This is a genomic window from Candidatus Kuenenia sp. (assembly GCF_027493735.1).
GTDB classification, from domain to species: domain Bacteria; phylum Planctomycetota; class Brocadiia; order Brocadiales; family Brocadiaceae; genus Kuenenia; species Kuenenia stuttgartiensis_A.
On the sequence record NZ_JAOSKF010000018.1, the window covers coordinates 447,483 to 505,153 of the forward strand.

Consider the following 57,671-nt stretch of genomic DNA (forward strand, 5'->3'; position numbering starts at 1 on the left):
AGGGTGTTTAATTCAGATACTGTTATTGGCTCCACGGTATCGGTTGAGGCAATCGACATTTTAAAGGTAAAAAAAATAGCCGCCACACATACAATCGCTACATAGTTCCATTTTTGCTTGTTCATTATTTCTGCTCCTTAATTATTTTATGGTTGTTTTTGTCTATTACCCAATGATATAAATTTATACTTGTTTCTCATTTATGCCGGCACATACAGTGAATTTCAAACTTACCGGCAATCAATAAATGCAAAGCGAAGACTGCCTTGCACCTCTCTTCCGGCCTGTTGTGGGGGTTAAGAAATCATAAGGTTTACTGTAATGCATGATGATGCGAGATTCAATACATTTTTGACAAGAACAAATGTATGCATTAAAAACCCGCTTTCGCAATATAGTGACTAGAAATAAAATACGCAAAGGCATAAACTATGGCAAAACGTAAACAAAAAGAACGATATAAAGATGTTGTAATAATCCTTGGAGCAATAGCCCTTCTTACGGCGATAATTTTTATTATGGCCTTTGTAGATAAGGAATTGTTTCTTTACGATGAAATTGGCGACCTCTCATTGGAGGAAATTTTAACAAATGCGGAAGATAAGGAAGAGTTCGTTTCGTTGCTCCAGCGCAAAATATCGGAACAGGGATACGAAATCCAGTTATCGATTCCTGAAAATGAAGAGGAAGACTGTCTGAAGGTGGAATGGGAGCATATGAAGCGTTTTACCGTCTCATTGCTTGAACACCAGGAAGATATGATGTCAACGCTAAGAAGATTTGGTATTAAAAAGGTGATACTTACGAATGGACAAGAAAGCTGGACGGTATTGCCCTGATAATGGGGAATACTGTGCATTCGGCAATCGGCAAATTGCAGATTGCCGAATGGAGACTGTGGACTACAATTTATTGAGAAGTTACCGGTATCTGTTTTATTAGTGTGCATTCCCGATTTTTTGTAACCGTTAATGGGGTTATGGCGAAACAACCCTGTCAGGGTTAACACTACTGCAACGTTTTATTAAAACATGGCGGAAGTCACAAAAAATCAGTAATACTCCTGTTTTATTAAGGTACATAAATTATTATTAAAAATCGTCCCCATAATCAATTATGAAAAACAATCATTGTCACATGTTACTTCCTTATTTTCTTTCCTGTCTCATGTTTTTGATTTCAGGCTGTAGTTTTATAACGGTTTCTTTGGTGCCTACGGTGGGTCCGCTTAGTGAAAAGACCGTTTCGGGAAGGGGGAAAGACAAAATACTCATTATTGATATTTCAGGAATTATTTCTGATGAAAAAAAGGCAGGCTTTCCCGGTTTGACGGAAGAGCTGGATATGGTTTCACGTGTTAAGGAAGAGTTGACGCTGGCGAAGATGGACAAACAAGTGAAGGCAATTCTGCTGCGCATAAACAGTCCGGGCGGGAAGGTTACAGCATCGGACATGATGTATTATGAAATTATGCGGTTTAAAGAGGAGACGAAGAAAAAGGTTATTGCCTGTATTATGGATATTGGTGCATCGGGGGGTTATTATGTTGCGGCTTCTGCAGACAAAATTATAGCGCACCCGACAACGGTAACAGGAAGTATCGGCGTCATTATGATCAACCTTAGCATAGAAGGGCTTTTGCAGAAGGTTGGAATTGCCGACGCCTCTGTTAAAACCGGAGAACACAAGGATATGGGATCTCCTTTGAAGAAGATGACAGAAGAGGATCGGAGGATATTTTCAGAGATACTTAATGCTATGTATGAGAGATTCCTTTGCGTCATTGAGGAAAACAGGGAGGGCATTTCGATGGAGAAGATAAGAGAACTTGCAGACGGAAGGATTTATTCCGCTCAACAGGCGCTGGAGAATGGGCTGATTGATCAAATAGGGTATCTGGATGACGCGGTTTCAATCGCAAAAAAAGAAACTAATCTTACGGAGGCGCGAGTTATTCTTTACCACAGACCCGGGTCATATAAAAACAACATATATTCGCAATTAACCGGCGCAAGCGCAGGAAACATTAATCTTTTCAACATTGATATAAAGACGTTTATCCATTCCGGCGCCCCTTCGTTTATGTATATATGGATGCCTTAGTTATTGTAGCAATCCCCAATCCTCAATCTGCAATTTGCTGATTGTCGACTGTAGGTTGGCAATTATATTATCTGCCTTGATTTGATAGCGTATTTTTTCAACATGCGTTGCAAATATTGTCTTTCTATCTTGCATTCTCTTGCTGCGTTGGTTACGTTACCACTATTTTTATTAATGATATTCATTACATATTTAGTATTAAAGACATCAAGGGCCTTTTTTCGCGCTTCTTTGTAAGGATGAGAAAGCAGGTCGTCCAAGAGCATGTTGTTGCCGTCTTCTTTCCGTACAATGGGTAAAATAACATGTAGCGGAATGATTGGTTCATTGGTAAGGGTAACGGCCCTTTCTATTGCGTTTTCAAGTTCACGCACATTACCCGGCCAGTGATATTTATATAATTCCATTTCCGTTTCGGGAGAAAGCCCCTTTATCTGCTTGTTTTCTTTTTTATTATATTTTTCGATAAAGTGTTTTATTAATAGCGGAATATCTTCTTTTCTCTCCCGCAACGGAGGCATTTTTATATTGATTACATTCAGCCGGTAGTATAAATCCTCGCGAAATTCCTTATCCCGTACTTTTTTGAGCAGGTGCTGGTTTGTCGCAGCAATAATCCGGACGTCTACATTTCGTGCAACGGTATCTCCCAGCGGGATAAATTCCCCTTCCTGCAGAACGCGCAGGATTTTTGCCTGAACCGGTGTTGGAATATCTCCAATCTCATCCATAAAGAGGGTGCCGCCGTCTGCCTCTTCGAAAAGGCCCTTTTTATCTTTTATAGCGCCGGTAAAGGCGCCCCTGACATGTCCGAACAATTCACTTTCCAAAAGATGCTCAGACAGGGTGGCGCAATTGATTACTACGAATTTTTTATGCTTTCTATTGCCGTTAAAATGGATTGCCCGCGCCACGAGTTCCTTACCTGTGCCGCTCTCGCCGGTGATTAAAACGGTGGCGGAGCTAAATGCAACCCTGGAAATCATATCCATAACCTTCTGTATTTCTTTCGAATTCCCGATAATGGTTTTTCGCCCAAATGCCTTTTCCAGCTCGGAATGAAGATAGTTGTTTTCTTCAATAATTTTATTTTGCTCAATCATGCGTTCAATATTAAGCATGATTTCATCAATGCTAAAGGGCTTTGTGATGTAATTAAACGCACCTCGCCTCATTGCCTCTACGGCAGTGTCTATCCCGCCGTAGGCGGTCATTATCAGGATGGAAGCATTATTCATTTCCTTTGCCCTTTGAAGCAATTCAAGCCCGTCAATGCTGCCGGGAAGTTTCATATCGATAACAATGAGAGAGAACGAGTTTTTTTTAAATTCCGCAAGCGCCTCTTCTCCCGATGCTGCTGTTTTGACCTGGAATCCGCGTTCGGTGAGTGCGTTATAAAGCACCTTTCGGTATCCCTCTTCATCATCAACGACCAATATTTTAGTTCTGTTCATTTTGGTTTTTTCCCCTTTACCGGCAGGAATATCCTGAATGTTGTACCTTTTCCCGCCATACTTTCTGCCTCAATACTTCCATCGTGCATTTTTACAATTCCGTAGCTGATGCTTAATCCCAGTCCCGTCCCCTTTCCATCTTTTCTTGCCGTAAAAAAAGGATCAAATATCTTCCCCAAATCATGCTTATTGATGCCCATGCCGTTATCTTTTATGCATATTTCTATCGATTCCTTATCTGCGTGAAAATGTGTGCCAATTGTCAGTATCCCTTTTTTGCGGACGTCTTCACGCAAGGCTTCTTTCAGAGATTCTTTTATTGCAAAGACGGCATTGTTGGCAATGTTAATAATAACCTGCTCTACCTGGCTGCTATCCATCATCGTATCAGGGATACGGGGATCAAAATTTCTCACAACGTCAATCTTCTCTTTTCGGTATTGCTTTTCCACAATATTGAGTATATTGTCGATCAACTTATTGACATTTGACCAGCTCATTCTCGGCTCTTTCTGCCGGGAAAAATCCAGCAACCCGCCAATTAATTCTTTACATCGAATGGATTCCTTTGCGGAACCCTCAAGGTATTCATGTAAATGAAATCTGTTTTTGCTGATAACGTTATAGGTCTCCTCAAATCTCCTGCTGTTATTTTTCAGGTTTTCAATTATGGAGGACAATTCCTGTTCAAACAGTTCCTTATTAACAAACGACCCGCAGTCAATGGCAGAAAGAACCTTGATCAGCCGCTGTGTATCTTCAATGATGGAAAGTGTGTTGCTTTCTTTAAAAGTGTTGGTAATCCTTTCAAAAAGCCTCAGACTTTCTGTGCTATAGAGGTATATTACGCCGATAGGGTTATTTAGTTCATGGGCAATTCCCGCCACTAACTGGCCGATGGACGCCAGCCTGTCCGATTGCACAAGTTTATGCTCCAGACTTCTTAGTTCAGTAATATCGCTGGCAACCCCCAATATGCCTATTAATTGTCCCTCCTTGTTTTTTATCCGGGAAGTGCTGAGCAATACATTTCGTACATTGTTTTGTTTATCCACCGCTTCGACTTTCACTCTCCTGCTGGAACCGGCATGAAGAATCTGGTTCACCTGCATTTGTTGTTTGTTGAATAAAAGAGAAATCAAATGCCGCCCTATCAGCTCGTCTTCTTCGTAGCCCCAGTCTTTTATCTTAGGATTGATAAAGGTAAAATTGCCCTGTGCGTCGAGCATAAAGATCAATTCATTTGCAAACGTTAAAATGCCCTCTAAATATTCTTTTTTTTCTTCAAGGGACTCCTTTAGGTTCAGGATCTTTTCACTGGAATCTTTAATATAATACGTCATTTTGTTAAACGAATCGGTCAATTCTCCCAGTTCGTCTTTCAGGTTGTTTTTTATCCGAAAATCCAAATCGCCTGCTGCCACTCTTTTCATACCCCTAACAAGCATGAGGATGGGATTGATAATCCCCCGTGAAACAAATAATGATACAAATATCACGCCGATAATGCATATGCCAACCATGGTGATTGCGCGGTATTTTAATCTATAGATCGGATAATATGCCTCCGATGCATCTGTTTCCACCAGTAAAACCCATTCCATTCTCTTTAAGTACCGTGCGGCGCCAATAACACTAACACCCCGGTAATCCTTGTAAACCCCTACAAACTCATGCCCGTTTAAAAATACAGCAGTGACCGGTTCAGAAGGAACCGATTGCGTTAAAATAGCATTCGTTTTAAATCTTGATTCAGTAATCATCAAATAGTTTTTATTTATAATATATGCCTCGCTGGTTTCTCCCCTTCTGAGGAAAGTGCCGCCATAATCTTTTATAAGCAGCTTTTTGCCAGTGGTAATCTCATTTAACTTCGTTGCGTTATAACGGATCACTAAAACTCCCAGGAATTTTCGTCCGCGTTTCCTAATGATAGGAGACGCAAAGGCCATAGAAGACTCTCCCGTATCCCTGTCTATGTAGATATCCTTAATATAAGGACCATTTTTGCCATAAATAAAATAATCAACATCGCATTCCTTCTTTCCGATACTGTTTTCGTCGCTTGAGGCAACAACTATGCCCGATGGGTTTAAAACAAAGGTTTCATAAAAATCCTTATTCAGGTTCGTCTTGTACACCAGATAATCATTAAATTTTTTTACGACATTTTTGTTGTCAGGATTGTGATTAAGCATCTCTAAATGCATTCGGATAAACTCGTCAGATGCGAAAAATTGTGCCGAATATTCACCCGCGTCAAGAATGGTAAGTATGTGGTTTTTGATCCCTTCGGCGATGAATGCTTCCTCTTTGAGGAGTTCATTCTTAATAGTTTCCTTACCATACCGATATGTAAGTGTAGCGACAACTATGATGGGGAAAATAGATAACAGCAAAAACCAGCAGAATAGCTTTCTGCCAATGCCGCTAAAGAGGGTGACGCCTTTTATCATATACTACTTTCCGGACTGAAATGGTGAAATTCGAGATGCGAAATACGAAAGATGTGCTTGTTTAGCATTTTAAATCATTTTGTCATTACGCGCTCGTCCCCAAGTAGCGGCAAGGCATGCCTTTGCCGCTACTTGGGAACGAGCGTTTTTAATTGTTACTGGGAAACAATGTCATACCGGGTCTGATTTTACTATACGGTATGGGGAACATCAAGCCGCAATTCTTTATTGTAGCGGGAAGTCCGGTCGCCGTTCGTGGAAATAGAATGTGAACGGATGCGTCGGGAGGCAGATGTTTCTGCAACAATATATCCATTGATTTTGACGACAATAATTTAGTGAACCGTGAGCGATCGTTTGATACAATAATACCTTATCAGTAATTTCTTTGCATTTTGCAAAAAAGTGGTAATAGACGTGCCGGAAACAATGTATGCCGCAGGCAGCGAAAAGCCGGAAGCAATCCTTGTGGCCGAAGATGAATATGCCGTGAGGGAAATAATGGAAAAACTGCTTGAAAACAAGGGATACAAGGTGATTTCCGCGGTGGACGGTGAGGACGCGGTAAATAAATTTGAGGGACATAAAGGCTGCATTGATATGCTGCTGTTCGACGTCATGATGCCGGGAATGAATGGCAGGAATGCATATGACCGTATTAAAAAAATCAAACCCGATATTAAAACATTATTTATGGGCGGATATTCAGAAAATATTTTAACAAACAAAGACCTCCAGGATGGGAGAGTATATTTTCTGCAAAAACCGATAATTCCTGATAAATTATTTCATAAAGTAAGCGAAATCCTGAGTACATAGCATGAAGGTTAAGAATTTTGGTAACTATTGCCCTGTAATGGGCGGGAAGGGACTATTTTCTCCCCTTCCTATAAAAAACGGGTTGACCAGATTTTCCTTATTATATTTCAAAGGCATATTGGTTTCTGCATCCATTATTTTCCCATTGCTCTGCTCGACAATTGCTTGTCCTGCCGCCGTATCCCATTCCATTGTTGGGCCAAACCTTGGGTAAATATCCGCCTTGCCCTCAGCCAAAAGGCAGAATTTCAGAGAACTCCCTGCGGAGATGATTTCAATTTTCCGCCCTTCACCACGCAAACTTTCCACAAATTTTGCAAATTGCTCCGAAGGATGTGAACGGCTTCCGATAACCGTCAGATGAATTCCATCTTCGTCCGGGGAACGATTGTTTTCAACATTCTTTTTATGAGTATGGCGTGATGGCAATCTTTCCGAACTATCAACAAGTTCTTTTAATGATAAAACATTTGCTATGCCTTGATTGTTTTCCCGCCTATATGCCCCTAATCCTTCGCATGCAAAATAAAGAACATCCTTGACCGGCACATAAATACAACCTAAAACAGGCCTGTTTTTATGGATAAGGGCAATGTTTACGGTAAATTCGCCGTTTCTCTTAATAAATTCCTTGGTACCGTCAAGCGGATCAACCAACCAAAAAGATTCCCAGTATCTCCTCTCGGTATAGGGTATCTCTTTCCCTTCCTCACTTAATACAGGCAGTGAGGAGACAGCATTGGCATTGCCGGAATTATTGCCGGTAGTCAGGGTTTTCAGGTCTTTTGTAATAACTTCATGCGAATGCTTGTCTGCCAGCGTCAAAGGAGATGTATCGTCTTTGTGCTCAACTGCAAAATCGGTGTAGTACACTTCTAAGATTGCGCGTCCCGCTTTACCGGCGGCGGAAAGAGCGGTGAAAAGATGTTGGGAATATTTTATAGTGTTCATAGTCTTTTATAAAAAGAAAGGTTTGTGCGTTGTAAATTATACATGACGACATATGTTCCCAGTAAACGGCCACTCATGGCTTAGCCCAGCCCACAGTCCACAATCTGCAATTTGCCGACAGTAGACTGCCAACGGGAATGTTTCTTCAATACCATTTGCAGATCAAAACGGGTTTTGTTTTGCTGCCGACAGTGCCATCTCCCAATTGACCAAAATTATTTATGCCCCACACCCACAAACTGCCGTCGTTTTTAAGCACAACATTGTGGAATTCTCCGCATGCTATTGCAATAACATCGGTTATCTCGTTTACTAAAACAGGGCGATAGGCAGGCAATGTAACTTCTTTTTCCGTGGGAGTCGCTCCTATGCTGCCAAATTCCCAAACCTTGCCTTCAATGGTAAGCGCAAGGCTATGATTCCCTTTAGCAGCTATTTCTATGATATCCCGTACATCAGATACGTTAACGGGTGTGTTTCTGTTTGTAGTTGTTCCATCGCCCAATTGACTCAAGCCATTTGACCCCCATGCCATGATTGTGCCGTCGGATTTCAATGCAAGGCTGAAATCGCCTCCCCCGTTCACGGCAATGATGTCGCGAAGATTGCTTACATGGACAGGGCTACACCTGTTGGTAGCGCTTCCATCACCCAATTGTTCCATATTGTTTGAGCCCCATGCCCACAGTGACCCGTCAGATTTAATGGCAAGGCTGTGATACCCCCCGGCGCTAATAGCAACAATATTGTTTAGTCCTGGTATCCGGATGGGAATCTGTTGGTTTTTAGCATCGCCAATGCCGAGCTGTCCCTTGTCATTAATGCCCCATGCCCATACCGTTCCATCAGATTTTAGCGCCAGATTGTGTTGTCCTCCGCAGGAAATGGCGATAATGCCGCTTAATTCTTTTGTTTTAATAGGAATGTTGCTGCTTTTATAGGAACCGTCTCCTAATTGACCCGCCCAATTTCCTCCCCATGCCCACACTGTTCCATCGGATTTTAAAGCAATACTGTGCCACGCTCCTCCATCGATTACAATAATACTGCTAAGGTGTTTTACCTGCACGGGGGAATGTTTGTTTTTGATGGTGCCGTCACCAAGTTGGCCGTATTCATTTTTTCCCCACGACCAGAGAGAGCCGTCTGGTTTTAGCGCAAGGGTATGAAATGCGCCAGCCGCTATTTTGGGCGCAACCTGAACAGCAAAGGAAGTTTTGACCGCCAGTGTTGAAACGAGAAACACAACAACCAGGCACAAAAACAGTTTACATACGGAGAAGATAAAATGGGAAAAAATATTTCTCATAATCGTATTCCTTTTAAATAAAATTCATTGCAAGGATGACACGGACAAACAGAGTTTGTCCGTGCCACCCTTGTTGATCGAAAATATTTGTCTCAATTTTCGTAACACTTTAGTTTTTTGAAAAATTCCAACAATGTAGTACGACCAGGTTCGTCGCACTACAAATCCTATCACTTATCGGCAGATTTTTTTCTAAAAACTAAATAGTGTTGCCTTTATTTAAACCTCCTGAAATGTTTCAGATAGATCAATGCGCACAAATCGTAAACAAAGTGTATTTGTATGGGGATAAGCAGGCTTTGTAAATAGTAACATAAAAATCCGATATATATACTCATTAAAAATGCAATAACAAAATATGCCGGTGAGATAAAGTGGAGTAGCCCAAAAATCACGCTTGCTGCAAAAATGCCAAGTTTATTTTGCAGTACTCCCCGAAACAGTAATTCTTCGGAAAATCCCGCTAAAAGAGAAATTATACACATATCAGGGAGCGTTAAATGAGAAAACAGAGGTTTTAGGTCATGCAGTATCGTTTGCCTCAGTGAATTTGCGAAAGGCATCTTCCCCGATTTTTCCGAAAGAAGAAGCACAAAGATAGAGAAAGGAATAGCAGCCCCAATAGTGCCAGTGAAAGTATCACGTAAAATATTTTCAGTCAGAGGCAACAATTGAATTCTTAGATATTTTGCAAGAACCAGTGCCAACAGTAATGCAAAACCCTCAGTAATAAAAATAAAGAATAATAATTTTGATCTTTTCATTTCATAATCACTCGTGCAAAAGCAGGGACGAAGCATTTACACGTTTGGGTATAAATGCATTTATGACAATTTACAGCAAATGCTTCGCCCCTGCACTACCTTTGCTCTGTTTCTGTTAATGTCATTCCACCATAATCTACTGTCAGATACAACATTTCTTGTCTGTGGTGTTTTTCGGAAAACAGATTCATTTGACTATGCATTGCGTGCAAACATCGTCAATAGTCGGGAGGCGACCCCAATACCTAACCAGACAACGCTTGCGAAAAGTATTCTATTAAGAAAAGATGCTGAAAAGGGAAATGCAAATTCGGCTGCAAACTCCGCCTTGAAATAACGATGTTCTCCTTCTGTGCCTCTACGCACAAAATCTCCGGGAAAGACAACGAACGATAAGGGCTCTTCGCGCAGTTCCCTGGCAATCTTCTCAAAGGTGCCCGCACTTTTCGTATCGCCGATAACGGAAACCGGAATTCTTCCTTCGGTTTTTCCCTTATCAATTCTTCTCTGACGTGCAAAAAATTTCCGGATAGCTGGGATAGCTCCTCGTGTCCTTTGAAGTGATACCAAAGCATGGCGTATACTTCAAAACCAAGGAATAGTAGCATAAGAAAAAGGAATAAAATACTTACCCATGGAGAGAACCGCTTTTGAAATAGCGGAGCTATTCTCATTAATTTAACGTTTAGGAATTTCAATGTTGTAGGACGAAACGATTGCTTCGTCACGAGTGAAATGACACTTCGCTCTACATGAAAAAATTGCCGGAGGCCTAATTTATTGATTGAATTTATTGATTTCCGTCATCAAAAGTGCAAGATCGTTTTTAGATGACGTAAAGAATCTTTTTTTGTCTGCTATTTCCTGATCTGTTCTGGTGGTAGTGGTTTGTTTGTGAAAATTATACGATTGCAGCGGGAAAACAGCCTTGTAGTCATGGTTAACATAGCAAAGACTATCCCAATCGCAAACAACAGTGTATGTTCGCCCGGTAGGTTCAAGGAGATTGTGTCCCAGCGAATAGTCGCTCGCAGGATTTGTCGTACCGAAGAGAGGCATTATGGTTGCGGGGATATCCAGGTGACTGGTCATTTTTGTAACGAGCTGAGGCTGTCCCTTTGGCAGCCAGAGTACTAAAGGTACCCGGATCTGTTCTTCCGTATAGGCGGAGTTGTGTCCCCAATGTCCTTTTTCCATAAATTCCTCACCATGGTCGCCCGTAATGATAACAATGGTTTTTTCAAGCAGTTGATTTGATTCCAAATAATGTATTATCCTGCCGAGTTGTGAATCAAGATGATGGCATGAGTTGATATAACGGTTTTTTATAAGCGTTATATCATTTTCAAGATCCATCCTTGCATAGTTCATGTCTTTAAGAAAGGGGGTTTTGATGATCGACTCTTCCGGAAAATAGTACTGTGCGTGAGGCGATTCGAAGAACATGAATGTAAAAAAAGGCCTGCCTTTTTCCCTGTGCTCTAAAAAATCGATCATTGCCGTTACATGCCTGCGATCATTTTCCCAACCGCTCAGCCCCTTGGTATATTCATGCAGGTTTTTCGAGGGGATATCGACAAAGAGGGTCTTGTCAAACTCCGGATAAGAAAATTTTGCGCTGGTAAACAACTCCATCTGATAGTCGAGGTCAATAAGCCTGTCAATTAATACAGGGCCTTTTCGATGATGCAAAAATTCAAACCAGTAATTGCCGTAGAGTCCGTAGAACATTGAGAAAAGACCCATTCGTGTGCCGTTGCCTCCGCTATAGTGGTTGAGAAACCACGTTGATTTTTTCGCAAAGGCCATAGTTTGCGGCATGATCTCATGGTCAAGCATGTCTGCCCGCCATGATTCAGCAACAAGCCACACGATGTTATAGTCCGGAGCATCCCAGGTGTATTGCATTGATTGTAAAGGATAATGGAGCTGGAGATCATTTTCATTTTCATTGAACTTCAGTTGAACTGTTCTTTTCGGTGAAATGCCAAATTTTTTGGCCCAACTCCTGAAGGTGACCGGGATATAGAGTGGAAAGGCATTTGACGCACTCAAAACGGCACTTTTGGCCTGCAGATGACAAATACCGTATGTGAAGGACTGAAAGCCGAAAAGAAAAATCAGAAAAATGGGAAATAATATTTGATAGCGAAATTTTAACGAGACGAAAGAAACCCTTTGCAAAACCCCAGACCTGGCCATGACAAAAAGCGCCACCTGCAGGGCAAAAAATCCGGCAAAGATCATTACAACACTGATAAGGGTTGAATCGCTGCTGCCAAGCGACTCTATACCGCCCGGTGTGGTGATAAGGTTCCAGACAAAGCCGTTGATATGAAAGTGGTAGAGTTGAAAGAGTTGCTTGTCGGTAAAAATCAGGATTTGCACCAAGGTAAACAACACGATGGTAATTCCAAAAATAACCGCAAGGCACTGCTTTCTGACAAGTGATCGATCATGCCTTTTCAACACCTTTCGTACAAGTATCTCAAGGATTAAGACGGGAATGAATACTAAGAAAAGGTACAAAAAACTGTAAAAGAGATACATCGAAAGGCCAAAGAGGATCGTGACCGTGTCATTATAATGGATCTGTTTCAGATAAAACAGGGTGTTGAAAAGTACTGCGATGTAACTAAGAGTAAAGTACCTCCATAAGACTCTTTTTGCGCTCAGGTTGTTCTTCATGATTTCCCCGAATGCGTAAAAAGGCAGACAGGCACTGCAGCAATGAGGACTGCTCCCGCTTCGGTCTTTACAAAAATAATCCAACGCACCGATACATGTAGCCACGAAAAATTCATAACCAACCTTTTCAATTCGTAAGAAAGAGATATTCTGGTCTCGCCGTTCAGGATGACGGTTACTGCCAAAAAATATAAAATATTATACAGAAGCTTTCACCTGAAAATACTTTTTCTCCGCAGATTTTGCAGATTAGCAAACATAAAAAAACTTTTTAATCTTATCCTAATCTGTGGCTTATAGTCAAATAAACCTGATTTTAAAAATTTACTGGTGGGCCATCGCATTTGCGATTTAAGTATCCTTCCAGACTTGGTACCATTACGGTAAAGCCTCCGAGCGATAGCGGGGTTTCGGGTGGAGCTTCGTTTTTGGCAATCATATACACGGGTTTCCATTCATCATCCTCTAAAAGTGCTGTACAAGGCAAATCCGGGCATTCCCTTACAAACATGGTAACAAACATACCCCCCATGCCACTATCATATAAAGAGCAATACACGGCTTGATACGCTCCGCTGTCTCCAATTGGCGCTCTTCTATCTTGCAACCGCTCTTTAATACTTTAAAATATATCTCTATCTGCGATCGGCTCTTCTCCTCTTGTAATACAGTTTGTATTTACTCAAAAAGATGATTATAACTATTCAGTGTTATCGCGGTCCTCTACGGACAGACGGGAGTCGGAAAATCCACACTCCTCAAACTCTTCCTCTCACAAATCCCCCAAAACCTGTTTCTCCCCATCTACCTCCATTTTACCCACCTAAAATCATCCAGCCTTCTCTCCTTAATCGTCTCACAGCCCGGTGAAATACCAAAACACACCAAAGACCGGCTCTTCCTCCAAATTATGGATAAATCCTTGCTCTCAAATCTCACTCCCATTATCGTTATCGACGAGGCTCATCTCCTGAAAACCGACGCCATCACAGACCTCAGACTCCTTGTCAGCTCTCCGCTTGATTCTTCCACTCATCTCAAAATCATCCTCTCGGGGCAGGAACACCTCAAATATATCCTCAAAAGAGACATCCATGCCGACTTCGCACAACGCATCCCGGTACATTACCACATCCATCCCCTTACTAAAACTCAAACCGCTGCATACATAGACTTCCATCTGAAATCTTCCGGCGCATCTGATAAAATCTTTGACTCAGATGTCAAAGACCTGATCCATGAGTTCTCCGCCGGCATCCCCAGGCAAATCAACGCCATTTCCACCGCCTGCCTGATTAACGCTTCCATCAGACAATCACAGAAAATTACCCAGGATATCTTCCATCAGGCTCTTGCTGAAATTCAATCTTTTTAAGGAGGTCTACCATGGCCCGTCTCTTTTCCCCTCAACTCTTGCGCTCATTACGAAACGATATCCCCATCGATCGACTCATCGCTGATGTCCTCTCCATACCTCATAAATGCTCCGAAGGCTATTTCCGCTTCCTCTGCCCACTCTGCCCTGAATTCAATAACGCCACCATTTTGATAAGAAAGTTGGATGTCTTGTATTTGTTTTGAATTTTATGCTTTGCCAGAATTTATTTCTTTATTGGTCTATTGTAATGGGTAACCACAAGGAACGCCCCCTACCGATGGTGAATTTTTTAATCTGTGCTACTATCCATCTCTGCAGTAGCAGTGTTTTTAATGCGGATCAGCCGGTTGCAAAGTATCTATCTTAAAATCAGAACAGACTGCCGGACAATTTCGAGCACTTTCGCGGGAAAGATACCGAGTTGGATAGTGCCGATGATTGATATGACTATTGCGACAAAGATGAAGGGGGAAAGGGTGAGTGGCTGAAATTCTCTTTCCGGGTCGCGCATATACATTGCTACCGTTACCCTTAAATAATAAAAAACGGCGATGGCACTGTTTATCACTCCGATAACGGCCAGCCACACGTAGCCGGATTTTATGGCGGAACTGAATATATAAAATTTTCCTACAAAACCGGCAGTAGGCGGAACTCCGGCCATGGAAAGTAAAAAGAGCGTCATGGCAATTGCCAGCCTCGGATGCTTAAAGGCTAAACCGTTAAAATCGCTAATCTTCAGGAAACTATCTTCCTTCTGGCTTACTACAATGACAACGGCAAACGCGCCAATATTCATGAACAAATACGCCAGGAGATAAAACAACACTGCCGATACACTCATATTGTTTGCGGCTACCAAAGCAATAAGAAGGTATCCCGCATGTGCAATGCTGGAATAGGCAAGCATGCGCTTAATGTTTGTCTGCGCTAACGCAATAATGTTGCCGGTTGTCATGGTGAGTACCGCTAGTACCCAAATAGCCTTTTCCCAATCATGGTGTGCCTGACCAAAGGCGGTAAAAAATATTCTCATAAAAGCGGCAAATCCTGCAGCCTTTGGCCCAATCGCCATAAATGCCGTTATCGCAGTGGGCGCCCCTTCATACACATCAGGCACCCATGCATGGAAGGGTACGGATGCAATCTTGAACCCTATCCCTACAATGAGCAGTCCCATACCGGCTAATAAAAGAGGGTCTACCACACTTCCTTTACCCGCAAGAAAAACGGCAATCTGCCGCAGGTTTATCGTACCCGTTGCGCCGTACACCATTGCAATACCGTACAATAAAAAGCCGGTTGAAAATGCCCCAAGCAAAAAATATTTTAATGACGCCTCGTTTGACGTGAGCCTTGTCCGTTTCATGCCGACAAGGATATAAATACTTATCGACATAATCTCCAGGCCGATAAAGATATTCAGCAAATCCGCACCTGAGGCCATGAGTATCATGCCAATGGTGGAAAACAATATCAGGGTATAATATTCCCCATGGTTTATGTTTTCTCTTTGAACATAATTTTTGGAGATAAGGATGGTGAGTCCGGCGCACAGCAGGAATACAAATTGAAAAAAGAGGGCGTAGTTATCAATTGTATAAACGCTGTAGAAAGAAAAGAGGGTAGTACCGGTAAAACTTCTGGATACAATAGCGGCTATTACTACTCCTATCAAAGAGAGATACGCCAGAAAATTCTTTTCTCCCATTTTCCGTGATGAAAAAACATCCATCATCAACACTATCATCCCGAAACCTGCAAGCACGAGAACCGGCAGGATGCTTAAGATGTTAAATGTCATTATCGATATACCTGGCATGGAAAACTCACCTTAATTCATAAAAAAAGGTTTTTGTAATAATTTCTGTCGTCTGTAATTTGCAAACTGCAGATTGCCGGTTGCCGATTATACAGTATTCGCCGAAAGTATAGGAAGCAAATGGGGTAGTTTGCCTCAATTTATTGATAAGTTGCCCCGCTGCTACCATTCAGTTTCGTTCTCCGGAACGATATCAATTTTAGGAATACTCCTGCCATGCCGCGTATCATGGGTTTCCTGTTTTTGCATATTAAACACAACAGGCACTTTCCTTTCCACCTGTTCCAGAAGATGTTTTACGGAACTATCCATTTTTCTCAAAAATGAGTTAGGATAAATGCCTATCCAGAATATCATCAGCACAATGGGAATCATAATAGCCAATTCACGGCTGCTCACATCTTTCAACGTCTTATTCTCCTCATGGGTAATATTGTGAAACATAACCCTTTGAAACATCCATAGCATGTATATAGCGGCAAGGATTATTCCGGAAGTAGCAATTGATGCGTATAAAATGCGTGATTTAAACACCCCCACCAAGATCAGAAATTCGCCGACAAAACCGTTTAAACCGGGAAGGCCTATTGAAGAAAACGTAACAATCATAAACAGGATGGCAAAAACGGGGATTTGTTTCGTCAATCCCCCATAGTCAGAGATTAAACGCGTGTGCCTTCTATCGTAAAGCATCCCGACAATAAGGAACAGAGCACCCGTGCTCAGTCCATGGTTTATCATCTGCGTAATGCCGCCTTCAATGCCCTGAATATTAAAGGCAAATATGCCCAGCATAACAAACCCCAAATGGCTTACGCTTGAATATGCTACAAGTTTCTTAAGGTCGTCCTGTACCATTGCAACAAGCGCCCCGTAGATAATGCCAACGATGGCCATCCATGAAATAACCGGGATAAACGAGTGGCTTACCTCCGGGAAGAGTGGCAGACAAAATCTGATAAATCCATACGTGCCCATTTTTAGTAAAACACCCGCCAGGATGACGCTCCCCGCAGTCGGGGCTTCGACATGGGCATCCGGCAGCCATGTATGCAAGGGAAACATTGGCACTTTGATGGCAAAGGCCAGAAAAAATGCCAAAAACAGCCAGAACTGAACGGCATAGGAAATATCCAGCCGATAAAATTCCAGCAGGTTAAACGTATATTCTCCCGTTGCTTTATGATTCAGGAAAAATAATCCGATTATCGCCAGCAGCATAAATACGCTGCCTGCCATTGTATAGACAAAAAACTTTATTGCGGCATAAATCCTTCTCTGCCCACCCCAGATACCAATAATGAGATACATGGGTATCAGCATAAGTTCCCAGAACACATAAAATAAAAATACGTCCAGAGAAACAAAAACTCCGACCATACCCGTCTCAAGCACCAGCATGGCAATCATGTATTCCTTCACGTTACGTTTTACATTCCATGACGCAAAAATGGCAATGGGAGTAATAAAGGTCGTCAAAAGCACCATGAAAAGGCTGATTCCATCGATGCCAAGATGGTAAGAAACTCCAAATGAAGGTATCCATCGCAATTTTTCGACAAATTGCATATCGTACGTGTTCGCATCGAAGGCAAAATATAACGGAACAGAAATCAGAAATGTGACTACAGAGACAAGAAGGGACGTTACCCTTATCAACTCTTTATGCCGGGAATCGAATGAAAGGATTAAGAGAACCCCAACAATCGGAAGAAAAGTAATTAATGTAAGAATTGGCAAATTCATTTGAACATTCCGGTATTATTATACGAACCCTTTTTAGATTTACTCATTATAAATATCCTTTCAATGACCTACGGAAAAGAATACTGCTTCTGCATCTCTGAAATAAAATAATGCCCGATAACGGATGGTAATCCAGAAAGAATAAACTCCAGAAAACTCCTTAAGCCTTTTTGTATGCAATCTTTGATCGAGCCAATTTTTCTTGAAAATAGCCTACTGTTTTCTATAAAATTTTCCTATCTCAGCGGGCAATCCTGCTAATTCTTCAATAAAATCTTTAGTTTTATGAATTAACATTTATTATGCCGGATGAAAATCTTTCGTAGCCTTCATATACGCCTTCCTTATTTGGGCAGCATTTTTGTATTCTTTAATACTCTCTTCCGGGATTAGCAAGACAAGCTTCTGTACCTGTTCCTTATCTTAGCCAAAGCATCCTTAACTTCAGCAAGACGTTTTACTAGCTAATCATATTCCTGGCGGCGAATCACTATAAGCTCTTCACCTTCGGTGATACGTTTTGGAATGGTAATTTTATATATAGATTTCATTTTCTCTGTTTCCTTTTTTTTGTATAAGAACGGGTTTAACAATCAAAATGTACCCCTAATCCGCCTTACACACTAACTATTCAGCGTAAACATTTCCGTCAAACATTGGCTTGTGCCCCAAACCGAAGCTTTGGAGCAGGCATTTTTAATTTTTCACGGCACGAAATTGTTGCCACAAACCTCATTTATTTAACCACGTCGTCAGTATGAGAATAAAAATACATCCAACCACAATATAAAATGCGTAATTACGCACATAACCTGTTTGAAAGAGGCGAAAGACATTGCTTATCCCGACAAAGAAACGTGCAATTCCGTTTACTGAACCGTCAATCATCATCGCATCAACCCGCTTCCATAACTGAACAGAGATCTTTTTCACAGGGTTGACAAATACGGCGTCATATATTTCGTCAATATAATACTTGTTTAACAAGACTTTATAAGGCAACGCAAACCGTTCTGCCAGCTTTTTGGGAAGTGCCTGTTTTTTCACATACATTTGATATGCAAGCCAAATACCCCCGACAGCAATAAGGGTTGAGACCACCATCATAAGATAGGGAAGCCCCCCGCCATGATGTCCGCCTGCTTCAGAGCCGTGCATTTCCCCATGACCATGTCCTCCGAACACTGGAGATAGAAAATGATTCAAGGCGCTTGCACCAGGTATCCCGAAAAAACCGCCTATTATGGAAAGACCTGCCAGTATTATTAAAGGGGTCGTCATGTTCCTGGGAGATTCGTGCAAATGTTCTTTCACATGAGGATCGACACGTGATTCTCCATGAAACGTCATAAACAACAGGCGAAACATATAAAATGCCGTTAAAAACGCTGCAACAGCACCTATAGACCAATAAATAATATTTCCCCGTACAAACGCCTCCAGCAATATTTCATCCTTACTGAAAAATCCCGCAAAAGGCGGAATACCTGCAATAGCCACTGTGCCTATCAAAAATGTTTTATAGGTAACCGGAATGTGGTTTTTCAAACCACCCATTTTTCTCATATCCTGTTCGCCGGACATGGCATGAATGACACTTCCAGAACCGAGAAACAACAACGCCTTAAAAAATGCATGCGTCATAAGGTGAAAAACGCCTGCCGTAAACGCTCCAACACCGCAGGCAAGGAACATATAACCTAACTGACTGATCGTTGAATACGCCAAAACGCGTTTGATATCGTTTTGCATGAGCCCGATTGAAGCAGCAAACAACGCCGTGGCAGCCCCTATACAAGCAACCACGGTCATGGTAAAAGGGGACAACATATAGAGAACATTACACCTTGCAACCATATAAACACCTGCCGTTACCATCGTTGCTGCATGTATAAGGGCGCTCACCGGAGTGGGGCCTTCCATTGCATCAGGCAGCCATGTATATAAGGGTATCTGCGCAGATTTTCCCGCCGCACCCATAAACAAGAGGAGTGTAATGAATGTTATCGTTATATTCCCAATGGCAAATTTCCCGTGAGACGCCGCACTAAAAACCTCCGTGAAATCAATGCTGTGAAACGTCAGAAAGATGAGCATAATGCCCAATGCAAAGCCAAAATCCCCTATGCGGTTAACGACAAATGCCTTTTTCGCTGCATCAGAAGCGGATTTCTTCTCAAACCAGAATCCGATAAGGAGGTAAGAGCATAGCCCAACCGCCTCCCAACCAACAAACATGAGGAGGAAATTGTTGCTCAGTACAAGCAATAGCATTGAAAAGGTAAATAAGTTAAGGTAACTGAAATAGCGGTGATATCCCTTGTCTTCATGCATGTACCCTATCGAATAGATGTGAATCAGGAATCCAACACCAGTCACAATAAGAATCATCAGGGCGGACAAAGGGTCTACCTGAAACCCGGCTGTTGCATTGAATGATCCGGATTGAATCCAACCGAACAGGTGTTTTTCAAAAAGACGTTCTTCCGGCGGTAAGAAAAGAAGTCCGCAGAAAACAATTACGGAAATGAAAAAGGACAGGCCTGTTGCCCCGCAGGCGATATATCCTACCGATTCTTTACGCAATCGTCTGCCGAAAAACCCGTTAATTGCGGAACCAATTAAGGGAAATAACAAAATGAATGCAACCAGATTAAGCATAGGCCCCCTACCACTTCATGATATTCATGTCATCGACATCAACGGTTTCTTTGTTCCTGAATATTGCAATAATTATGGCCAAACCAACCGTTGCTTCAGCAGCGGCAACCGTCATGGAAAAAAATACAAACATCTGCCCTTCCATAGAGTGCAGATAATGGGCAAATGCCACAAACGACAGATTTACCGCATTCAGCATAAGCTCTATGCACATAAAGATTATGATTGCGTTTCTCCTTATAAGTACTCCGACAACCCCGATTGAAAACAATATAGCGCTCAAAATTAAATAATGAGTCAGCGTAATCATATTACTGTTTCCTTTTCGCTAATATAATAGCCCCGATAACGGCCACAAATAATAAAACAGAGGTCATTTCAAACGGCAAAAGGTAATCGGTGAATAATAGTTTGCCAACTAATTGTGTATGCCCTATGCTTTCGACCTTTGCGGAAGTATAAATCCCTTCCCTGCCCTGGAATAGCTTTGATTTGATCGTCAACCCCATAATAATAAGCAATACGAGACCCAGAACCATTGCCGGTATCCGCTGAAAAGGCAGGCCATCTTTCTGCTTTTGTTCACTGTTCGTCATTAATAACATGATGACAAAGAGGAAGAGGACCATAATCGCCCCTGTATATACGATTATCTGCACTGCGGCAATAAACTGCGCCTCAAGCAAAACATACAGCACCGCTATATTCAAAAAGGAAAAAACCAGATATAAAGCGCAGTATATAGGGTTTTTCTCAAATATAAGGTAGAGCGCCGCAACTACAGAAGTCGCCGCCATTACATAAAATAAATATGGTTCCATTATAGTTTAATTACCATGCTATAATTTTCTTTTTCTGGCAGATTCCAGTAATTTTTCTTTATCTAAAACGCCGCTATTCTTGTCAGTGGCGAGTTCAAAAACGTCCCCGAGAAGAATGGCCCTTTCAGGGCATGCCTCTTCGCAAAAACCGCAAAATATACACCGGAAAGAATCCAGTTCATACATCGACGGATACCTTCTGAATTGTTCATCCTCTGCACCCTCTATGGAAATACACTGAGAAGGGCATACTTTGGCGCACAGTCCGCACGCAACACATTTTTCGCGCCCATCTTCACCGATTTGCAGTTCCGGCAATCCCCTGAATCTTTTGGCAAGCCTTGGCCTCGCATCAGGATAGCTTTCGGTGACACACGTAAACGGATTCAAAAACCGTTTTAACGTAAGTAATAGACCTTTCACTAACGGTAAAATCATAGTCCTCGAATAACCATGATAAGTCCTGTTACTAAAATATTAAACAATGAAAGTGGCAGCAGAAATTTCCACCCAAAATGCATCAACTGGTCATAACGAAGCCTTGGGAATGTTGCCCTCAGCCAGATAAAACCAAAAAGGCAGAAGGACAATTTCAGCATAAACCAAACAACCCCCGGCAAAAACGGCCCATGCCAGCCGCCGAGAAAAAATGTTACCGCAATGGCAGACACTGTTATCATATTTGCGTATTCCGCCATAAAAAACATGGAAAACTTCATACTGCTGTATTCCGTATGGTAACCTGCCACAAGCTCTGTCTCCGCCTCCGGGATATCAAAGGGGCACCGGTTTACTTCTGCTATAGCGCTTATCAAATAGATGAGAAAACCTAAAGGCTGCCAAACAAGATTCCACATTTTTGATTGGGCATTCACAATATCCACCATACTCAACGATCCGGTCATCATGATAACCCCAATGAGAGAAAGGCCTATAGTTAACTCGTAACTTATCATCTGAGCGGAGGAACGTATCCCCCCTAACAACGAATATTTATTATTCGATGACCAGCCTGCCATAACAATGCCATAAATACCCATTGAAGAAACCGCTAAAATATAAAGGATTCCCACATTAATATCGGTAATGACCATATCTATACGATGTCCAAATACATTGATTACCCCTCCAAAGGGAATAACGGCAAACGTACACAACGCGGGGATCAAAGTCATTACCGGCGCCAGCACAAAAAGTATTTTTTCCGCCTTCGCGGGAATAATATCTTCTTTAAACAAAAGCTTTATGCCGTCTGCAATAGGCTGCAGTATACCATGGAATCCTACGCGCATCGGGCCGAGACGCACCTGCATGTGCGCCAATATCTTTCGTTCAAACCAGATCATTGAGACAATCATTAGTTGCACTACATTAAAGACAATGAAAATCTTAACGGATGCAATGATAAGAAAAATGAGTAGCTTTCTATCCATTTGAAACCTCTTCCATCATCATTCTTTGTCCGCAACATTCCAATATCCCAGTCGTTTCGTAAATCACATTTATCTTTTGTCCGCATATTCCGCAGATAAAGTGCACCCCGCTTCCCTCCTCAGGAGACTTATGCGCAGACGTCCAGACAGACATCATATCTTTCTTCCCAACCAGGGTCATTTCCTTGCCGCAACATACAAGCACCCCAAAACCTCCGTCAACAACAACAACCTTTTGCTTGCATATCTCGCAGAAAAACGTTTGTCCTTTTTTCGCCATGTATAAAACCTCAATACTGCATTTAAATCCGGATTATCGCGGATTCAAATTTGTAATTTGAACCCCACATTTTATACCCCCATGCAGTCAGGAGTTTCCTCCTGACTGTCTCTCACGCTCAGGCAACAGGAGAAACCTGCCGTCACAGAAAATAGGCACAATATTCATGCATATTTTCTTTAGTATGGTATATTTTCCTTTTTGTATTATTTTTTTAGTAAATCTCTGAACATTTTTTTATCAATACCTGCTTGTTTTAACATCTCATTAAAGGTCCCTTTAGATATATCTCGTTTACCTTTGTGGCTTAATCTTACCTGTAATACGGTCCCCGCATCCGTAATTCTTTCCCATGTCTCATGTTTTTGGCTTCTAATCTTATTAAAACCCAATCTCTTAAGTACAAACCGCATATCATCGTATGTATATATGGCCATATTTAACCGTTATCAGTTCGCATAGTTCCCATTTATCTTTACATTCAAGGACCTTATCGACATAAGGCTTATGATGGAACCTATTAGGGCTTTTGATAAATATTTCTTCACGATTCCTGTAATCTTCTGAATATTCTCTTATTATTTCTAAAATAGCATCTAAGGCTTGTTCTGCGGTATCCATTTCGGTTACTATGTCCAGTTCCGGACATTTAACCATATATTTTCCGTTATCTTTGATAATATAAATATTAAGCAAAGGCATACCTTGAACAAATTGTGGCTTCTGTTCATTAGTAATTTTAGTTTTTCCCATATTTTTATCTCTTTTCTTGCCTGATAATTATGAACACTTTAGTTTTTTGAAAAAGCAGGGGCGAAGCATTTGCTCGTTTGGGCATGAACGCATTTATGACAATTTACAGCAAATGCTTCGCCCCTACACTGCGATTATTGGAATTTTTCAAAAAACTAAAGTGTTACAATAATTAAGATTTCTGTCCACCACGCAACCCATTTTTTGCCCATAATTTCTTCAATTTTATATTGTTGATCCCGTCATCGTTCGCACAAAGCGTTGTTAACATATAAACCCATTGGTTCAGGTCGCAGACCTGAATCCGCCAAGGAGTGTTGCCAATTAGTCTATTCGAATAACAGCCCGGAATTGCCGCCCATTTTATAGGCAAAACGCAAATAAGTCACATTGTTGTTCGTGACTGTCTTGCTGCCAGAAAGAGGATAGCAATCCCGTGCGGATTCGTTTAACGAAAACACCATGTCTACTTTATTACATCCTTTTTTTATTCACCTTGGCTCAGGCGTAACACCAAATCAGAAACAGTATAAATCTTCACCGGTGTATATGCCTGAGATATCAAGATATTAACAGGTGAGTCTGCATATGCATCTGGCACAAAAACTATGCCCGGAGGAGATTTCTTTGTTACCCTTGCTCTCAGTTTTAATTTTCCCACCCGCGACTCAACCATAACCATATCCCCATTTTTAATCTGCATATCCTTTGCGTCTTTTTCGTTTATTTCTACACAACATTCAGGGGCAATCGAAACCAATGCCCTTGATTTTGCTGAATAAGCGCCATGGTGATTCAGGCTTGCACCTGTCATTACGATGAAAGGAAATTCTTTTTCTACATTCACTTTCAGGAATTTACCCTGAATCGCAAAAAACGTGCAGGTATTTGATTCTTTTTTTTCAGGAAACGATGAAGGCCAGTGAAATTCCTTTCGCTTCAGGCGGTCATAACTTAAGGATGAATAAAGAGGGGCTGCCTTTTTTATTTCATCCACAATTTCCGTTACATTCGCATAGGGGAAAGCATGTCCCATTTTTTCTGATACATCGCAGATAATTTTCCAATCAGCCTTCGATTCACCCACAGGTGAAACAGCCTTGTTTAATCGCTGCGTGATCAATCCCATACTGGTATAAGTACCTTCTTTTTCGGCAAATGTAGCAGAGGGGAAGATCACATCTGCCTGTTTTGCTGTTTCCGTCATAAATGAATCCTGAACGACAATAAATTCCATATTCTTAAAACTATCTCTTATCTCTTTTCCGTTCGGATACTCCGTGACAGGATCTGCGCCCATTACGTAAAGCGATTTTATGCTCCCATTTTTTGCGGCGTCAATCAGATTTAAGGGTTTTTTTGATAAAAGATCTTCAGAAAATTTTACGCCCCACAATTCTTCAATTCTCTCCTTATTCGATGCATCGTTTATATCAAGATAACCGGGTAATGATTCCGGAACGACTCCCATATCGTTTACCCCCTGCGAATTATTATGATATCTTGCACAGAAAAGAGACACCCTGCCAGGATGAATTTCACTACGATTGGAAATATCAATCAATGTGCAAAGGTCTAACAGCGTTTTTATGGTATCCGCACCAAGCGGGTCTTCAATAACGTCTTTGCCGTAAACAATGCAACAGTTGCCCGGTTTCGCCAGCAATCCGGCAGCGTTGCGTATCATTTCAGGCGAAACTCCCGTCAATCGTTCAACATCAATTAAACTAAGATTTTCTACCGCTAAACGTAAATCGCTAAGATTACTTGCCGAAGACTCTAACTTTTTAATATCAACAAGTTTATCCTCAACAATAACTTTGATTATTGCGTTGAGCAATATATGCTGACTTCCCAAAGAATAGTTTAGTCGCGCTTCATTTGGGGCGGTATTTTTAAAAATGATAGTGCGCGGGTTGGCGATCACCACATTTGCGTTATTCAATTTTATTGCCTTCCTTGCCATGCATCCTATGACGGGAAGTGCCTCGGTAATATCCACGCCAAAAAAGAACAGGGTGCCGGCATTTTCGATTTCCTTCAATGGAGCGGCTGCAAACCCGCTTTCAACTGATTTATATAAAACGCTATTTAAGAATGGCGCCCTCATATTTGCTATGTTGTCAATACAATTTGTCCTCAGTACCGTTCTGCAAAATTTCTGAAAAAGGTAATCTTCCTCGTTGGTACATTTTTCAGAACCGATGCCGCCTATCGTATTGCTGCCATGTTTTTCAATAATTCGTCCAAGCGTCTCCGACACAAACCCAATCGCCTCTTCCCACCGGACAGCCTGAAATTCACCATTCTTTTTTATCAATGGGGTGGTTATTCGTTCAGGGGAATGAATAAATTCATGCCCGAACCTTCCCTTCACACAAAGATTTCCCTCATTTATTCCCAGTTTATCTTCGGAAAGCACGCGCCTGACGCTTCCATTTTTTGTATTTAAAACAATTGTGCAGCCAACGGAACAATATGGGCAAATTGTCTGAAAACCCTCGAATTCCCACGACCTGCCGCTGAACTTCAGCGTTCTGTCCTGCCAAGCACCTGTCGGGCACACAGCCAGACACCCTCCGCAAAAACTGCAATCCAATGGCCTGTCAAAGGCGGTTCCAATAACCGTTCTGAACCCGCGGTTCTGGAAGTCTATGGCGCCAACACCCTCTATTTCCTTGCAGGCGTTTACACAGCGTCCGCACAAAACGCACCGGTTTCTGTTTAATTCCAAAACCGGATTATCCCGAATTACCGGAGCAGACATCCTTGCCGTCTTGAATCTTCCCAGAGGGGATTCCTGTTCATGGGCAATATTTTGCAGTCCGCATTCTCCGGATTTATTACAGGTGGGGCAGGCAAGTTCATGATGAGCAAGCAGGTATTCCATTACCGCTTTTCTATGGCGATTCACTTCTGCTGTATTTACTTTTACGCTCATCCCCTCGGATACCGGATGTGCACAGGCGAAACGGCGTCTTGTTTGATTCCTTTCAGTAACTTCAACATAACAAAGCCTGCATCCGCCAAACTGGGATAGTTTTGGATGGTAGCACAGGCCTGGAATATAAATATTATTGTCCAATGCCGCCTGAAAAATATTTGTGCCTTCAGGCGCTACGATTGATTTATCATCTATTGTCAGATGGATAATTTTCATTTTATTGCCAGGAAATTACATTTTTCGTAACACACATTACATTTAATACACTTTGCTTTATCAATAAAAGCAACTTCCGTCTTGCTGCCACTGATTGCTTTGACAGGACAATTACGTATACAGACCTGGCATTTAGTGCATTTATCGGGGATAACCTCATACCTGTGCAACGCCGTACATGTGGCGGTGGGGCAAATTTTGTCTCTGATGTGAGCGATATATTCGTCTTTAAAATACCGCAAAGTGGACTTGATTGGATTGGGCGCTGATTGCCCAAGACCGCAAAGGGACATGGTCTTCACCTCTCCGCACATCTCTTCAAGCATTGCAATATCGCCCTCTTCACCCATTCCCTGAGTAATCCGCGTAAGTATATCAAGCATAAGGGTTGTGCCTATTCTGCATGGAGGACATTTTCCGCATGATTCCCGTGCGCAAAAATCCATAAAAAAGCGAGCCATTTCCACCATACAGGTGCCGTCATCCACCACTACAAAACTACCTGAACCCATCATCGCGCCAATTTCCAATAATGATTCGTAGTCGATAGGAAAATCCAGCAATGATTCAGGCAAACAACCGCCGGAAGGCCCTCCAATCTGAACGGCTTTAAACCGTCTTTTCCTGGGAATCCCCCCTCCTATATCAAATACGATTTGCCGGATAGTTGTGCCCATGGGAACTTCTACAAGGCCCGGATGTTTTATTTTCCCCGTTAATGAAAATATCTTCGTACCTTTGCTTTTGTCTGTTCCCATCTGAGCATACCAACCTGCCCCCTTATTCATTACAAGAGGGACATTCGCAAAGGTTTCCACATTATTTAACACAGTTGGCTTATCCCACAGTCCCGCCTCTACAGATTGAGGGGGCCTTGTGCGCGGCATTCCCCGCTTGCCTTCTATTGAATATTGTAATGCCGTGGACTCTCCGCAGACAAAAGCACCTGCGCCTTCCTTTATGTAAATATTTAAGCTGTATCCGCTGCCCAAAATATTCTCACCCAAAAACCCATATTTTCCTGCCTGCTCAATAGTATGCTTAATCCTTCTAACCGCCAGAGGATATTCCGCACGGATATATATGTAACCACTGGTTGCGCCAATGGCGTATCCGCCAATAATCATGCCCTCAAGGACTGCGTGCGGGTCACCCTCCAGTAGACTTCTGTCCATAAATGCACCAGGGTCGCCCTCGTCAGCATTACAGATAACAAACTTTTCATCGGTAGAATATTTTGCACACGACGCCCACTTATTGCCGGTAGAAAACCCACCGCCCCCTCTTCCTCTCAAACCTGACTTAGACACTTCCTCAATCACCTGCTCCGGACTCATTGTCTTTAGTACTTTTTTAAGGGCTTCATACCCGCCGCGGGCAATATATTCCTCAATGCTATCAGGGTCAATGTAGCCGCAATTCCTCAAAATCTGCTTGCGCTGCGGTCTATTAATGATCAGTTCATCAAAAAAAGGAACTAGCGGATATGGCTCTTCGCACCCCTCTTCCGCAACCATTTGAGACAATACATGGTTTTTAACAATTTCCCCTTTTCTTACGTGTTCCTCCAATAACAGAGGGACGGTCTGCGGCTTCACATTTTTATACGTTACCCTGGTACGGCCAGGGATTATTATATCAACAAGTACTTCATAGGAACATAAACCAATGCACCCTGTATGAACAATATCCGCCTGAATCTGTTGTTTGGCAAGTTCGCTTTCGATACTTTTTAATACCCCCCTCGCGCCAGCGCCAATGCCACATGTTCCCATGCCAACAATTATCCTGGCCCTGGCGGGCATTGCATCCACTTTTGAACCTTCAGACCTTTCGTCAAGAACCATTTAGCAGAAACTCCTCAACAAGGACAAGCCAGAACCAAACAAATAAGAAAATCTGCAACCTGCAACCGGCAGTCTCCAGTCGGCAGTCTGTAGACTGGCAACTTCGGATTTCACAATTAACCTGACTTCGAAGCTAATTTTATACACTACATTGAATATATATGCGGAAAGCCTGTATATTCAATAGTTTTCGCTTCCTTTAATAAAAACATAAACTATTCGTGTAGTGTATACAATATACACTATACATAACATGTTTAAAGAATTCAATTAGTCGAAAAGACATTGATTTATCTTACTTTATTGCTCTTTATAATTTGTAGTGTATAAATTGAGCTTGGAATTTGGGAATTAAATGTACTGCAAAAAATGCAAAGAAACTACCCACAAGCTCTAACCCTTTATCTCGTCTATTATATTCCCAACGGTATTATGCGACAGTTGGCCATAAACATCTTCATCCACCATTATAACCGGCGCAAGCGAACAGGCGCCCAAACAAGCCACCTCTTCGAGGGTAAACATTGTATCTTTTGTTGTCTCCCCTACAGGAATGTCCAGTTTTTTGCCCAGTTTTTCAATAATTTGCTTTGCGCCTTTTACATGACATGCAGTTCCGCTGCATGCCTTAATGATATGCCTGCCGCGTGGTCTCATATGAAACTGGGCGTAAAATGTCGCAACACCGATTATCTCATTCACGCTTATATTCAATCTTTCCGAAACAAAATCAACAACCTTCTCCGGCAAATAACCATATGCCGTCTGTATCGTCTGCAAGATGGGAATGAGCGAGCCCCTGCCGTGTTTATACTTTTCTAAAACATCTTCTGTCTTAGAAAGATATAATGCTTCATTCTCAGCGGATTGTATATTTGTTTCAGCCATTTTTGTTTTTAACGATCAATTTCACCCAAAACTATATCTAAACTCCCGATTACGGCAACGACGTCGGGCAGCATCTTTCCTTCCACCATTTTTGGCAACGCCTCAAGATTTACAAAAGACGGCGGCCTGATTTTTAAACGATAGGGACGGTTCGAACCGTCGCTGACGATATAAAATCCCAATTCCCCTTTCGGGGCTTCCACACATGAATAGACTTCGCCTTTTGGCGGGCAAATGCCATCGGTAATTAATTTAAAATGGTGAATCATAGCCTCCATGTTTGTTTCCACCGCTTCTTTTGCCGGCAATGCAACAGCCGGGGCATGGGCAATGTGATCTCCTTTCGGAAGAATATCCAAGGCCTGTTTAACAATGTTGTTGCTTTGAATCATTTCCTCAATACGCACACGGTATCTGTCGTACACATCGCCATGCACTCCCAGTGGAACGTTAAAATCGTATTTGTCATAACTGGAATAAGGTTCTGCCTTTCTTACGTCCCAGTCCACCCCGGAACCTCTTAAACTCGGCCCGCTCAACCCGTAATCAATCGCTTCTTCCGGGGAAATATAACCAACGCCAATTGTGCGTTTTTTCCAAATCGGATTATCTTTTAATAGTATTTCATATTCCTTCAGTTTTGAAGGAAATTCATTCACGAACTTTTCAACGCTTTTCAGAAAACCTCCGGGCAAATCGTGCGCAACACCGCCAATCCGTATATAGGAAAGATTCATTCTCGAACCGGAAACCATCTCGAAAATATCGTAAAGCGTTTCCCGTTCGCGGAAACAATAAAAGAAAACCGTCATTGCCCCTAAATCAAGGGCATGCGTGGCCAGCCACAATAAATGGGAAGATATCCTTGTAAGTTCGCAAAGCATAACCCTTATATGCTGCGCTCTTTCGGGAATTTCAACGCCGATTAATTTTTCAACCGCAAGCGCATACGCTAAATTATTTGAGAAAGGCGCCACGTAATCAAGGCGGTCGGTAAGGGGAATGAATTGATGATATGTCTTGTATTCTGCTAGTTTTTCCACGCCCCTGTGCAGAAATCCAATATCAGGCGCCGCCTTTGTAATGGTTTCGCCATCCATCTCGAGTATTAACCGGAGCACGCCATGAGTACTCGGATGCTGGGGTCCCATATTGATGGACATCATATGAGTGGTTTTTGCGGAAGTAGCCGTAGTCATGCTTCATCCTTTCTGTAGATAGCTCTCAGGCTCGCAGGCTGTCTTCCATCTATGGGATAATCTTTCCGCAATGGATGGCCTTCAAAATCTTCCGGCATGAGTATCTTCCTCAGGTCGGGGTGACCCTGAAACTGAATGCCAAACATGTCATAAGTTTCTCTTTCGTGCCAGTTTGCCGTTTTCCAGATATGAGTAACAGTTGAAATGGTTGGATTATCAGAGGGAACGGGAACTTTAAGACGCACTCTGTGTTTCTTTTGCATAGAATACAGGTGATATACTACCTCAAAAACACCATTTGTTTCAATTTTATCAACGCCACATACATCGGACAAATAATCACACTCAAGCTCCTCGTTTTTCTTAAAAAACTCAGCTACCTGCATAATGTGTTCTTTTTTTATAACAAACGTCAATTCCCCACGAAAATCATAACAATCGGTTATCGCTTCTGGGAAATGAGATTTCACTAATGTAATAATTGAATCATTATTCATCGCGGCATACTTTGAAATATTCTTTTATAGTGATCCTTTCTGGATTTTCTTCTGTATTTCCATGATAGCATGAATCAACGCCTCGGGTCTCGGCGGACAGCCCGGAAGATAAACATCCACCGGTATTACTTGTTCAAGTCCCTGTACAACGCTGTACGTGTTAAATACCCCCCCGGAAACAGCACAAGCGCCCATCGCAACAACCCATTTAGGCTCAGGCATTTGTTCGTATATCTTCTTCGCCACTGAGGCCATTTTATAGGTAAGCGTACCCGCAACAATCATTAGATCTGACTGCCGCGGAGAGAATCGAAACACTTCGGCGCCGAAACGTGCAAGGTCATGACGCGGCGCTACAACGGCCATCATCTCTATTGCACAACAAGCCAAACCAAAGGGCATTGGCCAAAGAGAGGATTTTCTTGCCCAATTTACCATTGTTGTCAAGGTGGTTGTCAGAATATTATCACCCAGATGGCTCTCTATTCCCATTCCAATCCCCCCCTTTTCCAAATGTATAAATAACAAATAAGCAATATGCCAATAAATATCACCATTTCAATGAATCCAAAAAGCTTTAATGACTTAAAGGCAACTGCCCATGGATACATAAAGATAACCTCTATATCAAATACAACAAAAAGCATTGCAATCAGGTAAAACTTTACGGAAAAACGTTCGTGCGCGGACCCCACCGGCTCAACGCCGCATTCGTAAGGAGTAAGTTTTTCTTCGGATGGTTTTTTCCTGCCAAGGATCTCTGAAATCCCTACATTGGTTAGTGCAAAACCGAGTGCTACAAAGAATAAAATTAAAATGGGCAGATATTGTATCATTTGACCGGGATTATAGAACTATTTATGAAAAAGTCAAAAAGTTTTAACGAAAGTTAAACAGTAAGAAATAATACCCCTTTCCAACAAAGAAATGAGACATAGTATAATCATCTAAAATCAATTTATCAAGGGCATAAAACACAAAATCATTAAAATATTTAGCAATACTTAACAAATTCGTAACTATTCAGTGTAATTTATTAAACTACCGGAGATAAGAGCGCAACTCGTTCCCAAACAGATACTTCACTATGTTCAGTACAAGGTTTGGGAACGAGCCGTGTATCGTTTACGCTGAATAGTTACACAAATTCAGGTAAATACCCCAATTAAAAATATATTGAACCCTTGCTAAACTTTTTCTGTATTTAAGATGTTTCCTGTTTTATAATGCAAATATATTGACGCTGTTGTTCTTAATTCTATCCATGCAGAAAGTTTTTTCGCCTATAATGCTTTTATGAGTAGCTACAAATCCAGCCTGGCTTTTCTTATAGTTTTCATATCCCTGTTCTGTGTTATTATGTTAGGTACGCCGGAATTAGAAGCGAAGCATTTGGAACCTTCCAATGATTCACAATCGATCCATATCGACACTCAAAAAGAAAGAGATTCTTTAACGGTAGAAGAAAATGGTACACAGACTACTGCAGGGGGCAATAAGCCCATTCAAACGCCGGATAGTAATAGCAACAATATCATAACAGAAAAAGAAGAACCTTATATTATTTCTGAACATGAAGAAAATAAGTATCCGCAGAAAATAGCACACCCCAATGAAGATGACCGGCCGATTGTTCCCACAGAAGAGGCGCTTTCGGATACCACAGAGCAAGATAATATCATGGCTACGCCAACACCGATTCTCTCTGTTATACCTACGGGCTATGGGCACTCTTTGGTTGAAAAAGAAAAGGAAATCCATACACCAACACCATCGCCAGAGGGAGAATTATCTCAGGCTATTCCTATTGAGATAAGCGCTCCGCATGCAACAGAAGAGCATCTTGAAGAAGAATCATCGATAAAAGAGGTTCCGCCACAGCATGCCATCACTACAGAGAGTCGCAGCGATACTGATATTCTTGCAGAAGAGGCACTTTCGGATACCACGGCACAAGATAATACACTTGTTACACCAATGCCGATTCTACCTGTTACACCCACTGTCCATGGGCAGTCTTTGATTGAGGAAGAAAGGGAAATCCACACGCCATCTCCGGAAGTAGAATTATCTCAGGCGATTCCTATTGAAAACGAAACTCCTCATGGAACAGAAGAGCATCCCGGAGATGAGTCATCGATAGAGGAAATTGAGCCGCAGCATGCTATAATTACAGCGACTCCGGGAGATGCTGAAGAAAAAGGCGTCCTCTCCGCCATGCCTGTTCCAACTCCGGAATATCCTGCTGCATCCGCTCACACAGAAGAATCACTGGTTCCGATAGAAAAGGATAAGCCATCGCATGATGTAGAACGCGGAGCGCCAACTATCCCCTTGGAGTTGTTGCCGTTTACGCATATTGAAGGTTCTTCTCAGGTGAATGAAGAGAGAGATGCTGGACTGCCAACAAAGGATACCGATGAATCAACAACAGGAATAGCTTCAGAAGAACACCGCTTAGACACTGTGAAAGAAGAGGGAGTTTCAAGGCCTGCCTGGGATATATTGCACAAAGATCCATCCCATAGTGTGATCCTTGCCATCGCCATAATACTTATTGCTGCCAAGATAGGAGAATTGCTGGCAAAAAACGTTCAGTTGCCTTCGGTAGTGGGTAATCTATTGGCAGGACTAGTGTTAGGCAATATCTATATCTTTACCGGAGGGGATTTTTTCGAATTTCTCAAGACAATGCCCTTTTTAAAGATGATATCATATTTTGGAACGTTGATACTTCTCTTTACCGCAGGGCTTCATACCGATATCAGGATGTTATTACGGGCAGGGGCTTCCTCTTTACTGGTGTGCATGGGCGGTATTATCGTCCCTGCCGGACTGGGTCTTGTGGCAGGGCATTTCTTCCTTCCTGATGCCTCAAATGGTACAAAGATGCTTTTAGCAATTATTTTGGCCAGTACAGGAATGGGATTATTAACGGCAATTTTAGGCGAATTAAAGGCTATGAATACCCTGGAAGGAAGGATACTCATCGGTGCCGGCGTTCTTACAGAGATCATGGTTATTTTATCCTTCGGCCTCGTTAGCGGATTTGTCGCTCGTGAAGGGAATTCTTTCCTGCATATTTTAGTTAGCGTGTGTATCGCAATTTCTTTCCTTACCATTGCGTTAGTAATTATTTTGAGATATAGCGAAAAATTCGGCAGCTTTTTAACGAAAAGAGCTAAAGAGGGATTAAATATTCCTATTGTAATAGTTTTGTGCCTCTTGTTAGCCTTTATGACTGGAACAATTGGGCTTCATACAGTAATAGGGGCATTTGTTGCAGGGTTATTCCTGCGGAATGTAAAACTAAGTGATTCCGACGAATTCGACGAAGAAGAATATCGTACTATTGAATCTTTTATAAGGCCATTTTATAAGATTATAGTGCCAATACTTTTTGTTAAAGTGGGGGCGCAGGTTGATCTAATGAGTTTTTTACATGTAAATACAGCGATCCTCGGACTTGCTATAACGGGTGCCGCTATTGCAGGAAAGATGTTTTGCAGCGTTTGCCCGATTGAGCGCGGAGTAAATCGTTTGACTATAGGCATAGGTATGGCGATAAAGATGGAAGGGACTCTAATACTTGCAGGAATAGGCAGAGATATGGAAATATTTAACAGCGCCGTATTTTCCTCTGCTATTATGGTAATCGTGCTTACCTCTATCATATGTCCTTATTTTTTAAGGGCATTCCTGCAGAAGAAGGGCGACGCACAAGACATCGTCTCTGTTGCAAAAGCAGAAGAAGGAATTAAAAAGGGCTGCGTTAAACTGAATACACAGGGGTAAAAATGATTCACTATCGGAAAATCCTTTGTCCCGTTGATTATTTAAATTGTGCCATGAATGCGCTTGCATATGCGGCAAAATTGGCAACAAGGGAAACTGCCAGGCCTTTATCTTATTTATGTAAAGGAAGAACATGCCTCTGATTATGGCGGGCTTAAATTTGACACGGAGTTAAACCGTACCGAGGAAACGGATGCAGAGATAGAACAGAAATTTATTAGCAGTATTCCAGAAGAAATAAGGTGCTGTATAAATATTGAAATATTGATGAGGGCGGGGGACACCTGTGAAGGGATTTTAAAAGCAGCCAGAGATATTGGGATAGATCTTATAGTTATGGGTACTCACGGCCGTACGGGCATTTCCCATATGTTTATTGGTAGTGTGGCAGAGAAGGTGATAAGAAACGCCCCTTGTCCTGTATTGTGCATAAGGGGGTAAGGCTGTCAGTAATCTACAGTCGGCAAATTGCAGATTGAGGATTGTATTATTTTGAGTATACGTTTAGATTCAACCGGATAACCTCGAAATATCGCGGCAAGCTTTTCTACCGGCTTCTTCAAAAGGCAACACAAATAGAACCGACGACATTTGATAAAAGTCAAAAGGTTTTAAAAAAATTTAAATCTTAAAAAAAAAACCCCCCCCAAAAAAAAAAAAAAAAAAAAAAAAAAAAAAAAAAAAAATTAATTTATCAAGGGCATAAAACACAAAATCATTAAAATATTTAGCAATACTTAACAAATTCAGGTAAATACCCCAATTAAAAATATATTGAACCCTTGCGAAACTTTTTCTGTATTTAAGATGTTTCCTGTTTTATAATGTAAATATATTGATTCTGTTGTTCTTAATTCTATCCTCGCAGAAAGTTCTCTAGCCCACAATGCTTTCATGAGTAGCTACAAATCCAGCCTGGTTTTTCTGATAGTATTCATCTCCCTGTATTGTACCGATATGTTAGGTGCGCCAGTGTTGGAAGCGAAGCATTTGGAACCTTCCAACGATTCACAACCAATTCATGCCGACACTCAAAAAGAAAGGGTTTCTTTAGCAGTAGAAGAAAATGGGACACAAACTATTGCTGGGGACAATCAACCCATTCAAACGCCTGTTATAGAACACCCATCCCCCACAACGGTTGATATGAGAGACGTCGGTATTCAGACGCCGAATAGTAATAGCGATGTTATCACAACTGAAAAAGAAGAACCCTATACTTCTGAACATGCAGAAAATAAGTATTCGCAGAAAATAGCACACACCAATAAAGATGACCGGCCGATTGTTCACGCAGAAGAGGCGCTTTCGGATACCACAGGGCGAGATAATATTGTAGCTACGCCAACACCGATTCCCTCTGTTACACCCACTGGTTATGGGCAATCTTTGGTTGAAGAAGAAAAAGAAATCCATACACCATCGCCAGAAGGAGAATTATCTCAGGCCATTCCTATTGCGAGAAGAGATCCTCATGCAACAGAAGAGCATCCCGGAGAAGAATCATCAATAAAAGAGGTTCCACCACAGCATGCCATCACTACAGAAAGTCGCAGCGATACTGATATTCTTGCAAAAGAGGCACTTTCGGATACCACAGCACAAGATAATACCATTGCTACACCAATGCCTATTCTGCCTGTTACACCCACTGGCCATGAGCAATCTTTGATTGAGGAAGAAAGGGAAATCCACACGCCATCGCCGGAAGGAGAATTATCTCAGGCGATTCCTATTGAAAACGAAACTCCTCATGGAACAGAAGAGCATCCTGAAGAAGAATCATCAATAAAAGAGGTTCCGCCACAGCATGCCATCACTACAGGGAGTCGCAGCGATACTGATATTCTTGCAAAAGAGGCACTTTCGGATACCACGGCACAAGATAATACACTTGTTACACCAATGCCGATTCTACCTGTTACACCCACTGTCCATGGGCAATCTTTGATTGAGGAAGAAAGGGAAATCCACACGCCATCGCCGGAAGGAGAATTATCTCAGGCGATTCCTATTGAAAACGAAACTCCTCATGGAACAGAAGAGCATCCTGAAGAAGAATCATCAATAAAAGAGGTTCCGCCACAGCATGCCATCACTACAGGGAGTCGCAGCGATACTGATATTCTTGCAAAAGAGGCACTTTCGGATACCACGGCACAAGATAATACACTTGTTACACCAATGCCGATTCTACCTGTTACACCCACTGTCCATGGGCAATCTTTGATTGAGGAAGAAAGAGAAATCCACACGCCATCGCCGGAAGGAGAATTATCTCAGGCGATTCCTATTGAAAACGAAACTCCTCATGGAACAGAAGAGCATACAAGAGATGAATCATCAATAGGGGAAGTTCCGCCGCAGCATAGTATTCTTACGGAAAATCACAGAGATACAGAAGAAAAAAGTGTCCTCTCCGACACGCCTGCGCCTGCACCTACGCCGACATATTCCGCTGCATCCGTTGACGTGGAAGAATCACTGATTACAGGAGAAAAGGAGGAGCCGTCGCCTTATGGAGGAAGTAAGTCCTCCCCAAATGCCTCCGTGGAGAGGTTGCCTTCTACGCCTCTTGAAGGTTTTTTACAGGGGAAGGAAGATAGAGATACGGAACCGCCGAGAAAGGATGCTGGTGAATCCACAACGGTAATAGCTTCAGGAGAACGCCGCATAGCCGCAGTGAAAAAAGGGAAAGATTCAGGTAATGGCTGGGAGATATGGCATAAAGATCCAACCCATGCGGTAATCCTTGCCGTCGCCATAATACTTATCGCCGCCAAGATAGCAGAATGGCTGGCAAGGAGGTTGCGGCTTCCTGCTGTAGTAGGAAAGCTGATAGTGGGAATGATACTGGGTAACGTCATCACCTTTACCGGATGGGATTTTTTCGATTTTCTCAGGACTATGCCATTCGTAAAGATGATATCATACTTTGGAACGTTGATACTTCTTTTTACCGCTGGTCTCAATACAGACCTCAGGGCATTATTACGGGTAGGAACATCTTCTCTCCTGGTATGTTTGGGCGGTATAATAGCCCCTGCAGGGCTGGGACTTATGGTTGGGCATTTTCTCCTTCCGGATATCTCAAGCGGCACGAAACTTCTTTTGGCAATCGTTCTTTGTAATTCGAGTACCGGATTATTACTTGCGGTTTTGAGCGAATTAAAGGCAATAAATACCCTGGAAGGAAGGGTAATGGCCGGTGCTACTATTCTTACCGATATTATTGTAATTTTAACCTTCGGTGTAGTAAGTGGATTTGTTGTAAAAGGAGGAGGTTCTCTCGTAGGTATGTCCCTCAGCTTTGGCGTAGCAATCACTTCTCTGATAATCAGTTTGATTGTTATCGTAAAATATGGTGATAAGTTTGGGAATTTTCTCACGAAAAGGCTTACGGAGGGTTTAAATATACCCATAGTGGTAATTTTATCACTTTTATTAGTCTTTATGTTTGGGTCTGTAGGACTCCACACGGTAATAGGCGCATTTGTTGCAGGCTTATTCCTGCGGAATGTGAAGCTAAGGAACTCTGATGATAAGGAGCATCGTAATGTTGAATCGTTTATAAGACCATTTTATATGCTCCTTGTACCGATACTTTTTGTTCGGGTGGGGGCGCAGGTAGAACTGGGGAGTTTTTTCAATCTAAATGCCCTCCTCCTCGGCCTTGCCATAACAGGCGCTGCCGTTATCGGAAAGATGTTTTGCAGCGTTTGCCCGATTGAGAAAGGTATAAACCGTCTGGCCATAGGCATAGGGATGGCGACAAAGATGGAGGGGACATTAATTCTGGCAGGACTTGGCAGGGATATGGGAATGTTAAGTGATACGGTATTTTCTTCTGTTATTATGGCAATTGTATTTACTTCCATCATATGCCCCTCTCTTTTAAGAAACATCTTGCTAAAGAAAGGCTGTTCACCTGAGATTCTTCCTGTTACTAAAAGAAAAAAGGAATTAGAAGGGGCAGTGTTAAACTGAATACTCCGAGATAAAAATGATTCACTATCAGAAAATTCTTTGTCCCATAGATTATTCAGATTGTTCCATGAATGCGCTTGCATATGCGGAGAAATTGGCAATAAAGGACTCTGCCGTGCTTTATCTTATGCATGTCCATGAAGAGCATACCTCTGATTATGGCGGGCTTAAATTTGACGCTGAGTTAAACCGTACTGCGGAAACGGATGCAGAGATAGAACAGAAATTGAGGAGCAGTATTCCTGAAGAAATAAGGCATCGTATAAATGTTGAAATACTGATGAGAGCGGGTGTTCCTTTCGAAGAGATTTTAAAAGCAGCCCGCGATGTGGGGGTAGATCTTATAGTTATGGGTACTCACGGCCGTACGGGCATTTCTCATATGTTTATTGGCAGCGTGACAGAGAATGTGATAAGAAATGCCCCTTGCCCCGTCTTGTGCATAAGAGGGTAGTTATCATTGGGACAAAGACGGTGCCATGTTGGCTGATGTTGGAACTATCACTTCTATCCGCATGGAAAATTAAAATTACTATCACATGATAGTTTAAGCCACAACGCAAACCTGAGCAAATTCAGGAGACACTTCGAGTCTATTTCCTTTCAATTCAAATTCTTCGCTGCATTTAAGACAATAAAAGACAGCTACAGGGCTATTGTTTTTAAATTCACTCAATGGAAAATTACCACAACAAGGACAATAAGAATTTTCTTTAACCCAATTTTCAGTTAATACTCTTGCAATTTGCGAATTGCTAGAATATCCTTCTGCTAGTTTTGTATTGAAACTTAAATTCATTTTAGGGGATTTTTAGAGTCACATATTAAATATTGATAATTGGGGCATTCACTTGACCGGCTAATTCTCACATAATTAGAGACGTACAACAACTAATGCTTCAATCAAATATCCTTCTCTTTAAATTTAAACATAAGGACTGGCGGTATGTTGGATAAATAGTGGCGAAATGGACGCCATGTTTGTCTCCATAGTAAATATATCGAGGGGCTTATCTGCGCCGATGACCCTTGCACCGAAGCAGAGGACCTCTTGTATTTACTGGCTTAGCGATTTATCTACCCATTGAGTTGCGAAAGTCGGGCTAACGCAAATATCGCAAATATGCAAACCAAAAAAAAGGCCGCACAACGATATTGCTCTGTCATTGTGCGGTCTATTCGTTGACGGACAAAAACAAAAATCGTCCATCGAGTTTCTGCCCCGAAATCGGCTTAAAAGTGTCTTAGTGCTATATGAAAATCCTATTAAGTCAGGTTTTATTTTAAAACCTTCTAATGTGTGACCTCGTTATCTTCCTTTCTATTCCGTTAGTTCTTCCCCACTATTTCCTTTCTTGTTTCTGAACCTCCTCCTGTTGCCCTTTTTTATTAGAAAGGTTTCTTAGCCACCTATTCGAGTAGCCCAGCTCATCATAACTAGTATCATATTGTTTTGTTTCAGACGAGATATCAGACAACTGTGATTGAAGTGCGGTAATCTTAGTTTGTAAATCATGCTCTATCTCGAGAAGGGTATTTACCTTTATTTCAAGATCATCGATGCGTTTTTGGATTTTCGGGTAAATAGTATCAAGGAAATTACCTCTTGTCTCAATTTTATTATTGAGGGTATCCAGTGCTGTTTGAAGTTTTGAATAATCGCTGTCCGTATTAGTGGCTTTTTGTGAAAGTTCTTCAATTTGTCCTTCAATATTTTGGCAGGAAGATTGTAAATTTGAAAGTATTTGCCCATGGTCTTGAATCTTCTTATTAACGAGTGCAGCATGTTCTTCTTGTTCCTTTTGGATTTCGTTAATTTTTTTGGAAAACCCTGTACATCCCGTTAATAAAAAAGACAGACTTATTACAAAGGCGATAAAAGAAATGTATTTTTTCATTTTGAGTGATTACCTTTTATTGAAAATAAGTAAATCGATTAATGCCTTTTCTCATTGTCTTAAGTATTTTGGTGCAACGACAACACTATGATACAAAATACCCTCCCATGTGTAAACCTATATTTACATTTTCTTGACAAATATGTAAACGAAAGTATACTGAATATTGCTTGCTGCAATTGCCAATAACTACAAAAACCACGCAGGAACAATCATAAAACCTGTAACACCTTAGCCTTTTGAAACGGGAAAAAGTCCTTTGTAGTGTGACGAGGTCCGTCGCACTATTTGAATTTAGTGGGCTTAGGTGTTTCAAGTGAGGAACGAACAACATCCGTTTACAGCAAATGCTCCGCCTCTATACCATCCTTTTTACCTTTTTAATACGGCAAGTCGCGCTGTTATTGGAATTCTTCAAAAAACGAAAGTGTTACTAAAACCGTAACCGTTCACAGTATTTAAGTTACTGTTAAATTGGTACTTAATAAATTATGAATTTATTACAGAAAAAAATTTGAATTGCTAAAGCGCTTATTTTCAGCGCATTAAATATTTGCTGGCTAATTCATGAATTTCATAAAAAATACATAACTTGCTTAGAATATTATATTTAACGCCATTTTATCCCCTGTGCGCGGTTACCTAAAATCTTAAGACCATTCTTACACACTTAAGAAAGGTGTTCATTGCAAAGGTTTGCATAGTGCTGCCGAAAAAAAGGAATGAGAAGGGTCAGCTTTAAACTGAATAGGGGTTAACGATGATTAACTTTCAGATGCATACTATAAAATTGAAACGGGCATCCGTAATACTATTAATTTTTTTGTTTTACTTTTATGGAATTTGGTTACCCCAGGTAAAAGCAGAAAAAGTTTCAATAACAAAGGATTCGGAGCAAGTTCCCGCCAATAATAAAAAAGAGACTTTAGAGACACAATCCGCCCCTATCGAGCAATGCGAAATACAGTCACCTGCCTTAGATGAAAAACCCTTTCAGGCTATTGTTGTAGAGAAAACTCCTCCTTCTGGTACCGTTACTGCAGAGGGGGAAACCCTTAAGGAGAACACCTCCATTCGTGAGGATGGTCAGGAAATTGCAACTGAAGAGGAAATTTATGATGTCACATCCCCGATAATACTTTCTAATCCTTCCCCCGATGGAGAAGTATCCTCAATTGAGGAAGAAAAGGGGGATCAAACATCGGTTGTAGATAACGAACAGCAGGAAAATACCCCTGATGAGGGAAAAGCATCTTCTCATGAAGAAGAGAAATCACCTATTAGCCATCAGGTAAATACCGACGAGGGCGAGTTTCAGGATATAAAAGAGATGGGTGTCTCTTCTTATTTGCCAGAACCCTCTCCTGCGACTGCTCGTGAGGAGGGACCTTTTCCTGAATTTGATGTCGCGAATAATGAAAGTTCAGAAGAGACATCTCCTACCAATGAAGATAAAGAAGATATTGTTATCGATAAAGATATGCTTTCGGATGTTAAAGAAGAGGAAACCCTTTCTATCGCGCCTACGTCAACACCTTCTACTCCTTCTCCCGGAGAAGAGATGGTATTGGTTAAAGAAGAAAAGGGTACACAATCATCTGTTGTTCCTGATGAGGAAAGTATTTCTCTCTTACAGGAAGAAAAATTACCTATCGAGTACCAATCAGTTCGCAATGAGGAAATATCTCTGCAAAAACCAGTTGGAGATATAGCAGAAAGTGAAGGTTCCGGGCATGTGTGGGAGATATGGCATAAAGATCCAACCCATGCGGTAATCCTTGCCATCGCCATAATACTTATCGCCGCCAAGATAGCAGAATGGCTGGCAAGGAGGTTACGGCTTCCCGGTGTAGTAGGAAAACTGATAATAGGAATGATACTGGGTAACGTCATCACCTTTACCGGATGGGATTTTTTTGATTTTCTCAGGACTATGCCATTCGTAAAGATGATATCATACTTTGGAACGTTGATACTTCTTTTTACCGCTGGTCTCAATACAGACCTCAGGGCATTATTACGGGTAGGAACATCTTCTCTCCTGGTATGTCTGGGCGGTATAATAGCCCCTGCAGGGCTGGGACTTATGGTTGGGCATTTTCTCCTTCCGGATATCTCAAGCGGCACGAAACTTCTTTTGGCAATCGTTCTTTGTAATTCGAGTACCGGATTATTACTTGCGGTTTTGAGCGAATTAAAGGCAATAAATACCCTGGAAGGAAGGGTAATAGCCGGTGCTACTATTCTTACCGATATTATTGTAATTTTAACCTTCGGTGTAGTAAGTGGATTTGTTGTAAAAGGAGGAGGTTCTCTCGTAGGTATGTCCCTCAGCTTTGGCATAGCAATCACTTCTCTGATAATCAGTTTGATTGTTATCGTAAAATATGGTGATAAGTTTGGGAATTTTCTCACGAAAAGGCTTACGGAGGGTTTAAATATACCCATAGTGGTAATTTTATCCCTTTTGTTAGCCTTTATGTTTGGGTCTGTAGGACTCCACACGGTAATAGGCGCATTTGTTGCAGGTTTATTCCTGCGGAATGTGAAGTTATGGAACTCTGATGATGGGGAACATCGTAATGTTGAATCGTTTATAAGACCATTTTATATGCTCCTCGTACCGATACTTTTTGTTCGGGTGGGGGCACAGGTAGAACTGGGGAGTTTTTTCAATCTAAATGCCCTCCTCCTCGGCCTTGCCATAACAGGCGCTGCCGTTATCGGAAAGATGTTTTGCAGTGTTTGCCCGATTGAGAAAGGTATAAACCGTCTGGCCATAGGCATAGGGATGGCGACAAAGATGGAGGGGACATTAATTCTGGCAGGACTTGGCAGGGATATGGGAACGTTAAGTGATACGGTATTTTCCTCTGTTATTATGGCAATTGTATTTACTTCCATCATATGCCCCTCTCTTTTAAGAAACATCTTGCTAAAGAAAGGCTGTTCTCCTGAGATTCTTCCTGTTACTAAAAGAAAAAAGGAATTAGAAGGGGCAGTGTTAAACTGAATACTCCGAGGTAAAAATGATTCACTATCAGAAAATTCTTTGTCCCATAGATTATTCAGATTGTTCCATGAATGCGCTTGCATATGCGGAGAAATTGGCGATCAAGGATGCTGCCGTGCTTTATCTTATGCATGTCCATGAAGAGCATACCTCTGATTATGGCGGGCTTAAATTTGACGCTGAGTTAAACCGTACTGCGGAAACGGATGCAGAGATAGAACAGAAATTGAGGAGCAGTATTCCTGAAGAAATAAGGCATCGTATAAATGTTGAAATACTGATGAGAGCGGGTGTTCCTTTCGAAGAGATTTTAAAAGCAGCCCGCGATGTGGGGGTAGATCTTATAGTTATGGGTACTCACGGCCGTACGGGCATTTCTCATATGTTTATTGGCAGCGTGACAGAGAATGTGATAAGAAATGCCCCTTGCCCCGTCTTGTGCATAAGAGGGTAAGGCAGTCAGCAATCTACAGTCGGCTAATTGCAAGTTGCAGATTGAGGATTGAGGATTAGATTATTTTGAGTATGCGTTTAGATTCAACCGGATAACCTCGAAACATCGCGGCAAGCTTTTCTACCGGCTTCTTCAAAAGGCAACACGAATAGAACCGACGACATTTGATAAAATAGTTAAACAAAAAGAATTAATAAATGTTAGCGGAACTTTTACGATTAAAGGGAAAGACTACAAAGAAGGTTGTAGGGCTTATGTCCGGAACCTCCGTTGACGGAATAGATACCTGCCTCGCTGAGATTTCAGGAAATGGGGTAAGCACCAGAGTAAACGTCCTTGCCTTTGCCACGTATCCTTATCCCGACAACATTCGCAATGCTGTCCTGGAAGCGAGCAACCCTTCTTCCGGTACGGTTGAAAAAATCTGCCGGTTAAACTTCACCCTTGGAAAACTCTTTGCGGAAGCAGTAAAGAACATTGCAAATGCATCCGGCATTTCTCTCCTTGATATTGATCTTGTCGGGTCTCACGGACAAACTATTTATCATATACCTTGTTTGTCTTCAGATTCCCCTCCACATGACAACATGCTGCCTGGCATTGCTCCTGCCGGCTCAACCCTTCAAATCGGAGAACCTTCCGTAATAGCCCATGAAACAGGCATTACCACCGTGGCGGATTTTCGCCCCAGAGACATAGCAGCAGGAGGCCAGGGGGCGCCTCTTGTGTCATATGCGGACTTTATTCTTTTCAGGGATAAAGAAAAGGGACGCTCATTGCAAAATATCGGGGGAATCGCGAACGTTACGTTTCTGCCGAAAGATTGCAATATCAACGAGGTAATCGCCTTTGACACCGGACCCGGCAATATGATCATTGACAGAATAACAGAACGCATTACAAACAACGCTGCGCACTTTGACAAAGATGGAATACTGGCTGCGCAGGGGCAGATAAACAGGGAACTCCTGTTGAATCTGCAAAGACATTCTTTCCTGTCAAAGCCGCCTCCAAAAACTACCGGACGCGAGGAATTTGGCGTCTGCTACGCAGATAAGATTTACAACGATGCCGTGAAGGCAGGCATAAACAACATGGATATCCTTGCAACCGTTACATGGTTTACCGCATACTCGATTGCGGAAAGCTATAAACAATGGATATTAAACAGGCATAGTATCTCGGAGGTAATCCTTTCCGGAGGGGGTTGCCACAACAAAACGCTATTAAAATGTATTAAGCAAAACCTTGACCCTTCCATAAGGGTATATCCAATAGACATGTTTGGCATTACCTCTGATTCCAAAGAAGCCCTCGCCTTTGCCATCCTTGCAAACGAAACGATATCGGGAAACACCAACAATGTTCCTAATGCAACGGGGGCAAGGGAACAGGTGGTTCTGGGGAAAATTCTCCCCGGGAGACACAGATAACCGGTTCAGGCATCCACGATTTATCCGAAACATTTTAACGGGACCGCGGACGTTGGCCTGCTTGTCCATGTTTTGCAGATAATCATCCTTCATGATAGCAAATATGCGCCAAAAACTTTAAAACCGCTATGAATACTCAACGTTATAATCACTAATCAAGGTGCGACCCCATTCCCCTCCTACATTTTACCATCTTATTTATTATATTTCGCATTTTCTTAATTTCTCCCTTAACCCCTTCTCGCGTTCACTTAATACTATTTTGTTAAACTCGTTGATTTCGTCCAGCCATTTTAATTTTTCCTCTGTGGATAATTTCATATATTCCATTATTTTTTCATCTTCAAGTGTATACATAAATCCCTTATCCATTCTCTTCCTCCAGATATTTCCTTACTTTCCTGAGCATTGCAATATCACTTAAATCCTGACTTCTTCCGCTAAATTCTTTCATCTTTATTATATCATCTATTGATGCCAGATAAATGTCTATATCCATTGCCTTTTTGATTGTTCTGTTTATAAACGATTTTTCGAAATCCAATGGATGAACAAGCACAATATCAACAACCTTATAATTATCTTTTTTATGATAGAAACTAAACGCCTTAAGGTTTTTAGTTTCTATCCAGTCTTTTACATTCTCGGGGTTTGCAAGGTCTTCGGGATTTACGGGCAGGCGAGGAATATAGCCCAATTTTTTCAATAGGGAGGTTGTCTTAAGAATATTTTCTTTACTCATAGCAATAACGATGTCTATGTCCTGGGTTACCCGTGGAACACCATAGAGATTGACGGACAATCCGCCTACGATGAGATATCTGACATCTCTCTTATACAATCCTTCCAGTATCTCAAAATAATACATATTCTTTCCTTCCGATGTACTTCAAAACCAAACATTTTCTGCAAGGCGGCACATGGCATTACTTCGATGAAATATTTATACAGTATGCTCTGTTTATTCCCATTCTTCCCCTTTTTCCCCTCCACAATCTCAGCCTCCTCCGGCGCGAGGTCGTAAAGGTTGTAGACAATCTTGTCAACCCCGTTAGACGGTAAACATCTGGTATTACTCTGGCATTCCAAATCGCGGACTTTGGCTTGCTTGTCCATGTTTTGCAGATAATCCTCTTTTCATGAGAGCAAATATGCGCAGAAAAACTTAAAACAGTCATGAATACTCAACATTATAATCTCTGATCAAGGCACGCCCCCCCTGGTTTATCAAAGCGGGATAAAAAGAAATGTTATTCTTTTACAGCAGGGGTTTGGGTAACAAGAGTAAGGGAGAATTGGAAGTCGTTCGTCATCTTGCTGACCTTCTTATCCGTACACCTTCCGGGGTAATAATAACCAGATTTTCTTTTACGTCCTCCGCCTTGATAGACTGATAATATTTTCTGAATATTGTGAGCGTCTCATCAACAGGTCTTTTATAAATTTTAGCAACAACAATTCCCCCCGCATCTTTGGAGAGGAAATCTGAATATTCTTGTGAAGTCTTTGTCCATGGTAATAATGACCCTGTTTTCCTTGCACGCCATCTCATATACCTCATCATCAGAAATACCGGAAAGACCGCAGTCTCTGATACTCAGCACATCATTCCCTAAAGACCTTAAATAATCAATAATTGGCTCAAAGAGGTTTTCATTGGCAAAAATCTTCACGCCGTAACCCCGGCTTCTTCATCAGCAAGAACTGCTGCATAATTCAGGCATGCCCTAATATCTTTATCCGTAATATTGGGATATGCCTTTTTTATACCATCAAAATCTTCTCCAGCGGCAAGAAGGTCAAGTATTATATGTACTGGTATTCTTGTGCCTTTAATACAGGGTTTTCCACTGCATATCTTTGGATCAATCGCTATTCTCTCAATTGCCGTATTCATTTTACGTAATTCCTTTCTATTTTAAAACGTACGCTCAGTACTCTAATTACTTTTCTTATTATATTATAACAAACCCACTAACTGTTTTCTCAAATTGCTTATCCATGTTTTGCAAGTAATACTCGTCTTTCTTGATAGAAAAGATTCGCCTTTGAACTTTTCCCTTCAAATATAACTTGTCATTTTGAATGATTCTTCCCTTTAATCACTCCCAGCGTTCGCCGCGGAAGGTTTTGGCAAGGATGGATTGAGTGGGAGCTAAGGGTTATATCAATCTTTTATAAATTTCCCTTCTATGGCCAATTCTGAGAATAACAACTCGCTGCCTTCAATATCAAAGATTACCCTGTAATCTCCCATCCTGAATTTGTATGTCCCAAGTGCAGGGTCACTCAGTTTTTCAGAATATAATAAGGGATTATCCCGAAGTTTTAAAAGGGCATTCCCGATACGGTTTTTTATCGAAGAATCCAGTTTCTTTATGTCCCTCTCTGCCCTGTAAGTATAAACAAGGTTATAGTTCATTTTCCAAAAATCTCTTTATGGGATTTTGTCTTGCCTGTCTTGTAGCCTGCCCTTGCTTCTTTAATGCTCTGTAAATACTCAGGAGAAGTTATAGCCAGTAGATCCTCAACAAAAGCCTCCCTGTCGCTTTTTTTCATCTTTTTCACCGCTTCTATAATTTCATCTGCCGATACGGGCACTTTCAATTCCCGCATTTAAATACATCCTCTTTCAAGCAATGATAGAATAAGATATAAGCATTATATCAATTTATATTATTTATTAAACCTTTGTATTCGGTAAGTTTCTGATTGGTTACTTTTGACCATTTTAGCTCTGAAAACATCTTTTGTTCATTTCGGTATTTCTGCATCGTTTTATTAAACGGCTCTACATTATCCGATGGAATAATTGCGCCGCCTATTACCATAAAGCGATCTTTCGACTGCCTGCTTTCGTCACAATAGATATGATAAATCAATCCTGTTTATTTTCCCTCCACAATCACAATCTCCTCTGGCGTGAGGTCGTAGAGTTTGTAAACCATTTGGACAGCCCCGTTAGATAGTAAACATCTAATGGGGTCAATGTGTTTTTCAAATCGTGGACATGTCTGTGAACATCCTCGCTCAGGCAGGCATATTGGTTTGGCTTTGTTAGATAACGGACATGCCTGTCTAGCGGGGCTTGTTTGTTCATGTTTTGCAGATAATCCTCTTTCATGATAGCAAAGATGCGCCAAAAAAACTTAAAACAGTTATGAATACTCAACATTATAATCACTAATCAAGGTGTGACTATGGAAAGATTCGATTCCCTTGTCGTACGCTTATAGTTGGATTCGTTTCATCCCTTTTATGCTTTTATCAGTTTTTTCAACAAGGTTGCGAAAATGCTTTCTTAGGTCTCCATGCTTTGCAATTAGATCTTTTCTGATTTTATCTGCTTCTTTTCCAGAGCTATGCCCAGCTAACTTTGTTCTCAAAAAATGAATATCTTCCAAAGGGGATATGATTTCGTTGATTTCATGACTATCAATTTCTTTTGTCTCAAGAATCTTTTTTAGTAGTTTTATAGTGCCCACTTTATTGTCATAACAATTCAATGATATCGCTATATTCCTTAAATACGGTTTTTTAAGCCCTTCAACTACAAGCTTATCCAATGTATGAATTTCGTCTATCCATTCTTTCAGTGAATCAGTAACCGGATAGTGGAGTTGCTGATTTAGTTTTCCATCTGAACATGACCATAAATCTGGTTTTTCTTCCTCTAAATCTTTTAGAGCTTTTTTTAATGCAGATAAAGGCTCATACGATAAATCACACTTCCCCATGAAATCTGTTGTAAAAGCTCTCCTGGATATTTTAGCCTTTGGTTTCTCATTATAAGACTTCCAATGAAGTTGTTCTGAATGCGGAAGATCTCCCCAAGTAAATCAAATAGGTATGGACTTGGCCCGCTTCGTTAATATCGTATGTTTTTAAACTCCAACTCTCCCTACAATGTATACTTCGTTGTTCGAGAGTATATTTTTCTGGATTCTGTTTATACTTTAAAAGGACATCTGGTTTAAAAACACAGGAGATGTCTCAAAAGGTTTATCTGATTCAACAAAATAATTGTCCAGTTTTTTTGGGGTCACAGGAAAAAGACGCAATTTTCTTACGCTTCCAATCATGGGCAATAAACTCTTCATACTTTTGAGGTTTTGAATGTCCATCGGTTAAAATCTTTATCATCTTTTTGCGTGGCTGATAATTTCGTATGATTTGAAATCCTCTCAGCCAGCCCGCAGTGGGCAGACATTCTTTATCATACGCAATACCTTGTCGAGCATATATTTTATTCTTTTTATCAGAAAAATTAGATTTATTCCGGGTTTCTGCGCTAGATTTTATCCAGTTATTGCAAAGAGTTCTGTCAAAAAGTCGTAACAATACTGAGTTAGATAGAAACAAATGATGATCCAGTACATCTTGTTTAATGGTAACTAAAATATCATCCGGTGTATGATGAATTTTAATAATTTCTTCAATATCTCCATCTTCATTTAAGCGACAATAGGCATTCTTTTCTTCTACAAAGTGCAAACCATTAAGATGGGTAAACAATTGAAGAACCTCTATATAACTTTTTTGCCCTATTCTGCCTTCAAAACTCCTTAGAAAAGTTATAGGGGTTGCATTCTTTAATAATTTTGACCCGGAAGAATCGAAAGGATGCAAAAGAGAAATATCTATTGCCCTTTCCTTTTTACCATAAGAATAACTGTATCCCCATGAACTGTCAGGGAAGCAGTTCCAATTCATTAAATCGTCAATATAATTCCCCCGCAGACAGTTTTGCGGTAGAAATACAGAATAAATATAGCTTTCTTTATAAGAGACATATAAAGGAATATCTCCATGGCTTGTATCTAAAAGAAACTGCAAAAAATCTTTCTGTTCAAGCCATTGCTTATAACAGTCTGTACCATGCCTGGGAATTTTAGACATGTGATGTAATTTATCAAGTATTTTATTCATATCTTTAGGAGATGTAATAGTTCCTTTTTTTGTTCATCTTTTACCCTTCAACGATCGCAATCTCCTCCGGCGTGAGGTCGTAGAGTTTGTAAACCATTTGGTCAATCTGCCTTTCCATCGCTGACGTGTCGGTGCTTGGGTCTTTCTTTTTAGTGATGAGGATTTGATCAACAACGGCAATAAAAGGCTTTTGCTCGCTTTGTGAAAGCTCTTTCGGGATGGGGAAAGGCAATAAATAGTTTGTTTTAAATCTAAAAAAGCCTCCGCGAAGAACAGAACCAGTTGTTGTTAAAAAGTACCACAATAACTTTGAATTCAATAAGGCTAAGAAATATTTCGATGATTCTTTACCGTTTTCTTTAAAAACAAAACTGTACACTGTTGTTGTATGGTAAAGACCTTTATCATCAATTGTCATTTGACAATTTGAAGCAATATCTGGTGTAAGAATCTTCATCTTTTCAAATTCTGTTAAATTTTGCGGTCTACTGAAACACCACCAATTTTTTTTAAATCTCCCATGCTCTCTATTTTCTAGTTCATTCTTATTCTCTAGTAAATATTTCCATGCTAAAGGGAATTTTCTCTTTATCTCTTTCTGTGAATAAAGGAATACCTTATTATTCTTCAGTTCATACGGGAAAATACACCATATTTTAGGCTGTAACTTTGAATAACGATGAACATCCGCACCTTTTAATAATGGTTTAACAATTTCTTTTTCAATAGAGATTTCCCGATCGAGCGACTTAGAAAAGGCATTTATCACACCATCCTTCTCTGAGATATGCTCAAGAAAATATATTTTGTCAGCACTTGTTTGCAAACCGACAAAAATCTTTTCACAAATATCAGCAAGTGTTCTTGGCTGTTGCTTCAATTTGGACAGGATATTTCCAGCACTACTTGCAGAAAAGTGCCATTCTTTTTCTGTCACAGTATTATTTGATATGATTGCAACATCTACATTTTCTGAACGCAAGTCATTATTGCTATTTATAGACGCAAATACATCATTTAAATCGTCTAATTTTGTATTTGGTTTCAGTTCCGCAAACTTGAAATTCTTATTTTGAGAAGATAAAAACAGAAGGCACGTATATGTTGTTGCTGATTCAAATACCTGACTACTACCGAAATCTACAATTTTTCGTAAAAGCTTTTGTGAGGAAATTAATTTTCGTAGGTTCTTCCCAAAAGATGCCTGGAAAAACTTGTGCGGTAATATATAAGCAATGTTACCGCTATCATGCATTAACCTTATTCCCAATTCAACAAAACAGGCATAAATATCGAAGCTGCCTGATGCTGATAAGTAACAATCCTTAAGTTTTCCAGCTAGTTCCGGAGTATTTTTCTGGATTTCTTGAATGCGTAAATAAGGTGGATTTGCAATCACAATATCAAATCTTCCTTTTTCGAGAAAAACCTCGACAAAATTAAGATGCCATTCAAAATGTTCTGATGGTCCTGGGATTTTAAGGTCTTTTATTTTTTGAATTTTTCCCTCTAATTCTAATATCCTCTTACTATTTACTTCTTCTATTATTTTATCATTAAACAACTTGCCTTGTTCCTTCTTACTACGAATTTCTAAATTTATTTTTTCTATTGCTGCCTTTTTGTCATGCTCAATAATTTTGGCAATCAATGCCTCAATTTCTTTTCGCTTTGCATCTTTTAATGAAGGAGTTGAAATTGCAAAAAGTTCGTCCTTTGCTTTTTTAAGTTGCTCTATAAGTGCCTTCTTCTCTTGATTAAATGCCACATCAAAAAATTCGTTGTTTAGAATCTCAATCAGACTGTTGCCTTGCATAATTCTATAATCCAGATTGGGTAGCGGTTTGATGGTTTTTATGTCATCTTCATCCACAACAAGCGATAGCCACAGCCGAAGTTTTGCAATTTCTACCGCGCCGGGGTCAATATCCACGCCGTAAAGAGATTTTTCGATGCATTGCCGTTTGAAATCATAGGTTGTTCTTGGCGTATCTAACCTTAACCCTGACAGGGTTCCTGGGCTCAAGCTGCCTGCCTGTGCGTCTACACACGCAGATAGGGAAGCTTGAGTTACAATAAAGGGTGCTAGCGCATTTCTCGCCTTTACAATTTCGCTCATCATACCAACGGGAAAGGCGCCTGAGCCAACTGCCGGGTCGCAGACGGTGATGTCCGCCAGTTTCTGATCAATTAATACGGCATTCTTGCGTATGCTTTCGGGTAGTTTTGATTTGTAATCAGAAGATTTCTGTTTACCCTCTAAGATTATTTGTTCTTTGATCAATGCTATTTCTTCATTTTCGCTAACCTGCTCGCCGAAGTGTATCAGGGTTTCGATATCTTTAACCCTGACAGGGTTTGGAACCCTGTCAGGGTTGGAAGCGATCAATTCTGTGTGCAAGTAATTGATCAGGCTCTGCTGGCACATATAGTGGACAATCTCACGGGGTGTGTAATAAACGCCATATTGCTTGTTGAATTTGCTTTCTTCACCTTTTTTACCGCTCTTTAACGCTTTTTCATATTCCTCAAAGTTGTCAGGACGGACTGCATTAAACTTTTCATACGCCTTGCCCAGAAGTTCAGGATCAATGGCAACCTCTTTTTCCAGTGGTTCATCTTCTCTAACAGTAAAATTGTAACGGTCAAAAATATCCAGAATACCATTACCCTCATCGCCTTCTTTGGTTTTATTTTTATTAGAGAATAGGCTGTCCGGCAGACAGATATCGTTATGTACCCAGTTGTATCCGCCATTGTTGCCAATGGGATCAAAAAGACCACCGTTTAAGAAGGGGATTTTGCAGTTAAACTGGCTGTAATAGTGATCATCATGACTGCGGTCGTTACGCAAGGCTTCGTAAAAGAGTGGTTCCAGAATGTCATTAAAGAAATTTTTATAGTCGCCGTGCCTTTTTTCAAAAAGCTCTCGCAAAAAGTGTTTAGAGCCTGTGCCCCATTCGGCTTCGCGGGCTACACCGAACCAGCCTTTTTTTCTGTAAAAAATAGAGAAATACAATCTGGCCCAATAGTTTTTTTGCAAAGTTTACGGTATCAACTCCTTTAGATTCAAATTCCTTTTTCAGGCTGGTAGAGACAGGTTTGAAACCTGTCTCTACTATTTTGTCCAGTTCTTCTTTTGTACGGATAAAAAGCCCACGGTATTCTCGGAAAAATTCTTCGGTTACGGTTTCAATATCAAATGCCTGTTCCAGTTCTTTAAGGGTTGGGTTATGCTCATCATTTGCCAACATATTAACCAGCCTGCTCTGGGCGGTGTGGCTGGTTTCGTTTGCGCCTACCAGGAATGACCATCGGCGTGCAGGTGTAAACTCTTCTTTTACCTTCATTCTGCCGGCTTGAGTCTGTTCAAACTTATAGTCCATCTTAACCAGTGAAAAACGCCAGTCTGCCGAATCCGGGGATACAAAGGCAACCAGTGCAGCTTCTTTTTCATTTGAACTACCGTATTTGCCCTGTAAATACCCGGCAACAAAGTTTCGCTGCATGGTGCGGGCGCGTTCAAGGGAGGTCTCTTTCTGAAGTTTTATGATAAGGATATCAACCCTGTTTTCATTGTCATTGAATTTGCCGATTCGCGCCAGACTGCTGATGTATGGCTTGTAAGCGTCAGGAATGAATTGACCATGACGTGGAGGAATGCGGTTTTCTTCAATATGGTTCAGAAGATTTTTGATGAATAGGGTAAACCTGCCCTTATCAAAAGGGTTCTCAAATGTCTCCTGAATAATTTGTTTTGCCTGTTGTTTATCCATGTCAATGCCTCATTTTAACCCTGACAGGGTTTCAAACCCTGTCAGGGTTGACGGTAAATTTACTCCAATGTTAAATCATCTGAAATGTCATCACGACTGGCACCATGATAAGCCACAAAACTATCACGCCCACCAAACCACGAAAGCACTTCTTCACGCTCTACTTTCGTTGGGGCGCTTGACATCACTGCCCTGTAAGAAGAGTATTGGTACTTCGCAATGTCGTTCATGATACCATGATGCCTGGGATTGTTGTGTATATATAAAGTCACCTGAACCCGCTGTTTTTCGGATGAAATCACCTTACGGCGAAAGGGGCGTTCGAAGAGACTCCCCGTCCTTCCCAGGTGTTTGTTAAGCCCTTGTGTATAGCTGTTAAACATATCTGAAAAATACAGATGTGGCTTTCTCTTTGTATCATCATGAATAGAAACCAACAGGTGAAAATGGTTCTTCATAAGACAATAGGCATATACTTTTGCTGTGAGAAAAACATATTTGGCGAGCAAGTCCAGAAAATATTGGTAATTTGCCTCGGTGTGATAAATGGTTTCGCCATTGATACCCCGGTTATAAATATGATACCAGTGTCCTGGTAACAGTGGCGTGATAGTTGTGCTCATTGTCTTCCTCCAAGGACAAGTAACCCTGACAGGGTTAAGAACCCTGTCAGGGTTTTGCTGTCAAATATAATGATAATATGACTTCCCGCTTGCCAAATACCGCTGGGTTTTGCTCAGCATAATGTTCTTCCAGAAGTTTTTTCGGTATATGCGTCCGAAGTACTGCCAGTACCTTGAGGGGGTTAACGATTTCATTCTTCAGCGCATTCAGGGTTTTCAGTGTTTGCGTTGCAGTCTGTTTGGGCAGTCCGCCTTCCTCGAGTTGGGTGAGGACTTTTTTGAGGTATAGTTCCTGGTCTTCTGTCAGTTTTTGGGTGTTCTTCGTGGTTGCCTTTAAAATTCTCAGGATACTTGCCGTGCTGTCACGTCCGCCCCTTTGCCATTGCTGCGGCACTTCTTCCGTTGTCGCTAAGATAAATGCCGCTTTGTTTTTATCCAGAAGTTCGTAAAAGTGTCCGGGAAGGTCTTTCTTTTCTTCATCAGGGGCGCTTTCCAAAATCTTTGCCGCAGATATGAAATCCAGTTCTTCCGCCACATTTTTACTGCCGGCTTTGAAAAATTTCTGGAGTTTTCCCCGTCTGAAGTAGGTAATTAACCCTGACAGGGTTGAGAACCCTGTCAGGGTTTTTGCAGTGCGCGCCTTTTTGGGGAGGCGTTTTATTTTTTCAAAAAGGTCGGGGTCTTTATCGCGAATCTCTTTAATGACCTGGAGGTATTTCAATTCGCTTTCCTCCGACCCTTCCTCACCTTCCAGCGTTTGTCTGGAAATCAACCTGTTAAATAATTCATGCGAGCCTATGGGTTCTCCTTCTGTTAAAAGTTCTGCGTCGCCTCCAAGCAGGGTTAAGAAGGCATTGATTTTAGCCTCTGCCGCTTCTTTCAGTTTTATCTGGTCATTCGATTGTTTGGTCGGGAAAAAATTAAAGGTATGTATCGTTTCAAATAGCGTATCCACGCGGTTGACACGCCCTACGCGCTGCATCATGCGGGTAGGATTCCAGGGGATATCGTAATTTATCACTGTATTGGAACGGTGCAGGTTAACGCCTTCGGCCAATACTTCCGTAGAGACCAGTATCCGGTAATCTTCCTTAGGATGACGTGATTTGGCGTCAAAATTTTCAATAACCTTGTCCCTCGTTGCCTCGCCTGAATCACCAGTAAAACACAGCACCTTATCCGGATAATGTTCATTTATGTTTTTGAACAGATAGTTTGCGGTTTCCTTTGATTCCGTAAAGATAATCAGATGGTTCGCTTTTAAGACCGGGTTTAGGGATAATTCTCCCAAAAATTTTAAAAGCTTTGGGTCGCGGTCAATGTGATGCCATAGTTTTTTAATTTCAAGCAGAATGTCATGGTCGTGCAGTAAGTCTTCTCTTAAGCCTTCTCTAAATTCACTGCTTGCATATCTTTCCGCCTTGCCTTCCTCTATCAACCGCTGGACGGCTTCATCATCGTCACTATCAAGCAACTCAAATATTTTACCGGTGTGTTTCTTGCTTATATAAACACTTCCGTCATCAAGCTCTTTTATAAACATCTCGTAAGAGCGGAGGAATCTGTCCACCGAATTTTTAAATGCAAAGAAACTGCTTTCAAGACGCTTAACAAGCAGTATTTTCATAAACTTGCCCATGTTTTTCTGTGACTGCTTTTCAAGCTGGCCAACTTTACCGTCATAATAAAGCATAGGCATATAACGGGCGTATTTGAATTTTTGCGCTATCAATGCTATGGTTTTGCTGAATATTTCATCCTCCGTATCGTTGAGTTCATAAAAAAGAGGAACAGGCTTTTCAACGTAAGGGAATCTAATGTTTTGGCTCTTTATGTCTTCACCAAAATATCTCTCAATCTCTGTTCGGGTACGGCGAACCATGAGATATTTGAGGACTTTTTCCCGTAATTCCCGCGCATTTTCTTTTACCGTATTTATGTATCTAATATAATCTTTCTGCCTGTCCAGTTTTTTTAACTTTTTATCCAGGCCATTAAAGAAGCCTTCCATGTCCTGAAGATTTGGGATAGTGCTTTTTTTGGCTTTTTGAAATAATTTTAAAAGGCTTAAAATATCTTTTGGCGCATTGTTATAAGGCGTTGCCGTTACAAGAATAATTCTTTTGCCACGGCAGATTTCCGCCAATTTCTCATAGGTAACCGTTGTTTCCGTTCTAAAACGGTGTGCCTCATCAATGATAATATTGGTGTATTTCTCTGTCCCTCTGTCAATAAGGTCATCCAATTTACCGAGTGATTCAAAATCCGCCGATACCCTGAAATCGGAAAATACATTAGTCCATGAACCGGGATTCGATCTTTCAAGCAGCACAGGAGGGGCAATGACAAGTGTCCTGCCGTCAAGCTGTCCTGCCAGCATTGCCGATATGTATGTCTTGCCTAACCCTACAACATCAGAGATAAAAACGCCGCCGTATTCCAGAAGTATCTTCCTGGCGTTTAAAACTGCCTGCTCCTGATATTCCAGTTTTTTAAATTCATGGGGAAGATATTTCAAAAACACTTCATCTGCCTGACTGAGTTCGTCTTTGAAATATTCATATAAAAATTTCAGATACAATTCGTAAGGGGTAATGGTGTTGTTCAGCCATGTCTTTATTTGAATCGTATAGATATATCGTTCCCTTACATCAACGGCGTCTTTCCACAGTTCATTGAATTTTTGGAGTGCAAATTCATAATCCGCCCTGGTTTTTAACTCTACATTAAATTC

At 41.2% G+C, this 57,671-nt stretch carries 52 protein-coding genes and 1 pseudogene (2 of these 53 cut by a window edge); 12 read left to right on the forward strand and 41 right to left on the reverse strand.

Annotation, left to right across the window (positions count from 1 at the left end; all coding sequences use genetic code 11):
- Nucleotides 1-125 carry the 5' portion of a TlpA disulfide reductase family protein gene (locus M5U24_RS10465; RefSeq protein ID WP_099325643.1) on the reverse strand. Its footprint begins 361 nt before the window's first position, so only the first 125 of its 486 coding nucleotides appear in the window; it begins with the start codon at nucleotides 123-125; its stop codon lies beyond the left edge, outside the window.
- 306 nt (nucleotides 126-431) lie between these two features.
- Here M5U24_RS10465 and M5U24_RS10470 point away from each other — a divergent pair, with 306 nt between their 5' ends.
- Nucleotides 432-839: a hypothetical protein gene (locus M5U24_RS10470; RefSeq protein ID WP_099325642.1), complete on the forward strand. Its 408-nt coding sequence runs from the start codon at nucleotides 432-434 to the stop codon at nucleotides 837-839.
- 379 nt (nucleotides 840-1,218) lie between these two features.
- Nucleotides 1,219-2,103: a signal peptide peptidase SppA gene (gene sppA, locus M5U24_RS10475; RefSeq protein WP_230405705.1), complete on the forward strand. Its 885-nt coding sequence runs from the start codon at nucleotides 1,219-1,221 to the stop codon at nucleotides 2,101-2,103.
- Between the two features lie 62 nt (nucleotides 2,104-2,165).
- Here sppA and M5U24_RS10480 read toward each other — a convergent pair whose 3' ends face one another.
- Nucleotides 2,166-3,557, reverse strand: coding sequence for a sigma-54 dependent transcriptional regulator (locus M5U24_RS10480; RefSeq protein WP_099325640.1), 1,392 nt, complete (start codon nucleotides 3,555-3,557; stop codon nucleotides 2,166-2,168).
- Nucleotides 3,554-6,013 carry an ATP-binding protein gene (locus M5U24_RS10485; protein ID WP_099325639.1) on the reverse strand — a complete coding sequence of 820 codons (2,460 nt, stop codon included), beginning with the start codon at nucleotides 6,011-6,013 and terminating at the stop codon, nucleotides 3,554-3,556. Before M5U24_RS10485 ends, M5U24_RS10480 begins: the two co-directional genes overlap by 4 nt.
- A 417-nt stretch (nucleotides 6,014-6,430) precedes the next feature.
- Here M5U24_RS10485 and M5U24_RS10490 point away from each other — a divergent pair, with 417 nt between their 5' ends.
- Complete coding sequence (locus M5U24_RS10490; protein ID WP_164995544.1) at nucleotides 6,431-6,832, forward strand: response regulator; 402 nt, start codon at nucleotides 6,431-6,433, stop codon at nucleotides 6,830-6,832.
- A gap of 24 nt (nucleotides 6,833-6,856) precedes the next feature.
- On the opposite strand, the gene M5U24_RS10495 is transcribed toward M5U24_RS10490, so the two are convergent.
- From M5U24_RS10495 to M5U24_RS10520, 6 genes are all read right to left on the reverse strand, one after another.
- Nucleotides 6,857-7,783 (reverse strand): 3'(2'),5'-bisphosphate nucleotidase CysQ, encoded by a 927-nt coding sequence (locus tag M5U24_RS10495; protein WP_099325637.1) that lies wholly within the window; start codon nucleotides 7,781-7,783, stop codon nucleotides 6,857-6,859.
- 145 nt (nucleotides 7,784-7,928) lie between these two features.
- Nucleotides 7,929-9,092 carry an RCC1 repeat- and reductase domain-containing protein gene (locus M5U24_RS10500; RefSeq protein ID WP_099325636.1) on the reverse strand — a complete coding sequence of 388 codons (1,164 nt, stop codon included), beginning with the start codon at nucleotides 9,090-9,092 and terminating at the stop codon, nucleotides 7,929-7,931.
- A gap of 215 nt (nucleotides 9,093-9,307) precedes the next feature.
- Nucleotides 9,308-9,856, reverse strand: coding sequence for a CPBP family intramembrane glutamic endopeptidase (locus M5U24_RS10505; RefSeq protein ID WP_157820573.1), 549 nt, complete (start codon nucleotides 9,854-9,856; stop codon nucleotides 9,308-9,310).
- A gap of 195 nt (nucleotides 9,857-10,051) precedes the next feature.
- Nucleotides 10,052-10,426: a hypothetical protein gene (locus M5U24_RS10510; RefSeq protein ID WP_099325634.1), complete on the reverse strand. Its 375-nt coding sequence runs from the start codon at nucleotides 10,424-10,426 to the stop codon at nucleotides 10,052-10,054.
- A 207-nt stretch (nucleotides 10,427-10,633) separates the two neighbouring features.
- Nucleotides 10,634-12,544 carry a sulfatase-like hydrolase/transferase gene (locus tag M5U24_RS10515; RefSeq protein WP_099325633.1) on the reverse strand — a complete coding sequence of 637 codons (1,911 nt, stop codon included), beginning with the start codon at nucleotides 12,542-12,544 and terminating at the stop codon, nucleotides 10,634-10,636.
- Between the two features lie 316 nt (nucleotides 12,545-12,860).
- Nucleotides 12,861-13,151, reverse strand: coding sequence for a hypothetical protein (locus M5U24_RS10520; RefSeq protein WP_157820572.1), 291 nt, complete (start codon nucleotides 13,149-13,151; stop codon nucleotides 12,861-12,863).
- A 105-nt stretch (nucleotides 13,152-13,256) separates the two neighbouring features.
- On the opposite strand from M5U24_RS10520, the gene M5U24_RS10525 reads away from it, so the two are divergent.
- A complete protein-coding gene (locus tag M5U24_RS10525) occupies nucleotides 13,257-13,919 on the forward strand; it encodes an AAA family ATPase (RefSeq protein ID WP_298202462.1) in 663 nt (220 codons plus the stop codon).
- 361 nt (nucleotides 13,920-14,280) lie between these two features.
- Here M5U24_RS10525 and M5U24_RS10530 read toward each other — a convergent pair whose 3' ends face one another.
- The 16 genes from M5U24_RS10530 to ndhC form a co-directional block, all read right to left on the reverse strand.
- The gene (locus tag M5U24_RS10530; protein WP_298202389.1) at nucleotides 14,281-15,744 is read right to left on the reverse strand and encodes an NADH-quinone oxidoreductase subunit N; all 1,464 of its coding nucleotides are present in this window, start codon (nucleotides 15,742-15,744) and stop codon (nucleotides 14,281-14,283) included.
- A 162-nt stretch (nucleotides 15,745-15,906) separates the two neighbouring features.
- Nucleotides 15,907-17,490 (reverse strand): NADH-quinone oxidoreductase subunit M, encoded by a 1,584-nt coding sequence (locus tag M5U24_RS10535; protein ID WP_099325628.1) that lies wholly within the window; start codon nucleotides 17,488-17,490, stop codon nucleotides 15,907-15,909.
- A 732-nt stretch (nucleotides 17,491-18,222) separates the two neighbouring features.
- Nucleotides 18,223-20,151 (reverse strand): NADH-quinone oxidoreductase subunit L, encoded by a 1,929-nt coding sequence (gene nuoL / locus M5U24_RS10540; protein ID WP_099325627.1) that lies wholly within the window; start codon nucleotides 20,149-20,151, stop codon nucleotides 18,223-18,225.
- 7 nt (nucleotides 20,152-20,158) lie between these two features.
- Entirely contained in the window at nucleotides 20,159-20,461 is a 303-nt protein-coding gene (gene nuoK / locus M5U24_RS10545) for an NADH-quinone oxidoreductase subunit NuoK (RefSeq protein ID WP_099325626.1), read from the reverse strand.
- Nucleotide 20,462: 1 nt separating this feature from the next.
- Nucleotides 20,463-20,972 (reverse strand): NADH-quinone oxidoreductase subunit J, encoded by a 510-nt coding sequence (locus M5U24_RS10550; protein WP_099325625.1) that lies wholly within the window; start codon nucleotides 20,970-20,972, stop codon nucleotides 20,463-20,465.
- An 18-nt stretch (nucleotides 20,973-20,990) separates the two neighbouring features.
- On the reverse strand, nucleotides 20,991-21,410 hold the full coding sequence (locus tag M5U24_RS10555) for an NADH-quinone oxidoreductase subunit I (protein ID WP_099325624.1): 420 nt from the start codon (nucleotides 21,408-21,410) through the stop codon (nucleotides 20,991-20,993).
- Nucleotides 21,407-22,405: an NADH-quinone oxidoreductase subunit NuoH gene (gene nuoH / locus M5U24_RS10560; protein WP_099325623.1), complete on the reverse strand. Its 999-nt coding sequence runs from the start codon at nucleotides 22,403-22,405 to the stop codon at nucleotides 21,407-21,409. Before nuoH ends, M5U24_RS10555 begins: the two co-directional genes overlap by 4 nt.
- Nucleotides 22,398-22,685, reverse strand: coding sequence for a hypothetical protein (locus tag M5U24_RS10565; RefSeq protein WP_099325622.1), 288 nt, complete (start codon nucleotides 22,683-22,685; stop codon nucleotides 22,398-22,400). Before M5U24_RS10565 ends, nuoH begins: the two co-directional genes overlap by 8 nt.
- Nucleotides 22,686-23,099: 414 nt before the next feature.
- Entirely contained in the window at nucleotides 23,100-23,438 is a 339-nt protein-coding gene (locus M5U24_RS10570) for a hypothetical protein (protein WP_099325620.1), read from the reverse strand.
- A 487-nt stretch (nucleotides 23,439-23,925) separates the two neighbouring features.
- Nucleotides 23,926-26,598 carry a molybdopterin-dependent oxidoreductase gene (locus M5U24_RS10575; protein WP_099325619.1) on the reverse strand — a complete coding sequence of 891 codons (2,673 nt, stop codon included), beginning with the start codon at nucleotides 26,596-26,598 and terminating at the stop codon, nucleotides 23,926-23,928.
- Nucleotides 26,595-28,445, reverse strand: coding sequence for an NADH-quinone oxidoreductase subunit NuoF (locus M5U24_RS10580; protein WP_099325618.1), 1,851 nt, complete (start codon nucleotides 28,443-28,445; stop codon nucleotides 26,595-26,597). The genes M5U24_RS10575 and M5U24_RS10580 overlap by 4 nt, the downstream gene beginning before the upstream one ends.
- Before the next feature lie 393 nt (nucleotides 28,446-28,838).
- The gene (nuoE, locus tag M5U24_RS10585; protein WP_099325617.1) at nucleotides 28,839-29,333 is read right to left on the reverse strand and encodes an NADH-quinone oxidoreductase subunit NuoE; all 495 of its coding nucleotides are present in this window, start codon (nucleotides 29,331-29,333) and stop codon (nucleotides 28,839-28,841) included.
- Between the two features lie 8 nt (nucleotides 29,334-29,341).
- Nucleotides 29,342-30,532, reverse strand: a complete 1,191-nt coding sequence (gene nuoD / locus M5U24_RS10590) for an NADH dehydrogenase (quinone) subunit D (protein WP_099325616.1) — start codon at nucleotides 30,530-30,532, stop codon at nucleotides 29,342-29,344.
- Nucleotides 30,529-31,029 carry an NADH-quinone oxidoreductase subunit C gene (locus M5U24_RS10595; RefSeq protein WP_099325615.1) on the reverse strand — a complete coding sequence of 167 codons (501 nt, stop codon included), beginning with the start codon at nucleotides 31,027-31,029 and terminating at the stop codon, nucleotides 30,529-30,531. The genes nuoD and M5U24_RS10595 overlap by 4 nt, the downstream gene beginning before the upstream one ends.
- A 24-nt stretch (nucleotides 31,030-31,053) precedes the next feature.
- Nucleotides 31,054-31,521 (reverse strand): NADH-quinone oxidoreductase subunit B, encoded by a 468-nt coding sequence (locus M5U24_RS10600; protein WP_099325614.1) that lies wholly within the window; start codon nucleotides 31,519-31,521, stop codon nucleotides 31,054-31,056.
- Complete coding sequence (ndhC, locus tag M5U24_RS10605; protein ID WP_099325613.1) at nucleotides 31,512-31,865, reverse strand: NADH-quinone oxidoreductase subunit A; 354 nt, start codon at nucleotides 31,863-31,865, stop codon at nucleotides 31,512-31,514. The genes M5U24_RS10600 and ndhC overlap by 10 nt, the downstream gene beginning before the upstream one ends.
- 460 nt (nucleotides 31,866-32,325) lie before the next feature.
- Here ndhC and M5U24_RS10610 point away from each other — a divergent pair, with 460 nt between their 5' ends.
- The 4 genes from M5U24_RS10610 (at nucleotide 32,326) to M5U24_RS10625 (ending at nucleotide 39,265) form a co-directional block, all read left to right on the forward strand.
- Nucleotides 32,326-34,824: a cation:proton antiporter gene (locus M5U24_RS10610; RefSeq protein ID WP_298202396.1), complete on the forward strand. Its 2,499-nt coding sequence runs from the start codon at nucleotides 32,326-32,328 to the stop codon at nucleotides 34,822-34,824.
- Nucleotides 34,825-34,893: 69 nt separating this feature from the next.
- A complete protein-coding gene (locus tag M5U24_RS10615) occupies nucleotides 34,894-35,265 on the forward strand; it encodes a universal stress protein (RefSeq protein WP_197705191.1) in 372 nt (123 codons plus the stop codon).
- A 453-nt stretch (nucleotides 35,266-35,718) separates the two neighbouring features.
- Nucleotides 35,719-38,811 (forward strand): cation:proton antiporter, encoded by a 3,093-nt coding sequence (locus M5U24_RS10620; protein ID WP_099325610.1) that lies wholly within the window; start codon nucleotides 35,719-35,721, stop codon nucleotides 38,809-38,811.
- Between the two features lie 16 nt (nucleotides 38,812-38,827).
- Nucleotides 38,828-39,265, forward strand: a complete 438-nt coding sequence (locus M5U24_RS10625; RefSeq protein ID WP_099325609.1) for a universal stress protein — start codon at nucleotides 38,828-38,830, stop codon at nucleotides 39,263-39,265.
- Between the two features lie 93 nt (nucleotides 39,266-39,358).
- Here M5U24_RS10625 and M5U24_RS10630 read toward each other — a convergent pair whose 3' ends face one another.
- Both M5U24_RS10630 and M5U24_RS10635 read right to left on the reverse strand, forming a co-directional pair.
- Complete coding sequence (locus M5U24_RS10630) at nucleotides 39,359-39,610, reverse strand: DpnI domain-containing protein (RefSeq protein ID WP_099325608.1); 252 nt, start codon at nucleotides 39,608-39,610, stop codon at nucleotides 39,359-39,361.
- A 544-nt stretch (nucleotides 39,611-40,154) separates the two neighbouring features.
- Nucleotides 40,155-40,709: a hypothetical protein gene (locus M5U24_RS10635; protein WP_164995554.1), complete on the reverse strand. Its 555-nt coding sequence runs from the start codon at nucleotides 40,707-40,709 to the stop codon at nucleotides 40,155-40,157.
- A gap of 760 nt (nucleotides 40,710-41,469) precedes the next feature.
- On the opposite strand from M5U24_RS10635, the gene M5U24_RS10640 reads away from it, so the two are divergent.
- The 4 genes and pseudogenes from M5U24_RS10640 to M5U24_RS10655 all read left to right on the forward strand — a co-directional run bounded on the left by M5U24_RS10640 (nucleotide 41,470) and on the right by M5U24_RS10655 (nucleotide 45,609).
- Nucleotides 41,470-43,722, forward strand: a complete 2,253-nt coding sequence (locus M5U24_RS10640; protein WP_099325606.1) for a cation:proton antiporter — start codon at nucleotides 41,470-41,472, stop codon at nucleotides 43,720-43,722.
- A gap of 16 nt (nucleotides 43,723-43,738) precedes the next feature.
- Nucleotides 43,739-44,176, forward strand: a complete 438-nt coding sequence (locus M5U24_RS10645; protein ID WP_099325605.1) for a universal stress protein — start codon at nucleotides 43,739-43,741, stop codon at nucleotides 44,174-44,176.
- Nucleotides 44,177-44,231: 55 nt separating this feature from the next.
- A pseudogene (locus M5U24_RS10650) lies at nucleotides 44,232-44,450 on the forward strand (hypothetical protein); the annotation flags it as partial.
- Nucleotides 44,374-45,609, forward strand: a complete 1,236-nt coding sequence (locus M5U24_RS10655) for an anhydro-N-acetylmuramic acid kinase (protein WP_099325604.1) — start codon at nucleotides 44,374-44,376, stop codon at nucleotides 45,607-45,609. The pseudogene M5U24_RS10650 and the gene M5U24_RS10655, both read left to right, overlap by 77 nt.
- Before the next feature lie 201 nt (nucleotides 45,610-45,810).
- On the opposite strand, the gene M5U24_RS10660 is transcribed toward M5U24_RS10655, so the two are convergent.
- The 14 genes from M5U24_RS10660 to M5U24_RS10725 form a co-directional block, all read right to left on the reverse strand.
- Entirely contained in the window at nucleotides 45,811-45,981 is a 171-nt protein-coding gene (locus M5U24_RS10660) for a hypothetical protein (protein WP_157820569.1), read from the reverse strand.
- Entirely contained in the window at nucleotides 45,974-46,477 is a 504-nt protein-coding gene (locus M5U24_RS10665) for a DUF6036 family nucleotidyltransferase (RefSeq protein WP_099325603.1), read from the reverse strand. Before M5U24_RS10665 ends, M5U24_RS10660 begins: the two co-directional genes overlap by 8 nt.
- Complete coding sequence (locus tag M5U24_RS10670) at nucleotides 46,417-46,725, reverse strand: hypothetical protein (RefSeq protein WP_099325602.1); 309 nt, start codon at nucleotides 46,723-46,725, stop codon at nucleotides 46,417-46,419. Before M5U24_RS10670 ends, M5U24_RS10665 begins: the two co-directional genes overlap by 61 nt.
- A 193-nt stretch (nucleotides 46,726-46,918) precedes the next feature.
- Entirely contained in the window at nucleotides 46,919-47,161 is a 243-nt protein-coding gene (locus tag M5U24_RS10675; RefSeq protein ID WP_169703904.1) for a hypothetical protein, read from the reverse strand.
- Nucleotides 47,162-47,278: 117 nt separating this feature from the next.
- Complete coding sequence (locus tag M5U24_RS10680; protein WP_099325600.1) at nucleotides 47,279-47,506, reverse strand: DUF433 domain-containing protein; 228 nt, start codon at nucleotides 47,504-47,506, stop codon at nucleotides 47,279-47,281.
- A gap of 270 nt (nucleotides 47,507-47,776) precedes the next feature.
- Nucleotides 47,777-48,031: a type II toxin-antitoxin system RelE/ParE family toxin gene (locus M5U24_RS10685; protein ID WP_099325599.1), complete on the reverse strand. Its 255-nt coding sequence runs from the start codon at nucleotides 48,029-48,031 to the stop codon at nucleotides 47,777-47,779.
- The gene (locus tag M5U24_RS10690; protein WP_099325598.1) at nucleotides 48,028-48,225 is read right to left on the reverse strand and encodes a hypothetical protein; all 198 of its coding nucleotides are present in this window, start codon (nucleotides 48,223-48,225) and stop codon (nucleotides 48,028-48,030) included. Before M5U24_RS10690 ends, M5U24_RS10685 begins: the two co-directional genes overlap by 4 nt.
- A 50-nt stretch (nucleotides 48,226-48,275) precedes the next feature.
- Entirely contained in the window at nucleotides 48,276-48,491 is a 216-nt protein-coding gene (locus M5U24_RS10695) for a DUF3800 domain-containing protein (protein WP_157820566.1), read from the reverse strand.
- Nucleotides 48,492-48,839: 348 nt separating this feature from the next.
- Complete coding sequence (locus tag M5U24_RS10700; protein ID WP_298202404.1) at nucleotides 48,840-49,346, reverse strand: hypothetical protein; 507 nt, start codon at nucleotides 49,344-49,346, stop codon at nucleotides 48,840-48,842.
- Between the two features lie 274 nt (nucleotides 49,347-49,620).
- Complete coding sequence (locus M5U24_RS10705; protein ID WP_298202405.1) at nucleotides 49,621-50,538, reverse strand: hypothetical protein; 918 nt, start codon at nucleotides 50,536-50,538, stop codon at nucleotides 49,621-49,623.
- A gap of 40 nt (nucleotides 50,539-50,578) precedes the next feature.
- Entirely contained in the window at nucleotides 50,579-53,473 is a 2,895-nt protein-coding gene (locus M5U24_RS10710) for a TaqI-like C-terminal specificity domain-containing protein (RefSeq protein ID WP_298202407.1), read from the reverse strand.
- A 7-nt stretch (nucleotides 53,474-53,480) separates the two neighbouring features.
- Nucleotides 53,481-54,314 (reverse strand): hypothetical protein, encoded by an 834-nt coding sequence (locus M5U24_RS10715; protein WP_298202409.1) that lies wholly within the window; start codon nucleotides 54,312-54,314, stop codon nucleotides 53,481-53,483.
- Nucleotides 54,315-54,373: 59 nt separating this feature from the next.
- Nucleotides 54,374-54,937 carry a transposase gene (locus tag M5U24_RS10720; RefSeq protein ID WP_099325594.1) on the reverse strand — a complete coding sequence of 188 codons (564 nt, stop codon included), beginning with the start codon at nucleotides 54,935-54,937 and terminating at the stop codon, nucleotides 54,374-54,376.
- A gap of 46 nt (nucleotides 54,938-54,983) precedes the next feature.
- Nucleotides 54,984-57,671, reverse strand: partial view of a helicase-related protein gene (locus M5U24_RS10725; RefSeq protein ID WP_298202410.1) — the 3' portion only. 513 nt of this gene lie beyond the right edge of the window; the window shows 2,688 of its 3,201 coding nt (coding positions 514-3,201); its start codon lies off the right edge, out of view — the gene reads right to left on this strand; it ends in the stop codon at nucleotides 54,984-54,986.

What these genes read in the sequence shown, in the direction of transcription:
- M5U24_RS10675 (WP_169703904.1), bottom strand. Translation starts at nt 47,161, where the DNA reads ATGAGATGGCGTGCAAGGAAAACAGGGTCATTATTACCATGGACAAAG.
- M5U24_RS10715 (WP_298202409.1), bottom strand. Translation starts at nt 54,314, where the DNA reads ATGGATAAACAACAGGCAAAACAAATTATTCAGGAGACATTTGAGAAC.
- M5U24_RS10685 (WP_099325599.1), bottom strand. Translation starts at nt 48,031, where the DNA reads ATGAACTATAACCTTGTTTATACTTACAGGGCAGAGAGGGACATAAAG.
- M5U24_RS10495 (WP_099325637.1), bottom strand. Translation starts at nt 7,783, where the DNA reads ATGAACACTATAAAATATTCCCAACATCTTTTCACCGCTCTTTCCGCC.
- M5U24_RS10625 (WP_099325609.1), top strand. Translation starts at nt 38,828, where the DNA reads ATGATTCACTATCAGAAAATTCTTTGTCCCATAGATTATTCAGATTGT.
- M5U24_RS10670 (WP_099325602.1), bottom strand. Translation starts at nt 46,725, where the DNA reads ATGGACAAGCAAGCCAAAGTCCGCGATTTGGAATGCCAGAGTAATACC.
- nuoL (WP_099325627.1), bottom strand. Translation starts at nt 20,151, where the DNA reads ATGCTTAATCTGGTTGCATTCATTTTGTTATTTCCCTTAATTGGTTCC.
- M5U24_RS10580 (WP_099325618.1), bottom strand. Translation starts at nt 28,445, where the DNA reads ATGGTTCTTGACGAAAGGTCTGAAGGTTCAAAAGTGGATGCAATGCCC.
- M5U24_RS10600 (WP_099325614.1), bottom strand. Translation starts at nt 31,521, where the DNA reads ATGGGAATAGAGAGCCATCTGGGTGATAATATTCTGACAACCACCTTG.
- M5U24_RS10640 (WP_099325606.1), top strand. Translation starts at nt 41,470, where the DNA reads ATGATTAACTTTCAGATGCATACTATAAAATTGAAACGGGCATCCGTA.
- M5U24_RS10505 (WP_157820573.1), bottom strand. Translation starts at nt 9,856, where the DNA reads ATGAAAAGATCAAAATTATTATTCTTTATTTTTATTACTGAGGGTTTT.
- M5U24_RS10530 (WP_298202389.1), bottom strand. Translation starts at nt 15,744, where the DNA reads ATGCCAGGTATATCGATAATGACATTTAACATCTTAAGCATCCTGCCG.
- nuoH (WP_099325623.1), bottom strand. Translation starts at nt 22,405, where the DNA reads ATGGATAGAAAGCTACTCATTTTTCTTATCATTGCATCCGTTAAGATT.
- M5U24_RS10700 (WP_298202404.1), bottom strand. Translation starts at nt 49,346, where the DNA reads ATGGGGAAGTGTGATTTATCGTATGAGCCTTTATCTGCATTAAAAAAA.
- M5U24_RS10470 (WP_099325642.1), top strand. Translation starts at nt 432, where the DNA reads ATGGCAAAACGTAAACAAAAAGAACGATATAAAGATGTTGTAATAATC.
- M5U24_RS10720 (WP_099325594.1), bottom strand. Translation starts at nt 54,937, where the DNA reads ATGAGCACAACTATCACGCCACTGTTACCAGGACACTGGTATCATATT.
- M5U24_RS10705 (WP_298202405.1), bottom strand. Translation starts at nt 50,538, where the DNA reads ATGAATAAAATACTTGATAAATTACATCACATGTCTAAAATTCCCAGG.
- M5U24_RS10655 (WP_099325604.1), top strand. Translation starts at nt 44,374, where the DNA reads ATGTTAGCGGAACTTTTACGATTAAAGGGAAAGACTACAAAGAAGGTT.
- M5U24_RS10610 (WP_298202396.1), top strand. Translation starts at nt 32,326, where the DNA reads ATGAGTAGCTACAAATCCAGCCTGGCTTTTCTTATAGTTTTCATATCC.
- M5U24_RS10480 (WP_099325640.1), bottom strand. Translation starts at nt 3,557, where the DNA reads ATGAACAGAACTAAAATATTGGTCGTTGATGATGAAGAGGGATACCGA.
- M5U24_RS10615 (WP_197705191.1), top strand. Translation starts at nt 34,894, where the DNA reads ATGCGGCAAAATTGGCAACAAGGGAAACTGCCAGGCCTTTATCTTATT.
- M5U24_RS10620 (WP_099325610.1), top strand. Translation starts at nt 35,719, where the DNA reads ATGAGTAGCTACAAATCCAGCCTGGTTTTTCTGATAGTATTCATCTCC.
- M5U24_RS10570 (WP_099325620.1), bottom strand. Translation starts at nt 23,438, where the DNA reads ATGGGAAAAACTAAAATTACTAATGAACAGAAGCCACAATTTGTTCAA.
- M5U24_RS10645 (WP_099325605.1), top strand. Translation starts at nt 43,739, where the DNA reads ATGATTCACTATCAGAAAATTCTTTGTCCCATAGATTATTCAGATTGT.
- M5U24_RS10485 (WP_099325639.1), bottom strand. Translation starts at nt 6,013, where the DNA reads ATGATAAAAGGCGTCACCCTCTTTAGCGGCATTGGCAGAAAGCTATTC.
- M5U24_RS10555 (WP_099325624.1), bottom strand. Translation starts at nt 21,410, where the DNA reads ATGATTTTACCGTTAGTGAAAGGTCTATTACTTACGTTAAAACGGTTT.
- ndhC (WP_099325613.1), bottom strand. Translation starts at nt 31,865, where the DNA reads ATGATACAATATCTGCCCATTTTAATTTTATTCTTTGTAGCACTCGGT.
- M5U24_RS10515 (WP_099325633.1), bottom strand. Translation starts at nt 12,544, where the DNA reads ATGAAGAACAACCTGAGCGCAAAAAGAGTCTTATGGAGGTACTTTACT.
- M5U24_RS10500 (WP_099325636.1), bottom strand. Translation starts at nt 9,092, where the DNA reads ATGAGAAATATTTTTTCCCATTTTATCTTCTCCGTATGTAAACTGTTT.
- M5U24_RS10550 (WP_099325625.1), bottom strand. Translation starts at nt 20,972, where the DNA reads ATGGAACCATATTTATTTTATGTAATGGCGGCGACTTCTGTAGTTGCG.
- M5U24_RS10565 (WP_099325622.1), bottom strand. Translation starts at nt 22,685, where the DNA reads ATGGCGAAAAAAGGACAAACGTTTTTCTGCGAGATATGCAAGCAAAAG.
- M5U24_RS10635 (WP_164995554.1), bottom strand. Translation starts at nt 40,709, where the DNA reads ATGAAAAAATACATTTCTTTTATCGCCTTTGTAATAAGTCTGTCTTTT.
- M5U24_RS10575 (WP_099325619.1), bottom strand. Translation starts at nt 26,598, where the DNA reads ATGAAAATTATCCATCTGACAATAGATGATAAATCAATCGTAGCGCCT.
- nuoD (WP_099325616.1), bottom strand. Translation starts at nt 30,532, where the DNA reads ATGACTACGGCTACTTCCGCAAAAACCACTCATATGATGTCCATCAAT.
- M5U24_RS10680 (WP_099325600.1), bottom strand. Translation starts at nt 47,506, where the DNA reads ATGAATACGGCAATTGAGAGAATAGCGATTGATCCAAAGATATGCAGT.
- M5U24_RS10630 (WP_099325608.1), bottom strand. Translation starts at nt 39,610, where the DNA reads ATGAATTTAAGTTTCAATACAAAACTAGCAGAAGGATATTCTAGCAAT.
- M5U24_RS10690 (WP_099325598.1), bottom strand. Translation starts at nt 48,225, where the DNA reads ATGCGGGAATTGAAAGTGCCCGTATCGGCAGATGAAATTATAGAAGCG.
- M5U24_RS10665 (WP_099325603.1), bottom strand. Translation starts at nt 46,477, where the DNA reads ATGTATTATTTTGAGATACTGGAAGGATTGTATAAGAGAGATGTCAGA.
- M5U24_RS10595 (WP_099325615.1), bottom strand. Translation starts at nt 31,029, where the DNA reads ATGAATAATGATTCAATTATTACATTAGTGAAATCTCATTTCCCAGAA.
- M5U24_RS10535 (WP_099325628.1), bottom strand. Translation starts at nt 17,490, where the DNA reads ATGAATTTGCCAATTCTTACATTAATTACTTTTCTTCCGATTGTTGGG.
- M5U24_RS10660 (WP_157820569.1), bottom strand. Translation starts at nt 45,981, where the DNA reads ATGGATAAGGGATTTATGTATACACTTGAAGATGAAAAAATAATGGAA.
- nuoE (WP_099325617.1), bottom strand. Translation starts at nt 29,333, where the DNA reads ATGGCTGAAACAAATATACAATCCGCTGAGAATGAAGCATTATATCTT.
- nuoK (WP_099325626.1), bottom strand. Translation starts at nt 20,461, where the DNA reads ATGATTACGCTGACTCATTATTTAATTTTGAGCGCTATATTGTTTTCA.